Genomic DNA, 57,671 nt, shown 5'->3' on the forward strand with positions numbered 1-57,671 from the left:
AGCGAGGATGATCTTCTGGATATGGATTATTTCTTAAATGAAGATGATCCATTTGACGATGGTTTTGGCGAAGAAGGTTTCTATATCTTCTGATCCTGCCAACGTCTTATTGTCATACCCAAACGCATGTTTATCTAACATATGTTCGATGAACATGCGTTCTTTTTTTTGACTGCTCCATAAACGCAATTTCCTATAAAGTAAAAAAAGAACACTCTATCTTTTGAAATAGAGTGTTCTGCATCTTCTTTCATTAAGCAAATACTTTTAAATTCAATACTGCAGCAAGGATAAGAAACAGTGCGGCAAGGATCTTTGTGACTTTCACGAGAGTTCCCTCAATGGAACGTCCTCTGTTCTGTCCCCAGTAGGTATCCGCCATACCGGCAATCGTTCCCAGACCGGCTGATTTTCCTTCCTGCATTAATACAACTGCTGAAAGAGCAATACAGTCTATTACAAATAAAATTGTGATCACGATTTTCAAAATTTCCAACTTCTACACCTCCTGCGCATAAACCATATATAATACTACCATATCCTTCCGGTTTGCGCAAGCAGTTTTTCGCTTCTTTTCCGCCCCTTATTTTCTTTTCGAGATCTTCCTGATCAGGAAAATGGATTCTTGTAGATGGCAGTATCTCCAAGTTCTTCTTCTATTTTCAAAAGGCGGTTGTATTTTTCCACCCGTTCTGATCGGCATGGAGCCCCGGTCTTGATCTGCCCGGTTCCAAAAGCCACCGCAATGTCAGCAATCGTTGTATCCGCCGTCTCACCGGAGCGATGGGAAACAATGGATCGATACCCGTACTCCCGGGCCATCCGGATGGTATCAAAGGCTTCTGTGAGTGTACCGATCTGATTGATCTTTACCAGAACCGCATTTGCTGCCCGGCAGTCAATCCCTCGTTGCAGCCTTTTTGTACTGGTCACGAAGAGGTCATCACCTACCAGCTGTGTCTGAAGCCCGAGTCTTGTATTCATCAGTTCCCATCCCGGAAAATCCTCTTCTTCCAGACCGTCCTCAATAGATACAATCGGATATTTTTCGATTAGTTCTGCATAGTAGTCAATGAGTTCTTCCGCGGTGCGAACTACCTTTTTCTCTTTTCCTTTGCTTTCTCCCACAAACACATATTTCCCGAAATCTCTGTCATAAATTTCCGAGGCTGCCGCATCCAGACAGAGTACAATGTCTTTTCCTGCCCGGTATCCTGCCGTCTCAATGGCCTCCATCAGGATGTCACAGACACTCCCGGTATCCGGAAGGTCCGGGGCAAAGCCTCCTTCATCGCCCACTCCGGTATGATATCCTCTTCCCTTCAGAAGCGCCTTAATCATATGATAGACTTCTGTGCACATCCGAAGTCCTTCCCGGAAGCAGCAGGCCCCTGCCGGCATGATCATAAATTCCTGAAAGTCAATGATATTGTCCGCGTGTCTTCCGCCGTTCAGAACATTCATCATCGGCACCGGTATCCGTCTGGTATGCACACCACCAAGATAGCGGTAAAGCGGCAGATTCAGACTCATCGCCGCCGCTTTCGCTGCTGCCATGGACACACTCAGGATGGCATTGGCACCAAGATTGCTCTTATCTTCCGTTCCGTCAAGCCGGATCAGCAGATGGTCAAGTTCCGTCTGTTCCAGCGCATTGACTCCAATAACTTCTCTTGCGATCCGGTCATTGACATGATTCACAGCCCTCTCCACGCCACGGCCGCAGTAGCGGTCCTGCTTTTCCTTATCCCGAAGTTCTTTCGCCTCATATCTCCCGGTGGAAGCTCCCGACGGGACACTTGCCGTTCCGATCGTGCCGTCCGCCAGAAGTACCTGTGTCTCAATCGTCGGGTTTCCCCTGGAATCGAGGATTTCTCTTGCGTATATATCTCGAATTGCGTTGCAGTGATGCATTGTTTTTTCCTCCTTCCAGGCATAGTATCTCCCAAAAAAAATCCGGCATACCCGTCAGAAAGCTTTACATATTATTTCCTTTACTTTTCCTTTCAGGATCGTTGACTTTTTCTTTCCGGAGGGTTACAATTTTGGAGATAAATTCTTCATAAAACGAAAGAAAACGAGGAAGAAAAAATGAACGGTCAACATCATGTGGATATGAAGTATTCTATCCCAAAACCATCATCCAAAATCAAACCCAAATCCAAAATCCGGGATTTTGTGGTCATGACGGCCGCCACTGCCATCATGGCATGCGGTATTTATTTTTTCAAATTTGCAAATAATTTTGCATTCGGCGGTATTACAGGTCTTGCGGTCCTTGTCGCCGAGACCGGAACCATCAGCAGCAGTGATTTTAACTTTGTCTGCAACATTGTCCTTCTGGTTCTGGGATTCCTGATCATGGGAAAAAGCTTTGGAGCAAAAACATTTTACTGCAGCATGCTTCTTTCCTTTCTCCTGTCTATCCTGGAGCGTGTTTACCCGATGGACGGACCACTTACCAACCAGCCTGTCCTGGAACTGATTTTTGCCATCGCTGTTCCCGCTTTCGGATCGGCAGTTCTCTTTAATATGGGCGCATCCAGCGGCGGAACCGACATCGTGGCGATGATACTGAAAAAATATACCGGTTACGACATCGGACGTGTCCTGATGATCTCCGATGTGGCAATCGCTGTGGCAGGCGTATTTGTATTTGGTATGGAGACAGGTCTGTTTTCGATTCTCGGACTTGTTCTTCGGTCACTCATTACAGACAACTTTATCGAAAGTTTCAATCTTTCCAAATGTTTCAATGTTGTCTGCGACAGTCCCGAGCCGATCTGTAACTTCATTATCCGGGATCTGCACCGGGGGGCTACTGTCTACTCCGCTCAGGGTGTCTTCTCCGGACAGAAGAAATACATTGTTCTGACAGCATTGAACCGTCCGCAGGCAGTGCGGCTCCGTAACTTCATCAAGGAAACCGAGCCGGGCGCATTTATCCTGATCTCCAACACCAGCGAGATTATCGGACGCGGATTCCACACCGTATAACAGGAGTAAAATATATAGTAAAAAATAAAATCCCGGAGACACATGTGATTTCACATCGTTCTCCGGGATTTTTTCGTCACCGATTATTATTTTTCATTCAGCACTTCTTCCATAGCTTTGACCACATTCTGATACTTTTCCTGTGTATAGGTATCATAACGGTTCGGATTTCCCGCATCCGAGAGCTGATCCTGCATGGAGGCAATTCCCTCTGTAAAGACCTGTTGTACTGTCGGATCCACTCCTTCCAGTTTCAGCTTCATATCTTCCGCACTCATCGCTTCGCTCTCTGTCAGATAAGCCTGAAGCTTCTGAGTAAATGATTCTTTCTGGCTGCTCTCATACTGCTCTGAGAAATTCAACACACCGAAAGCTGCTTTCAGCCTCTTCAAACTTGCTCCTGCTGTTCCTTCCTCGTACTGGGAAAGGGACTGGATCATCTCGCCAAATGCTTCCTCATCTACTTCCGTATTCTGATCCGCCGGCTGTGTTCCTGTGTTTTCCGGCTGTCCCGGATCCGCCTTGTTATTTTCCGTCTCTGAATTCTCAGGATCTTCCATCTCCGGTTCTTTCTCCTGCTCTTCCGTTTCCCCGTTATCCGTCTCGTCCGGTTCTTCCTGTTCCTTTGTGGATGATCCCTGATCAGTCTGCTCTGTCTTTGGCTCTTCGCCGGTATCTGCAGGTGTCCTGGAGCCACAGGCGCTCACTCCAATCATCAGGATTCCTATTCCAAGTGCCAGTAATCGCTTCATTCGTCTTTTCATACGCCTTCCCCCCTTCCGGTCATCCTCTTCCTTCTACCTACAGTATACCTGTTTCTCCGCCATTTCACAAGCCGGATCATTGCTTCTTCTTTTCCATCATCAGATACAGATATGCATCTTCCAGTGTGATCTTCGGCTGTGTACAGTCAATATCCGGTTTCACATCGCTGATAATTTTCACCGTCATTCCTTCTTCCGTGTACTGCTTGGAAGTCGTACGGTACTGCTTTTCCAGTCTTTTTGCTTCTGTGTCGTCTGCTACATTTGCTGTCCAGATCTTTCCTTTTGCCCGGGAAAGCAGCGCCTGTACCGTACCTGTATAGAGGAATGAACCTTTCCGCATCACCGCAAGCTTGCTGCACGTAGCCGCGATGTCCTCCACCACATGAGTGGAAAACAAAACGGTCCGCCCCTCCGAAAAATCCACCAGAAGGTTACGGATACGCACCCGCTCTTCCGGATCAAGCCCCGTTGTCGGTTCGTCCACAATCAGAAATTCCGGTTCATTCAGAAGTGCCTGAATGAGTCCGACTCTTCGCTTCATTCCTCCGGAAAGCTGACGCATTTTCTTTTTCCGGTGATTCGTAAGCCCTGTCTTTTCCAGATAATAGCGGATGCGCTTTTTACATTCCTCCTTCGGGATACCGGAAAGTTCTCCCAAATATTCCAGGCAGTCCTGCACGGAAAGACCCGGATAGAGGTTGAGCTCCTGCGGCAGATACCCGATTTTCTGCCTGATGACTTCGTCCTTTCCAGTCCCGTACCTGATTCCGTCCAGATACACCTCACCATCGGACGGAGTCAGAACCGTCGTCAGTACCCGCATCAGCGTCGTCTTTCCGGCGCCGTTTTCCCCGAGCAGCCCATAGACACCGTGGGGGATTTCCAGATTGACATGGTCTACCGCCCGAACCTGGTTTTTAAATGTTACTGTCACGTTTTTTATGTTTACACTCATTTTGACACCCTCTTTTCTATAATCGAAATCAATACCAGAAATACAATGGACAACAGAATTTGAATCAGTGTGCCATATGCCCATTCGTTCCATTTGGCTCCCATGGAATCACAGAAGGAATAGGCAAACAGGTTGTACCGCCCAAACAGTCTCTCTCCTGTTGTGGAATTGGTCGTAATCCATAGAAGAACCGATACTCCAATCCCCGCCCACTGGCTCTTTGCCAGATTGGAAATGACAACCGAGATCAGACTCCAGAATAAAACAGTTCCCGCAAGTGCCGCTGCGTAACCGCCGTACTCGGAAGCAAAGGTACGCTCTGTCATGCGGTAAGGCTTCTGCCAGTAAAAAGTAAAATATGCTGCAAGAGCGGTCACATACAAATACACTGCCTGAATAATCCATCTCCGGTAAATCATGCGGATCCGGTTCTTTTCCGGTTTCAGACAGATGATTTCCCACCGCTGCCCGTTTCGGTCCATCACACTGGTCTCCGCGCAGAATACGGATGCCAGAACGGCCACTCCCGGCATCAGCGCAGGACCGATCTCTGAAGTCAGCGTGACGCCCCGTACCAGCGCAAACAGAAGCAGAAACAGGATGGAGTACGCCAGTTTATAGGGTGCAATACAGATTTTCCATTCCTTTTTCAATACACTCTCCTCCTTTTCCAGATGACCGCCGCCCCAAAGAGAAAGGCTGCTGAAGCCACAAGCAGAAAGATCTGGTTCCACATGGCCATCGGCGGCGGCGCCGTATCCAGAAATCCACCCGGAAACCGCACCAGAATGGCAAGAGGTCTTCCGTAGTATCCAAATTCACCGTCCGGCCCGATGCTTCCCATATTGGAATAAAACAGATACAAAAACAGAAGCGGTACTCCCGGAAGCGGATTTTTAAAAATCAGCGCGATGATCACATACACGCTCGCAATCATCAGAAGATTCGGCAGCATATAGCAGACCGCCGGAATCAGAAATTCGATCAGCGATACCGGCAGATCATTGCGGAGCCCTGCCGCAAAACTGACAAAGAAGAACACAATCACAAGGATCAGCCAGACAATTCCCACTGAAAGAAATCCTCCTGCCGCTTTTCCGAAGATATAGCTCCCTGCCGAAACCGGCTTTGTGTGAAGCAGTTCGTAAGTGTCTCTTCTCGTATCCCGGATAAAGAGAAACGCCAGCAGAACCGCGCTGAAAAAAGTAAGATACAGTCCGCCGAAATCTGCAAATTTTCTTCCGAAGTACCAGGAATAACTGTATTCCGACAGTTTTGCTTTCAATTCAGCGTTGATTTCGTCTACGGTACCCTGATGATATTCATAGCCCTCGTAATAATATCTCAGGCTGTAGCCACCCGGATACCCGTAAATCTCCCCGATAGCATCGGACATTTCGTCGATACTCTTTCCTGAAGAACTGATCTGATCCAGTGTGTTCTGAACTACTTGTTCCTCCTCACCGTTCTCCTTTACAACCATACTGATCATCTTTTTCTTGGCAAGTTCCAACTGCTCTTCCTTCGTGGATTTGACATATCCGTTCATGATATCCGCGTCCGCAATGTTCTCCGGCTTTGCCTCTTTCACTTCCTGCTCCGTACGGAAATATTTCACTTCCAGATATGGAGACAGAATCTGAAACAAACCGAAAATCACAACCACGATCCCGACCCAGAATAACGGATTCTTCAGGTAGTTTTTTACTTCCCGTTTCATTACTGCTTTCATGTTCATCCCCTCTTCCTTTTTTGATATTCCTATCGTATCAGGAGATTCACAATGAAAAGACAACGGAAAAAAAGACAAAAAAATTCCTGCTGCATTTTTTACAGCAGGATTATCATTTTTCATCCGTGCACGAACGGAAATACGCCCGTACACACGCCCCGTCTCTCTGGTTTTCCACTTCCAGGTGTCCTCCGTGTTTCTTACAGAACACTTCGCTGATATACATTCCAAGTCCGAAATGTTTCAGATCATCCCTTGGATTGGACGAAGTGAATGCCTGTTTTGCTTCTTCTTCACTGATGGTAAATCCTGTTCCATCATCTTTTACTTCCAATACCAGCTGGTCGGCTTCCCGGCAGACGACCACCGATACCTTTGACGCTGCATAACGCAATGCGTTGGTAATCAGGTTTTCCGCTACTTCCAGAATCAGGTCACGATCCAGCGTAAGTTTTTCTCCCTCTCCTCCCGCAAAGATTTCAAACTGCTTTCCGGAAGCTTCTGCCAGCATCTCTCCGGTCTTTTCGATCTGTTCTGCAATCTCAGCAGCCGTCGTGTCCATGCAGGAAATCGGCTCCCGTTCCAATGCGGAGAAGACCCGCATCCGGTCCAGAAACCGCTCCAGCCGTTCCACCTGTCCCATGCTTTCTTTCAGCATATCCAGAAGCGCTTCCCGGTCCAGCTTTTCTTCCGGGATAAACTCCATCATCATTTCCTGATACCCTTTGAGCACAGTCAGAGGCGTCCGCAGATCGTGTGCAATGGCAGAGCGCAATACCTGCTCATCTTCCACCATCCGCCACATCTTCTGGTTGTTCTGAGCCAGTTCCTCTTTCATGTGGTCAAACTCCCTGCAGAGTACGCCCAGTTCGTCCTTACTCTGATATCCGATCTCAAAATCCAGGTCATTGTCCGCAATCTTCTTTGCAGCCAGATTCAGCTCCAGAAGGGGCCTTCGAATCTTATTCCGGTAAAACAAAAAGGTGGACACAACAATCCCTGCCGCACATAGAACAAGAATCCCGTATGTAGTCAAAAAGTCGCACAGTTCGGAAAGCCTTGCATCCGTCCGGCTCATATCCTCATTGCTGACCCGCGGAATCGTCACATCGAAGGCATCTGGATTCCGGTTCTGCATTTCTTCGATAAACCGATCCTGATCCACATATTTCCACCAGATCTGTTCCTGCGCCCGTTCTGCTTCCAGGACGATGAATGCTCCAAGAATAAATCCGATGACAATTCCTGTCAGCATGTAGACAATAATACTTTTCCTCAGGGAAAGATTTCTTATTTTTTCCATCGATAGCCCACTCCCCATACTGTTTCAATCGGGTCTTCCTTTGTATACTGCCCTATTTTCCCACGGATTCTCCGTACCAGCTCTGTGATGCCCCGGCTGTCGCCCTGTCCATCATAGCCGCAGACATGTTCATAAATCCGTTCTTTGTCAAATACCTGTCCCGGATGCATGGACAAAAACTCCAGAATCCCAAATTCCGTCTTCGTCAGATCCAGCACCTGCCCGTCAAAGGAGGCTGTCTTTGCTGTATAGTCCACCATCATTCCGTTTCCAAATCGGTACTGCGTTTTCTGCTGATGCCGTTCCTCCCGCCGCAGATGAGCCAGCACTCTCGCCTCCAGTTCCTTCAGGCTGAACGGTTTTACAATATAATCATCTCCGCCCATCATCAGCCCGTTCACCCGGTCCTGCTCTTCGACCCGTGCGGTCAGAAATAAAATCGGACAGGACACCTGATCCCGGATTCTCCGGCACACCTCCAGCCCGTCCATTCCCGGCATATTGATATCCAGAAGAATGAGATCCGGTCCCTCTCCAGACTTCTTCACTGCGTCCATCCCATTGACCGCTGTCAGCATTTCATATCCCTTCAGCCGGAAATACCGGCACAGCATCTCTACCAGATCCTGGTCATCATCCACCAGAAGAATTTTGTAGCTCATCCGACGAATACCATCCTTTCTTTACGATAAAACATTGCCGAGATGATCATTCATCTGTTAAACCAGCAGTTTTCGAAAATCTTCGATCGATATCCCATATTCGGATGCCGCCTGCTCCAGATTCAGAAAACCTTTCTGATATAACTCTATCACGGCATCTTTCCTCCCCTGATCATGTGCGGCATCTTTTTCGGCCCTGGCTTTCTCAAGCTGCTTTTGACTTTCCGAAAAACGCTCCTGCATATCAGTCAGATTATCCTGAGCTACATCCAGCTTTCCCTGTGTCTCATCCAGCTTCCCCTGTGTCTCATCCAGCTTCCCCTGCGTCTCATCCAGCTTCCCCTGAATCTCTTCCAGCTTTTCCTGTGCATTTGTCATCCGCTGAAAAGCCCGTTCAGCCTGTCTTTGCAGAGACAGCTGATCGCGAAGTGCACGTTCCCTTGCCTCATATGCTCGGCGTTTCTCTTCATCCTGGCTCATTTCCATCAGATCTTCATAGGCTTCTTCCAGATAGGTATTTCCCTTTGCCATCTCTTTTAAATCCTCCTTTTTACCGCCGCGGAAGAATTTCATCCATGCAATGATGCCATCTGGATGGTGATACTCCTCTGGAATCTTGGGAAGTTCCAGAATCTGAAGTTCCAGCTTATCGCTGTACAGTTCTCCGGTCGCTTTATCATAAACCTGTGCCTTACGGTAGCAGATGTCATCCTTCTTATAGTAGGTGAAATTCAAAACACTGACATGTACACATTTCTGAAGCCGATCATATTCCTCACCTTTGCAAAGCTGGCTGGAAAACATCTTGCACAGATAAAACAGACTCCTGTCGTCCCAGTATTCCATATATACAACCTGCATCTCAATATCAAGCTGAGTGCCGTTTTCCAGAAGAACATGAACATCCAGCACTCCCTTCTTTTCCTCCTCCGACCGTTTGGGAAGTTCATTTTCCAGAATAATAGTATTCCCGATCTGCTCAGGTGAAAGCTCCAACAATTCAGCGATGAAGCCTCTCCTTGTATTCGGATTCCGCATCAGTTCTTTGAAACACCAGTCGATGTAAGGCTTCATAATAAATTCTTCTTCTGAAATTGCAGCGGTAGTTCGATTTGCCATTTTGTTTCGTTCCATAAACAGTCTCCTTTCTGTGACGGCAATGCCTCTGACATAAGAAAACTGTTTCTGTTTCTTGTAGTCTACCATATTTCCGGGTACCAGAAAAGAGACGTCCCAAAGAAAACATATTTTCCAGACAGAAAGCTGCCCTCATAATTCCCTTGTCAAATACTTGGATAAAACGGCGAACGCCTTGAAAATGAAAAAGCAGAGAGCTTTTCCGATGAGTAAAGGATAACACGAACAATCTGCTGAATCAAGGAATATAAGGATAAATTTTTTCTAACCTTTATTAACCTTTGACATAAATTCAGGGAGGTAATGGCTCATACGAGTCACTACCTCCCCTGATATTACAGTAAAATATTGTCCGGCTACTGACATTTTCTTACCGCCCGATTCTCCGAATCAGTACTCCTTTCGGTTCCAGGCGTCCATCCTGATATTGTCTCTGGAACAGGATCTCTCCTTCTCCTTTCACTGTCACCGGTTCTTCCGTGCAGTTCAGAAGGATTTCGGTCTTATTCTGCTCCTGATCAAGTTTAATATACTGTACCAGACGCGGCTCGTCATATGCTTCCGGGAAGTGGAAATACAAACTTCGCAGCGCCGGTTCCGTCTTCCTAAGATGAATCAGCTTCTGGATTTCATGAATCTTCTGCTGGTTTTCTTCGGTCTGAATCTGATCCCACGGCATACATCTGCGGCAGTCCGGATCGAAACTTCCTTCCATGGCGATTTCCGTGCCGTAATAGATGCACGGACTTCCCGGCATGGTAAAGAGAATCGCCAGCTGCTGGTAGAACAGGTCCAGATCGTGGAAGCGGTTCATAAGACGCTCCGTATCGTGGGAATCCAGAAGATTGAACAGTACATTGTTGGACTGCTGCATGTACATCGTGTAGCAGTGGTTGATCATGTACTCGAAATCTTCCTTTTTCATCGTCGGATCAATAAAGAAATCGTGGATACCGCTCATGAGCGGATAGTTCATGACGGAGTCGTATTCGTCCCCCATCAGCCACTGGCTGGCGTCGTGCCAGATCTCTCCCAGAAGATAGATGTCCGGTTTGATGGCTTTCACATGATCCCGGATCCGTTTCAGGAACCGGTGGGACACTTCATTTCCCACATCAAAACGGATGCCGTCAATATCATAGTCCCGGATCCAGCTTTCGCAGACATCCTGGAAATATCGGATCACGGACTCGCTGTTCGTATTGAGTTTCGGCATCTTGTCCGCAAAGGCGAAGGAATAATACCGCCCGTCTCTCGTACTTGCTTCTTTGTTCAGCATCGTCCAGTCGTTGACCATGAACCAGTCTGCGTAGGCGGAATCTTTCCCGTTTTTCTTCACGTCCAGCCATGGCGCAAAGTCTTTTCCACAATGATTAAAGACTGCGTCCACCATCACACGGATTCCATGTTCGTGCGCCTCTGCTACCAGGCGTTTCATCGTCTCGGAGTCTCCGAACTGCGGATCAATTTTTGTATAATCTTTTGTATCGTATTTATGGTTGGAGTCTGCCTCCATAATCGGATTCAGATAAATTCCGGTAATGCCAAGTTCTTTCAGATAAGGAAGTTTCTGACGGATTCCTTCCAGGTTTCCGCCGTAACGCTCTTCGTTTTTGACTTCTCCCTCATTTTTCCACGGAAGAATTCCCTCCCGGTCGTCTCCCGGCGTCCCGTTGCAGAAACGGTCCGGGAAAATCTGATACCAGATCGTATCATTTACCCAGTCCGGCGTCCGGTTCACATCAGCCGGATTCATCCATGGAACCGTAAAGCACTGAAGCATCCGGCCGTCCATCTCCATCTGCTCTTTTGTCAGAAATCCGTCTTCAAAATAATACCAGACCTCATCATCTGTGTGCAGTTCAAAATAATACTTGCAGCGCTTGTATTTCGGTACGAGAGTCGTGGTCCACCAGATCTGATGTTTCAGCCGTTTTTTGTAGACAATCTCTTCCCGGACTCCGGTCCACTTTTCGTTTCCTCCAAGAATTCCCGCTTCAAAGGGATCTCCATAATAGAGGAACACCCGCTTCACATCATATCCTGTCTTCAGATTGACAATCAGTTCCGATTCATTTAACGAGTAGCTCATCTGCTCGGTTGTTCTATGGTAAACTCCTGTAAAATCCATCTGTCATCAGGCCCTTTCTGTCATTGTTTTCCGGTAGTGTTTCAGTTCCTTCTTTGCCTGTGTAAAATCCGTAATTCTCCATTCCCAGTTCGGAGAGCCGACTGTTCCCGGCGTATTGATATGCCCTTCTTCTCCAAGGCCCAGAATGTCCGCCATTGGAATGATCGCGTACTCTGCCCTGCTCCGGAATGTATAGGTAAGGAGCCGGCCTTTCACGGAGCCCTGTTTGATGCCCTGACGTTTGAGGAAGCGGCGTACCTTTCTTTTTGCTGCCACGCTTAATCCCTCATACCACTGCATCAGCGTATCGTTGTCGTGGGTTCCGGTATAAATGATCATGTTTTCCACATCGTGGAAACTGTCGTAGGCATATTTTCCACCTGTTTCGATGGAAAAGACAAGGATTTTCATCCCTTTCAAATGATAATGGTCTTTTAATTCCAGTACTTCCGGGCGGAGTTCCCCAAGGTCTTCAGCCACCAGATTGAGTCCGTCAATCTTTGCTTTCAGTGTGTCGATGACTTCGTATCCCGGAGCTTCGATCCATTCTCCTTCAATGGCTGTCGGACACTCTGCCGGAATCTTCCAGAAAGTGTCAAACGCCCGGAAATGGTCAATCCGGATGATGTCAAACAGCTTCTGGTTGTATCCGATCCGGTCGGTCCAGAACTGATATCCATGCTCCTTCATATAGTCCCAGTTATAGATCGGGTTGCCCCACCGCTGTCCGGCAGCGCTGAAATAATCAGGCGGTACTCCGGCGATGAAGATCGGCCGTCCGTCTGTGTCCAGAAGGAAGTTATCCTTTCCGCCCCAGACATCTACCGAGTCCACACCCACATAGAACGGCACATCTCCCATGATCTGGATGCCGTTTTCGTTGGCATGCTTTTTCACTGCCATCCACTGAGTGAAAAATTCATACTGAAGGAACATCTGATAGGCCGCCTCGTCTTCCTGCTCCTTTGCGAGCGGTGCAGGCACTTCCGGCCAGGCTTTGTCTTCTGCTTTCCATTCATTCCAGCAGGCATTGCCGTTTGCCTTTTTCAGGGCACGGAATACCGCGTATTCGTACACCCACGTCTGTCTTGTAAATTCCCGGTACTCTTCCGTCTCCTGAAAATTGGCGAACGCTTCTTTCAGATACGGCTCTTTGAATGCCCGGACTGCATCATAGTCAACGGTTTTTGCGTTTTCCCGGAAGGAAGGCACTTTCTCTTTCAACAGCCCCCCCTCATAAAGCAGGTCCAGACTGATGTAAAGCTCGTCTCCTGCGCAGGAGGAATACGGCTGATACGGAGAGTTCCCGTATCCCACCGGATTGAGCGGAAGAATCTGCCAGATCTTCACACCGTTTTCCTTCAGGGCATCGACAAACTCATATGCGTATGCACCCAGTTCCCCCACTCCCGTACGGGACGGGAGTGCGGATACCGGCATCAATATTCCTGTTTCTCTCATGATTGATCCCCTTTCATACCACATCCGGCCTACAGATGCCAGATGTCCTCATTGTATTCCCGGATAGTCCGGTCAGAAGAGAAGAATCCGGCTTTCGCAATGTTGACAAGCGCTTTCTTTGCCCATGTCTTCTCATCCTCATAATCTTCGAGCATCTGCTCTTTTGTCTGAATGTAATCTTTCACATCCAGAAGGGTCATGAACCAGTCTTTGGATACAATCTCTTTGTACAGTCTTGCAAGACTCACCGGATCACCGATGCGGATCAGGTCTTTGCTGATGATAAAGTCTACCAGCTCCTCGATCATCGGATCGTTGTCATAAATCTCGCCGGAGTTGTATCCTGCTGTATCGTAAAGTTTGATGACTTCTTCTGATTTTGCGCCGAAGATGTAGATGTTCTCATCTCCTACCAGCTCGTGAATCTCCACGTTTGCTCCATCTTCCGTTCCCAGTGTCACGGCACCGTTAAGCATGAATTTCATGTTTCCGGTTCCGGATGCTTCCTTGGAAGCAAGGGAAATCTGCTCGGAAATGTCACATGCCGGGATCAGCTTTTCCGCCTTGGTAACATTGTAGTTTTCTACCATGACAATCCGCATGTACGGACGTACCGCCGGATCGTTTTCGATCAGTTTCTGCAGGCAGAGGATCAGATGGATGATATCCTTTGCAATCGTATAAGCCGGCGCTGCCTTTGCACCGAAGATCATTGTAATCGGGCGTTTTGGCAGATTGCCTTTCTTGATTTCTTTGTATTTGTAAATTGCATACAGTGCGTTCATCTGCTGTCTCTTGTACTCATGGAGACGTTTGATCTGGATATCAAAGATGGAATTCTCATCGATTTCCACTCCCTGTGTCTGCATCAGATAATTCTTCAGGGCAGTTTTTGCGTTTTTCTTGATCGCTCTCAGATCACCAAGCACTTTCTCATCGTCCTTGTATGCGAGAAGCTTTTCCAGATTGGAAGCGTCATCCATGAATTCCGGTCCGATCAGGTCTGCCAGATAATCGGACAGCTCATGGTTGCAGTGTACGAGCCATCTGCGGAACGTGATTCCGTTCGTCTTATTGTTGAATTTTTCCGGATAAATGTCGTAGAACGGCTTTAACTCGGATTCTTTCAGAATCTCGGTATGAAGAGCCGCTACTCCATTGACTGCGTAGCCAAAGTGAATGTCAATATGTGCCATGTGTACTCGGTCCTGATTATCGATGATGTACACTCTTTCATCGTGGAAGTCTCTTCTGACACGTGCGTCCAGATCCCGGATGATCGGCATCAGGTGCGGAACGACCTTCTCCAGATAATGGATCGGCCATTTTTCCAGTGCCTCTGCCAGAATTGTGTGGTTCGTGTACGCACAGGTTTTTCTTACAACATCCACAGCGGTATCCATGTTAAATCCTCTCTGCATCAGGAGACGGATCAGCTCCGGAATGACCATCGTCGGATGGGTATCGTTGATCTGGATTGCCACATGATCATACAGCTGATAGAGGTTGTATCCTTTTTCCTCCGCCTCTGCAAGGATCAGCTGTGCCGCGTTGCTGACCATGAAATACTGCTGATAGATTCTTAACAGCTGTCCTGCCTCGTCACTGTCATCCGGATAGAGGAAGAGTGTCAGGTTCTTCTTGATATCCTCTTTGTCAAACTGGATACCGTCATGGATGATGGACTCGTCCACAGAATCCAGATCAAACAGATGCAGCTTGTTGCAGCCGTTTTTATAACCCGGCACATCAATATCGTACATTGTGGAAGTCAGAGTGAAATCTTTAAACGGCACTTCAAAATGGCGTTCCGTCTTTGTCAGCCAGCTGTTGTCTGTGATCCACGGGTTTTTCTCTTCTCTCTGCTTGTTGTCAACAAAGGTCTGACGGAACAATCCGTCGTGGTAGTTTAAGCCCACGCCGTCTCCCGGCAGTCCCAGTGTCGCGATGGAATCCAGGAAACATGCTGCCAGACGTCCAAGTCCTCCGTTTCCAAGGGACGGCTCCAGCTCGGCCTCCTCGATTTCTGTAATATCTTTGCCGTGATTTTTCAGTACCTCTCTTGTCTCATCAAACAGGCCAAGGTTAATCAGGTTGTTGGATAACAGTTTTCCAATCAGGAATTCCGCGGAAATATAATAGAGTTTTTTATTTCCTTCATTCCTCTTTATTCCTGCCATTTTCTCTTTTGTAATGCATAAAAGCGCTGTATAAATTTCTTCATTGGACGCATCGCTGATGCTTTTTCCATAGTTTTTCTGTAACATCTCCTGTAATAACTGTTCCATCTTTGTTCTCCTTTCGATGTGTGTTCTTATTTGACTGCTTCATATACACGCAGAATTTCTCCTACGCTCCACGCCTGGGCGAAGCATCCCTTTGACGAGGATGGATTTCCTCCGTCATAAATCTCCGGAAGCTGTCCGATACAGCCCTCCCTCATGGCGCTTTCCATGACTTCCAGCTGTTCTTTGACTTCTTCTTTCGCCTCTTCGCTGTATCCGCATACCTTCAGATATGCCAGATAATAAGCGCCAAGCGGGAAGGTCCAGACCGTTCCCTGATGATATGCCAGGTCACGTTCTATCATCTCTCCCCCGTAAAACGGGTGGAACTCTTCGTCCCCTTCTTCCAGCGTGCGCAGTCCGTAAGGGGTGTACAGTTTTTCATAGACAGTGCGCACCACCTGCCGTTCCTGATCTTTTTCCAGCATGGTAAACGGCATGGATACGGCCCAGATCTGGTTGCACCGGATCTGCATGTCCGCCTTTGTTCCGGATACGAGATCTTTCAGGCATCCTCTCTCTTCATTCCAGAACTGTTCCCGGAAAGAAGTGCGTGTCCTGTCCGCAAGCACCCCATACCCAGTATATTCCAATCCAAGTTCAGATGCAAATATTTCCATAATCCGAAGTGCATTATACCAGTAGGCATTGATCTCCACCGGTTTGCCATGTCTTGGCGTCGGAAGGATTTCTCCCACCCGGACATCCATCCAGGTCACCTGGTCCAGGCCTTCTCCTGCCCGGATCAGGCCGTCTTCTTCCATCCGGATGCCGTGTCTCGTTCCCTCCCGGTATTTTGTGATGATCCGTTCCATCACAGGCCAGACTTCCTTGACAAAGTCCATATCCCCCGATGCCTGATAATACAGATACACACAGTTGATAAACAAAAGAGCTGCATCCACTGTATTGTACCTCGGCTCATTCTTTCCTTCCGGGAACAGATTCGGCATCAGACCGTCACGCTCGTTTGCTGCAAAGGTCCTCAGGATCTCTTTTGCCGTCTCATACTGCCCGGTTGAAATGCAAACACCCGGAAGAGCAATCATCGTATCCCGGCCCCAGTCCTCAAAGAACGGGAAGCCTGCAAGAATCGTTTTTCCTCCTGTAGATTCCCGATCTGCCACAAACTGTGCCGCACTCTTTACAAGAACCTTTGCCATCGGATCCGCAAATCCGGCTTTTTCCTCCAGCGCTTTTCTGTACTTCTTTGTCTCCGCAATCACTGCCTGCGCATCATTTCTGCCTTGTTCCATCGAGCAGACGATAGAAAGTGTCCTTCTTTCTCCTGCCGGAACCTGCATCCGGATCTTCAGCACCGCTTTTGCCGTTCCGCTCTCCCTTCTGCCGTCGCAGGCATCATAGCTGTAATAATACGTCTCTGTCTGCTCCTCCGGGAGGATTTCCCCGTCCGTCTCGAAATAGAGAGTCAATCCGTCTGAAGAAACGGTATTCCCTTTTCGTTCAAACACCTGCTCCTCCGTCAGATCCTCTCCCTTTCTTACAAACTGTAAAAAAGGTGTAACGACAAGCTCTGCATCAAACAGGCTTTGATTTTTCATCTCATAGACAACTGCCACCGTATTTTCCAACTGGGCCATCCCGAGTTCTTTCCGGATCCGGACGCCTTTTGTCTCCCAGCGCCAGACCGGAGTATCCTCAAAGGAGAATGCGGACAGATGCTGGTATCCTTCTTCTTTTGTCCCGTCCGCAAACTCCTGCGTCGAGAGAATCTGTTTCTCTTCTCCGATCCGGATCTCTTCTTTCAGACGATGGATCAGATTGTATCGATGATTCGGTGCCTTCGTACATGCCATCAATAGCGCATGGTCATTTCTCGTAACCGAACCGGTCATCGTCAGAGAGGAAAAACCTCCCAGTCCGTTTGTCAGAAGATAACAGTTTTCCTGTCCTCTTGAAAGTGTTTTAAAATCCTGTTTTCCGTATATCCATTTCATAAGTCTGTCTTCACTTTCCTGTTTGTCCAAGTACTAATACACTGTGGCTGTCCACCTTTACCGTTCCTTCTGTAACAAATGGATCTCTCCACAGATTGCTGCTGTATCCATCCAGAAGGACTTCCCATTTTCCTTCCGGAAGCTCAACCGCAAATTTTTCATTTCTACTATTATAAATAATACATAACGTTTCCCATCTTGACGGTGCTCTTTCGTTTCGATTATCCACCGTAAACCCAACTGCTCCGTCTGTTTTCCACCGGTTCTGAATCCTTTTCCATGCGTTCTCAGACTTGTCGCAAAGTCCCGGAAGCTGTTTTCTCAGATGAATCAGCCCGCTGTAATACTCTGTTAGTTCATACTGTTCATAAGCCCGTTTCCAGTCCAGCCGGTTGATCTCAATCGGCGCATTGTAGGAATTTTCCAGTCCGTCCTTCGTGCGGGCAAATTCCTCTCCGGATAGGAAGAACAGATTTCCCTGGCAGGTCATGTAGATGGCCGCTGCCATGCGGTTGGCCTGCATCCGTTCTTTCTCATTCGGGATTGTCAGGGAGAGTTTATCCCACAATGTCCAGTTGTCATGGGCAGATACATAGGTGATGACCTGAGAAGGTGCTTTCACCTTCGATTCCGGGCCGCACCAGGCGCGGACGGAAGCAAGAATTTCCTCCTCCAGGCCTTCTCCCCCATTGACAAATCCCGGCTCCTCCCCTTCGAATGTATGACCTTTTACCGCATCCCGTGTATCATCACAGAAGAAGCCTACATGCGGATCCAGCTGGTCCACATGGCATTTCAGTGCCGGAACCGCCTGTTTTTCCATCGGAGTTTCATCTGCAGACCACGGTTCTCCAAATACCATCTTTTCCCCTTTACCATACCGGAGCGCAAGTTCCTTCTCAATCCGGTTCATCAGTCCCGTATCCAGAAGCCCCATCAGGTCAAACCGGAAGCCGTCGATGTGGTATTCTTCAGCCCAGTAAAGAACGGAGTCCAGAATGTAGTTTGCGCACATGCTCCGCTCGCTCGCCACATCGTTCCCGCAGGCAGAACCGTTTGCGGTCTCCCCGTTTTCGTGGACACGGTAATAGTACCACGGCACCGTTTTCTGGAACCAGGCATCAAGGGAATAGGTATGATTATAAACCACATCCATGATGACCCGGAACCCGTTTTTATGCAGAAACTGGATCATCTCCTTGAATTCTTTGATCCGGACCTCTCCGTTTCTTGGGTCCGTCGAGTAGGAGCCTTCCGGAACGTTATAGTTCACCGGATCGTATCCCCAGTTGAACTCCCCTTCTGTCTTGCTTTCATCCACAGATCCATAATCGTAGGCCGGCATCAGCTGCACGTGGGTGATACCGAGTTTCTTCATATAAGAAAAGCCCGTGGGATGCACGCCGTCGTGGTCTAGTGTCGTATTCTCACAGGTAAATGCCTTATACTTCCCCCGGAAAGCTGCCGGGAATCCTCCGGACGTATCCCAGGAATATTCCCCGATATGCAGCTCATAAATAATCTGTTCCTGCTGATAAGCGGGGGAAACATCTTCCTCCCATCCTTTTGGATCTGTTCTTTTTAAATCTACAATCATGCTCCTCTTTCCGTTGATCCCGCAGGCTTTCGCATAAGGATCCGCCGAGCATATCATCTTTCCCTCTATGGAAAGTTCAAAATCATAGTATACTTTGTGAAGCACTTCTTTTGTCCGGTATGCCCAGACACCTTTGCCCTCTTTTACCATCGCTTCCGTCCGGTATGAATCTTCTGATTCTCCATCATGATAGAAGCGGACTGTTACAGACTCGGCCACCGGGCTCCACAGGAGGATGGAAGTTCCATCCTCCGTGCAGGCTGCCCCGAGGTCATGCCTTCATAGGTATAGTTCTGTTCAAATTCCGGATCTGAATAAAATGTTTTCCATTCTTTTGCTGTCTTTCTCATCTGTCTGTCCCTCATTCAAATCTGATTATTTTAGCCCTTTACAGCACCGGACATACCGTCCACATAGTATCTCTGCATGAACAGGAAGAGGATCGCGATCGGAATTGAAATCAACACCGCTCCTGCAGCGAAACTTGTGTACCAGCTGTCAATATATTCTTTCTGAAGCATATTCCAAAGTCCGATCGCAACTGTATACTGGTCGGAGTTTGCACGGCAGATTACCTTTGCGAAAATGAAATCCAGCCATGGTGACATGAAAGATGTCAGTACCGTGTAAATAACGATCGGTTTACTAAGCGGCAGTGTAATCTTCGTAAAAATCTGCCACCTTGTACATCCATCGAGAAGCGCCGCCTCGTCCACCGCAATCGGAACCGTATCAAAGAATCCTTTTGCGATCTGGAAGCTTAAGCCCGCTCCTCCTGAATAACACAGGATCAAAGCCAGTTTGATCAGATTGCCTTCTGTAAGGCCAATTGCCTTCAGGATGAAGTACACCGCAATCACTGACATGAATCCAGGAAACAGACCAAGAATCATCGCCATGTTCATGTATGGTTTCCGCAGTTTAAATTTCAGTCTGGACAGACAGTAGGAAACTGCCAGAACATAAAAGGTAGATAAGATACAGGAACATACTGCGATGAACAGCGTGTTCATGAACATCTGCGGAAAGTTCAGGATTGATGTATCCGTAAACAGTTTCACATAGTTGTCAAGTGTGAAGCTTTGCGGGAAGAAGGTGGAAACATAGGATCCTTTTTCCGCCCGGAAGCTCGTCAGTATTACCCAGATAATCGGGAATACCCAGATAAACGCCAGTATGGCAAGTACGACATGAACGATCGTATTATTGATAAAACGTCTCTTTTTAGCTGAGCGTACTTTTGTTTTCGCAGCCATGATCTAGAATCCCCCTTCTTCTTTATATGATTTACTGTTGCGGTAAGTAAGGAGCGCCGCAATCGCCAGAATGATAAATGTCAGGATACCGATAACCGCACCGATGTTGTAGTACTGTTTGTCTACAGTCAGTTTGTACAGCCATGTTACAAGCAGGTCAGTGCTTCCTGCCGTGGATTCCAGATTGGTAACCGGATCTCCTCCCGACAACAGGTAGATAACGTTGAAGTTGTTGACGTTTCCTGTAAATGTTGTAATCAGGTATGGTGTCGTCACATACAGCATGTACGGAAGTGTGATCTTAAAGAAGATCTGCACTGCATTGGCGCCGTCCACTCTGGCGGCCTCGTAAAGCTCACCCGGAATATTCTGAAGGACTCCGGTCAGCTGAAGCAGTGTATATGGTACACCAACCCAGATATTGATTACAATAACCGTTACTCTTGCCCACGTTGGATCCGTAAAGAACGGGAGGCTTGCATCCTGCGCAATCAGTCCCAGATTACGAAGCAGGACATTGACCGCGCCTTCCGGCTGAAGCATCGTTCTCATAATCAGAAGAGAAACGAACATCGGAACCGCACAGGAGAGTACGAAGCAGAATCTCCAGAATCCCTTTGCCTTTGTATCTTTCCGGTTGATTACAATAGAAAGAATCATACCGAAAATATAGTTGCTGAATGTTGCGAAGAACGCCCACACAAGTGTCCATCCAAGTACAGACCAGAACGTGCTTCCCAGGATACTGCTGGAATCAAACAGCGCTTTGAAGTTGTCAAGTCCCACCCAGTCAAACAGCATCAGATGATTGTCGATTTTACTGTAGTTCGTAAATGCCATACAGATCATAAAGATCAACGGCAGAATCGTCAGCGCACCGATAAAGATCATCGTCGGAAAATGCGGCTACTATGCACTGGACAGCCTGATGAACGATGTTTCCATCGGAACGCTGCTGCTTCACGCAAAGCTGATGGTGAGAAATTCTACAGGAAAGGCATCGGAAAAGAACTTCTAACAAAAAACTCCTCACAGAAATCACCGTACTACTATGTACCATGCATTTCTGCGGGGAGTTTTTCAGTCTGCCAAAAGCATCGTTGTTTATTTAATCAGTTTTTGTATTTTTTTTGCCTCCGGCGTTCCTGCTTTTCCAAGAATCTCAAACAGCAGCGCTTCGTAGGTGGTCAGAACGGCACCTTCCATCTTTGCCCGCTCCAGAGCCATCTCCATATCCCGCGGCTTTCTGCTGGAAATGCAGTCCGTCACCAGAACCGGCGTATATCCTTTTGCCTTCAGATCGATCACCGTCTGCAGCACGCAGATGTGTGATTCGATTCCACAGATAATTACCGTGCGCTTCTCTCCAAGTTTCGGAATGACTTCCTCAGCCGCACTGTAGCTGATCTTTTCCAGATAGTCACCGGTTCCTGCCGCTTCTGTAATCTCCGGCACTGTCATTCCAAGTCCTCTTGTATACTGCTGGGTTACATAAATCGGAATTCCGAGTTCTCTAAGTCCTTTCAGGAGGATCACTGAATGTGCCAGCAGCTCTTCTTTTTCATGCATGACCGGCATGAGCCGTTCCTGATAGTCTACCGCTACTGCCGCCATATCTTCCCGTTTCATCAACATCTGCTCTGTCTCCTTTTCTTCTGTCTTTATGGTTCTATTTGTTATTTTTGCATTTGCTCCGCTTCTTCCAGAGACTGGTATCCATAGAAACGGACCATGAATCCGAGATTCTTCTCCGTCAGGTTTTCCCCTTTTTCGGCCATCTCCCGAATCATCCGTGCATACAGTTTGATGGTCCGGTCCGAAAAGGTGCCAATTTCACCTCTTAAATAAGTCTCCTGGGAAGTATCCCATGGTGTGTCTTCCGAGGTATGGATCTTTCTTCCAGTACTGCCAAGCTTCGGATATCTCCGGGCAAAGTCCTCCGCCCACGCAATTTCCTGCCGGATCAGTTCTTCCTGCAGACAAATCCGTTCTTCACTTCGCTTTGGAAGAATATCCCGGAAAGCTTCATATTCTTTTGGCGCTGTACTTTCCATCATTCTGGCGTACTTTTCCGTCAGCAGATTCCAGCCGTCCGCCCATGCATCCTGAAGATCCGCAAGATAACTCTTCAATACTTCCTCATTCCACACAAGGAACTGGCTGTTTCTCATAATCTCAAAGGTCTCTTTGTCATCCTGGCAGGAGGCCCTGCCTCCCTCATTGTGAACATTCTGGAACTGCTGCCATTCCATTTCCACAATCTCTTTAATCAACTGGTTTTTGTCCATCATGTCCCTTGTCCTTTTCTATTTCCATCAGCTTTTCCAGCACGGATGCCTTGTGGGCTTCCAGGAAATCATCTTCCCTGTCGGAAATCCCCTGCTCTTTCAACTCGCCTGCCACAATCCGGCAGATCTGTTCGATTTTCTCTTCTATATCTTTATCTGTCGTCTCTTTTTCCATCAGTTCTTCCAGAAGCACCCGGATCTCCGGAATCCGTTGGAATTCTTCCATACCTTTCATTTTCCATTTGTAAAACGGCATGTAGGTTTTGTTCAGAAGATATGCCGTCTCCACCGCCGCAGAAAGGAACTCTGACAGGGAAAAATACATAGCTCCAAGAGCATTTCTCTTTTTGGCACGCGGGAAATTATACTGTCCCGCCTGAGCCATTTTTCCAAGTGAAACATAGAGCCGTTTCAAGCGGGCACTCTCCGGTTCCGCGGAAAATGCCGCTCTTCTCTTCGTAAATTTCCCGAGCGGATCATCAAAGATCTCGCCGCTTACTGCGGTCCGCAGAGATTCCTGAGAAATGGAAAGCCAGTCTTTGTCTTCCTTCGGTGCTTTTTTATATCCGGTCAGATTCCGGAAAAAGGTCCCTATCTCAAAGACACCGACACGCCGCTTTCCCTGCTCCGTTGTATTTCTTACCGCATAGCCCATAAATTCTTTTGGCAGTGCGTCATAGGCTTCCTGCAACTTCTGCCCGATTTTCCGATAGTCTTTTTTCGTCAGCCACAGACAAAATCCCGGACCGAAATCGTGATCCGTGGACCAGGCATCGTCGTACCCCAGACATTCCGAGCCTTCTCCTACAAGCCCGGCCGCAATCCGCCCGGCATACTCCGGGAACTGCTCTTCGATCATCGTTTTTCCATATTCCTCATAATAAGCTTTTGCAAGTTCCAGACCTTTCATCTGGCTCTTCTCGGCCGCCTGCCGTCTTCTCAGCAGATCCGAGACAATTTCCAGATTCCGTTTTGTCACCTGATAGTACTCATTTTCACCGTAGAACCGGAAAATTTCATCCAGGGCTTTCTGATAGCATGCCTGAGATGCCTCCAGATTTCCTTCATGGAAATACGCTTCGCCAAGTCCGGACAACGCTGACGCATAGTGAGAATCCTTCCCGTCCGGCATCTTTTCAAAAATCCGGACTGCCTGTTCCATATGCGCTTTTCCTTCGGCCGTCTCGTTCATCTGGAAACAGAGATTTCCCAGGTTCGTATAGGTAATTGCCACTTCTACGTCTGCATCATCCAGCTTTCTGACAATCTCCATTGCCCGCTCCAGCTCCCGTTTCGCCTCTTTCAGACGTCCCGTTTCACTGTACAGAAGACTCAGATTATTATGAAGCGATGCCATATGGTAGTCCGGCCCCATAATATGTCTCCGGTAAATTTCATATGCCTGCGCATAAAGCGTTTCCGCTTCCTGATATTTTCCCGCGGCACGATATCCCGTCGCGGCATTTAACAGCATCGTACCATACTGCATCGTCCCGTCAAGCCCCAGCTCGTCCGCAAGCTCCATGGCCTGTCTGGTGCAGAGCAGACATTCCTCATACCTTCCTGCCGCCCGGTAATATCCCATCAGTTCATTCAAAATTGCAAGGATCGCTCCGTCATCTCCACAGGATGCCGCCTCTTTCAGTCCCCGTTTCAGGTACCCTTCTGCTTCACGGCCTTTCCCGGATGCATAGAGCAGATCCAGTCCTTCTAAAAATCGCTGTAGATCAAACATCGCTTCTTCCTATCCTTTCATATCCAGTTCCACCGGACAGTGATCGCTTCCCATGACCTCCGTCAGAATCTTCGCATCTTCCAGACGGTCTTTCAACGCTTCTGACACTACGAAGTAGTCAATACGCCACCCTGCGTTCTTCTTTCTTGCGCTGAACCGGTAGGACCACCAGGAATAAATTCCTTCCTGATCCGGATAAAAATACCGGAAAGTATCGATAAAGCCAGCAGCTTTCAGCGTCCGGAATTTGTCCCGCTCTTCATCGGTAAATCCGGCATTTTTCCGGTTGGTCTTCGGGTTCTTAAGGTCAATCTCTTCGGCTGCGACGTTCAGGTCTCCGCAGAAAACAACCGGTTTTTTCTCTTCCAGGCGCTTCAAATATGCAAGAAAATCCGTCTCCCATTGCATCCGGTAATCCAGTCTTGCAAGTTCACTCTGGGAATTCGGTGTATAAACCGTGACAAAATAAAAGTCCTCAAACTCCAGAGTAATCACACGCCCTTCCTGATCGTGCTCTTCGATGCCGATGCCGTACTGTACCGCAACCGGCTCCCGTTTCGTAAAAATAGCAGTTCCTGAGTATCCTTTCCGTACCGCATAGTTCCAGTACTGATGATATCCCGGAAGCTCCAGATCCAACTGTCCCTCCTGCATCTTTGTCTCCTGAATACAGAAAATATCTGCATCCGCCTCCTGAAAGAAATCCAGAAATCCTTTCTGCACACATGCGCGGATTCCATTTACATTCCATGATATAAACTTCATGTAACTTTCCTCCTGTATCTTATCTGATTTTCATTTTAAATTCATCATTACCAGACTAGTATACCATGAATCCATGTGGTAAACTATAACTACTTCTGTCAGGAAAGGAAAGTTATCATGAGAATCAAAAAAATCACAGAAAACAAAAAGCAGTTTCTGGATCTGCTTCTGCTTGCAGATGAGCAGGAAAGCATGATTGACCGTTATCTGGAAGCCGGCGACATGTATGCGCTTTATGATGAAGATCTCAAAGGCGTCTGTGTCGTGACATGCAGTGATGACGGCACCTGCGAGCTGAAAAATATCGCGGTTTACGAACATTGTCAGGGATCTGGATATGGCAGGAAGATGATCGATTATGTCTGCGGACTTTATTCCGGAAAGTATCATACCATGTATGTCGGAACCGGAGACAGCCCGCTGACTGTTCCGTTTTATAAAAAATGCGGCTTCACCGAGTCTCACCGGGTGAAAAACTTCTTTACCGCCAACTACGACCATCCGATTTTCGAATGCGGAATTCAACTCGTGGATATGGTCTATTTGAAAAAAGAACTGTAAAACACAGGAGGATCCTGCCGTGCGGCATGAGCCTCCTTCCCATTATCTCTGTTCTTCCTGATAATAAACTTCTTTTAAAAACAGTCCCTGTGCCGGAGCCAGAAATCCGGCGCAGGCCCGGCTTTTCGCTTTCAGAATCTCCGGTATGTCCCTGGCACTCTTCTTTCCGCTTCCCACTTCCAGAAGAGTCCCGCTTAGAATCCGCACCATATGGTACATAAATCCGTTTCCCCGAAAGGACATACAAAGGGAGTCTCCTCTTTTTTCTATCTGGATCTCATCGATCCGCCTCGTGCAGCCCTTCTCATCTTTCCGGTCGGTAAAACTGGAAAAATCATGTCTTCCGAGCAGATATCCTGCGGCCCGTTCCATTTCCTCAATATCCAGTTCTTCCGGATAATGACACGTATACCTTCTGGAAAATACCTGCTGCTTTTCCCGCAAGTCTACATGATATTCGTAACATTTCCCTTTGGCGCTCCGGCGTCCGTGAAAGGTATTCGGGACCAGTTCCATGCTGCGGATCCGAATGTCCTCCGGAAGACCTGCATTGAGTTTTCTTAAGAATTCTCTTTCCTCCACTTTCCCTGAAAGCCTCAGGCTTGCCACCTGTCCTCTGGCGTGGACTCCGGCATCCGTTCTCCCGGATCCCTGGATTTTCACTTCATATCCGGTCAATTTGCAAATGGCATCTTCTATCACATTCTGGATCGTATTCTCTGCTCCCGGCTGCCGCTGCCATCCCTGGTAACGGGTACCGTCATAGGAGATCGTCAGTTTATACGTTCTCATATCCTTGCCTCTCCTTTCAAGAACTTCTCCATCACATTTCTGAGAAGTGTCTGAATTTCCTCCTCAGAAAGTCTCATGTTCCCTCCATAAAGCTGCGTCGCAATTCCGTGGGCATAAAAACGGACATCCCGGTACAAGCCTTCGCTTTCTTGAATGGAAATTTTAAACTGTTCGGCTGTACACTCGATTGTCTCCCGGTTCCACGGAGAATCAATGACCTCCTGAACTGTACGTGAACCAAGAAGCGGATTTACAAACAAGGCTCCAAAGAAATTCCGCTCTTTTCTGGCAAAATTGATATAGGCAAAGCTGATCGTAAACAGATAGTCTGCCTTATCAATATATTGATTGATAAACTCAGTATAGTACTCGTCGATTCTGAGCTTTACCTCCGCTTTCAGTTCATTCATATCCTGAAAAGACTGAAAAATCGGCATTGTAGAGCAGTTCAGCTGTTTCGCGAGATATCTGGCATTCAGGCTTTCAATACCTTCCTCGTGAATGATCTCAAATGCCTTCTGCAAAATCAGTTCCTTTGTAATTCTCTTTTTCGGCGGCATGAAAAGTTCCTCCCTTCTTTTTAATATCATACGTTATATAACATTAGTTATTATAAGAGTGTTTTCTTTTTTCGTCAAGTATTTTCCGTAATTTATGTCATTGGATGTTGCTGCTCACACTCTTCCCATAACGCAAACAGGAGAATCCTTTCGGATCCTCCTATTTTTTATCCAGTATACTTTTCAATTCTTCCATGAACGTATTGACGTCCTTAAATTCACGATAAACAGATGCGAAGCGCACATAGGCAACCTCATCCAGATCTTTGAGTCTTCTCATAACAATCTCACCGATCACCTTGCTCGGAATCTCTTTTTCCTCGCGATTGAAAATCTCATTCTCGATCTGCTCAACCGTCTTTTCAATCACTTCAGCCGGAACCGGTCTTTTATAGCACGCCTGAAGAATGCCCTTTTCGATCTTTTCCCGGTCGTACTGCTCTCTGTTATTGTCCTTTTTAATGACAATCAGAGGGATTGTCTCTACTTTCTCGTAGGTCGTAAACCGCTTTCCACAGGAATCGCAGGAGCGTCGCCTGCGTATTGAAGATCCATCCTCAGCAGGGCGGGAATCAATCACTCTTGTATCCGGATTGCCGCAGTATGGACATTTCATCTCATGTACCATCCTTTCTCCAAAATCTGGTATCAGTATACCATTACCATTTTAGGCGGTCAACATATTCTCCGTTTTATCTGCACTCACACAGGAATTTTTCCTCACAGATATCAACCAGTATGATATCCGGTCCCACTTTACAGATACATTCGAATGGAATCACATATTCACTGTCATATCCAAACAATCCTCCCAGTCTTCCAGGTCCCGGTACGACAATCGCCTGAATACAACCTTTTTTCATATCCACCACCAGATCCGCCACACAGCCAAGTCTTCTGCAGTTCACCGTATTGATGACCTCTTTTTCTCTCAGATCACAAAGCCTCATTTTATTCCCCTCCCGTTACCCGGAATCCTGCGGCGCAGAACGTCCGTTGTCTTTATGGACAAAAAAGACGCATACACCGGTCTTATCACCAGCATATGCGTCATTTCTTCTTTTGTTACATGTCAAAATCCATTACAGATTCATTACCTTTTCGCTTTCAAATGCTTTTGCGATCACTGCCGTCAAAATGCCGCCAAGCACTAATGTCATAACAAGAGTCACACCGTACTGTGCCATCGTCACTTCCGATGTCAGAATCCCTTTTAAAGCGAGTGCAGTATTATAAAATGGTATCAGATAATCTTTCATTCCGGCCTCGCTTGTCGTGAACATGGTCATCATACCAATCACAAGAACCACCATGTATGCCGGCGTTATATAGGTACTGGCCTCTTTCAGGTCTCTCGCAAACACAGAGATCAGAATGACAATCGCCGAGTAAAGGAACGCGATTGCTACCAGCAGGATTCCGATCATGACAATCTGTTCCGGTGTAATTTCAATATCCAGCCCGCTGTCTCCTCCCAGAATCTTCGGGAATGTCGCACCCATCACAACAATATAGATGACCGAAGATATTCCGGAAATTGTCATCAGGGCAAATACTTTTCCAAGTACGATGGATTTTCTTTTGACCGGAGTCACTAGAAGACTTGCCATCGTTCCCCTCTCTTTTTCCCCCGCAATCATGTCAGTTCCGATTCCCATTGCGCCTGCAAAGAGCAGGATCGTGATGAAATACGGAAGCATCATGCCGAGTGCTTTGCCGCTTGCCTTATGGTCATCCTGGACAATCATATCTTTATTGTCGCTGTTGACAGTAAAGATCTGAAGCCCGTTCATATCTGCCACTCTCTGGGACAGCAAGGTCTGACGGTATGCTTCCAGCGTCTGATTGGAAATCAGTTCATAAGCACTTGAGGAGTAGTCCTCGGACGGATTGTAGTATGTCTTGATCTGCGGCACCTCATCTCCTGTCTGATATTCCTGAATCATGGAATCAAAATTCTCCGGGAATTCAATCAAGAGATCCGCATCTCCGTTCCGCAGAAGATCCATAACATTTTCTCTTTCACCGTCTGTCTTTATGGTATTGACCTCCATATTCAAATCCGCAGCTTCCAGAAATGCGCTGAAACTGTCCGGCTCATTGATCATATATACGATTGATCTGTGGTTCTCGATATCTTCTACCTGTCTCGTCGCAAGGTTTCCTACCAACGCCATGATTCCGACCATAATCAGGACCGGAAGCAGAAAAACAGAAAAAATCATCTTTTTATCTTTGAAAATACGTGCAAGTTCTTTTTTGTATATCGTTTTCATCTTACGCTTCCCCCTTTACACTTTTAAAGTATTCGAAGAAAGCATCTTCCAGATCGTGAGTACCTGTCTCCTCCAGAATTTCGGCAAGCGTTCCCTCTGCTCTCTTTTTCCCGTCAATAATAATCCCGATCCGGTCGCAGAGCTTTTCTGCCTCGGACATAATATGGGTAGAGATTATAACAAGCTTTCCTTCTTCTTTCAGTTTTCTCAGATAGTCAGTTACACTTCTCGCTGTGATGATATCAAGTCCGTTCGTCGGCTCGTCAAAAATCACCACTTCCGGATCATGAATCAGGCTGACTGCAATGGCCGCTTTCTGTTTCATACCCGTGGAAAGCTCTTTGATCTTTTTATGTGCAAAGTCATTAATTCCAAAATATGTAAATAACTCTTCTTTTCTCTTTTTAATCTGATCCGGTGCAATCCCTCTGAGTTCTCCGAAAAAATCAAACAGATAATCTACCGAGAACTGCGGATCCAGCTTAATATCGCTTGTCAGGAATCCAATACTCTTTCTGACTGCTTCTGAGTTCTTCTGTACCTCATTGCCATTTACATAAATCTCTCCCGACGACGGTTTGATAATCGTCGCAATACACCGGAGCGTCGTCGTTTTCCCCGCTCCGTTCGGACCGAGCAGCCCATAGATCTCCCCTGATTTTGCAGTCAGCGTCAGGTGATCCACCGCTGTCTTTTTCGGATTCTTTGTGTGAGATTCCTGCATCTGCTTTTTATTCAGCTTGTAAATCTTTGTCAGGTCATGAATCTCAATTTGAACACTCTCATTCATAGCCTTTTCCTCCATCTGTCATTCAGTGTCATGAATTTTCTTGACTCTTTATCATAATTGCATCTCTTTTACCTTCTGTCAAGTAAAATCTTATGACAATTTTACCCCCCCCCCGGTAATTTTTTGTCAAGTATTTTCAATTATTTTCTGGATTCTCCGGCTGATCAGCCCTGATTTTGTTCAGAAATGTGTTTGACCGCTGATTATGATTTTGCGGTCTATGAAATGATACTCCCAGTTTACAGAGATTCTGATCTTCTGTCAACCGGGAGTAATTGATTTGTTTTCACATATTTTATGCAAACTGACTTTCGTACAGCTGCTTATAAAATCCATTTTTCGCCAGCAGTTCTTCGTGTGTTCCCTGCTCAATGATATTTCCGTCTTTCATGACGAGGATCCGGTCCGCCGTGCGGATCGTGGATAAGCGGTGTGCCACGATGAAACTGGTTCGTCCTTCCATAAGCTTCTCAAAAGCCTGCTGCACCCGGATCTCAGTCCGTGTATCGATGGAAGAGGTGGCCTCATCAAGAATCAGTACCGGAGGCAGTCTGAGCATGACTCTGGCAATACATAAAAGCTGTTTCTGTCCCTGTGAAAGATTGCCGCCTTCTTCAGAGATTACCGTATCGTATCCATCCGGCATTCTTGTGATAAATCCGTGGGCATGCGCTTCTTTCGCCGCATGAATGATCTCTTCTCTCGTTGCATCCGGATTTCCGTAGGCAATATTTTCTGCAATCGTCGCGGATTTCAGCCAGGTCTCCTGAAGTACCATTCCATAATTTTCTCTCAGGCTGTCCCTTGTAATATGCCGGATATCCTCACCTTCCATACGGATAACCCCTGCATCTACATCATAGAAACGCATGAGAAGATTGATGAGAGTCGTCTTTCCGCATCCTGTCGGACCGACAATCGCAATCTTCTGCCCCGGCTTTACGTTCAGATTCAGATCTTTCAGAAGCGGTACTTCTTTCTTATAAGAAAAGCTTACGTGTTCCAGATCCAGGTTTCCTTTTGCATCTATCAGTACCACGGCGTCCTTATCATCTTTCGGCTCCGGTTCTTCTTCGATAAAATCAAACACCCTTTTTGCGCAGGCAAGTGCATTTTGGAGTTCCGTCACGACACCGGAAATCTCATTAAACGGTTTTGTATACTGATTCGCATAGGTCAGAAAGCAGGAAAGCTGTCCGACGCTGATGATCCCGGACATCGCGCTTAACGCCCCCGTGATTCCAACCCCCATATAGACAAGGTTATTGACAAACCGGGTACTCGGGTTCGTAATGGACGAAAAGAAAATCGCTTTCAGGCTGTAGGTTTTCAGTTTTCCATTGATTTCGTCAAACCGTTCGGAAGCGGTGCTTCCGTATCCGAATGCCTGTACTACTTTCTGATTTCCTACCATCTCGTTAACGAGCGATGTCATATCCGCCCTTGCTTCCGACTGTTTTTTAAACATCTGGTATGTCCGTTTTGCAATGAATCCCGCAACAAAGAAGGACAATGGTGTGAGCAGCACGACAACCAGAGTAATTTTCACATCAATGGTCAGCATGAAAATCAATGTCGTAACAATTGTTACTACTCCGGAGAAAAACTGGGTAAATCCCATCAAAAGTCCGTCCGAAAACTGCTCCACGTCTGTGATAATCCTGCTGATGGTATCTCCATTTGCATGGCTGTCCACATAAGAAAGGGGCAGTCTTTCCAGTTTTTTAAATGCTTTTAGCCGTACGTCTCTTACTACCCGGTAGGTAATCTGATTATTGCACAGATTCATCAGCCACTGTCCCACACCTGTAATCGCAATGATAACGGCAAGTTTTTTCAGAATATCAAGAATCCGGTCAAACAGTACCTGATCTTTTCCTATAATAAAATCAATAGCATCACCAACCAGAATCGGTGCATACAGGGTCAGCACTCCTGTCAAGACTGCGAAAAGGATCGATAAAATCACATAAAACGAATATGGTCTGATATAAAAAAGTACCTTTTTCCATGTACTGTCCTGCTTATGCATGCTGGCCCACCTCCTTTTCTGAAAGCTGAGAGAGACAGATTTCTCTGTAAACCTCGCATGATTTCATCAGTTCATCATGTGTGCCGATTCCGGCAATCTTTCCATCATCCATGACAATGATCCGGTCCGCCTGCATGACAGATGCCGCTCTTTGTGATACAACAAAGACCGTCATATCTTTCAGGCCTTTGACAGCTTTCCGAAGCCTGGCATCCGTTGCAAAATCCAGTGCAGATGCACTGTCATCCAGGATCAGGATCTGCGGCTTTCGTACAAGAGCACGGGCAATCGTCAGTCTCTGTTTCTGTCCGCCGGAAAGATTTTTTCCTCCCTCATTAATCAGTGTGTCCAGACCGTCCGGCTTTCCTTCCACAACCTCCAGTGCCTGGGCAGTGCGGATCGCTTCCATGATCTGCTCATCATCTGCATCTTCATTTCCAACTTTCATATTGTCACGGATCGTTCCGCGGAAAAGAACTGCCCTTTGCGGAACCATTCCGATCTTCTTTCTTAGTTCTTCAATCTTATAATTACGGACATCCTCTCCGTCTACGGTCACACTTCCTTCCGCCACGTCATAAAAGCGCGGAATCATCTGTACAAGCGTAGACTTTCCGGAACCGGTTCCTCCGATTACCCCGATCATCTCTCCCTTTTTCACAGAGAAATCCAGACCGGTGACCGCATAAACCTTACTCTCCGGATAGGCAAACGACACCTGATGGAATGCTGCCGCTTCCCTTGTCTGCTCCTGCTCTGCCCCCTCTTTATCTGTCACTTTCTTAACTCCGTCTCCATCCTGAATGGACGGTTCCAGTGCAAATACTTCATTGATGCGGTTGGCACAGGCAAGCGCTTTTGTAAAGCTGACAATTAGATTGGACAACGCCACCAGCGCAGTGAGAATCTGTGTCATGTAGTTTACAAGGGCGATGACCTCTCCCTGTGTAATGCCACCCGCGTATGTTTCCCGGCCTCCAAACCAGACAATGGCTATGGTCGCCACGTTGACGATAATGTAGGTTGCCGGATTTAAAAGAGCCGAAATTTTTCCGACCAGCATCTGTGCTGCCAGAAATTTTGCATTCTCCGCCTTGAATTCATCCCGTTCTCTTCCCTGCATGCCAAAAGCCCGGATGACGCGGATTCCTTCCAGATTTTCTCTTGTAGAAAGTAAAATCCGGTCAAGCAGTTTCTGTACCTTCCGGTAAAGCGGAATCGATACCACCATGATCCCGTAGATCACCAGCGCCAGAAGCGGCACCGCAACTACAAAAATCAACGCAAGCTTCACACTGATGGTAAACGCCATAATCAGCGCACCGACAACGATAAACGGGGAACGAAGGAAGAGCCGCAGAACCAGATTGACCCCGGACTGCACCTGGTTGATATCACTCGTGATCCTTGTTACCAGAGTCGCGCTCCCTGCCCGGTCAATTTCCGCATAGGAAAGGCTCTGGATATGCCGGAACATATCATGTCGCAGGGCCGTTCCGAATCCGACGGATGCCTTTGCTGCAAAATACTGGGCTGTCAGCGAACATGCCAGTCCAAGTACCGCAAACAGAATCAAAATGCTCCCCATCCGCAGGATGTATCCTGTGTCCTGATTTCGGATTCCAATGTCTATCATGTTCGCCATAATGAGCGGCACCACCAGCTCAAAGCAGGCCTCCAGAAGCTTAAACAACGGACCGATGACACTCTCCTTTTTGTAATCATTCAGATACTTCAACAATTTTCTCATTTCTTTGATCTCCTATTCGATGCTTTCTTTATTATAAGGTCTTGGACCTGCCCCCGCAAGTATGAACACAGTTTTCTATGTATTCTCTTAATTCTTTTTGAACCTTCTTGTCTTTTTTTTCAATTCTTTTTATACTATAAGAAATCATTTTCAGGAGGTTTTACAATGAGTATTACTGTACATACAACCCATTTTACCGAACGGCCGGACTACACCGGACGGCTTGAAAAGGAGCAGCGTGTCTATGATCTGCTGGAGCAGCTCCACATTTCCTTCGAAGGAGTTGACCACGATACTGCCAATACGATCGAAGACTGTGAGGCAGTTGAGGCGGAGCTTGGTGTGAAGATCTGTAAAAATCTGTTCCTGCGAAACCGTCAGAAGACGACTTTCTATCTTCTCATGATGCCGGGAGATAAGAAATTTGTAACAAAGGATCTTTCCGGACAGCTTGGAATCTCCCGTCTTTCCTTCGCGGAGCCGGAATTCATGGAGGAGTATCTGGACCTGACACCGGGATCTGCAAGTGTCCTTGGACTGATGAATGATCCGGATCGGGAAGTCAATCTTTTGATCGATGAGGATCTTCTCAAAGACGAATATATCGGATGTCACCCGTGTATCAACACCTCGACACTCAAAATCCGGACAGCCGATATTCTGAATGTTTTTCTGAAGCATACCGGACACCGCCCGACACTTGTGCGCCTTTAGCCACATGTTTCGCGATTATGAAAAGGGATTTTACAAAAGAATGGAGAAGTTTTTATGCTTGCAGTTTATTTAAGCCCCCTCTACCTTGCAGTCAATTTGTACCTTCTGCACCGGATCTTTACATGGCTTACCGATATCCATCCATTTTTTGAAAAACGCGCGGTGCGGATCGTACTTGGGATCTGCTACTTCTTTGTCGCGTTTTCTCCGGGGATCGGATTCCTTGTTCCTGCCGGAACAGCTCAGAGAATTCTAAAAGGGCTCGGTTACTACTGGATGGGCATCATGCTCTACACGGCTCTGATTGTCATCGCAGCCGACCTGATACGTCTCATTGTCAGAAAAGTACGAAAGAAAACCTTTCACCGTCTCCGCCCTGCACTTGCCGGAACGATCTGCTTTTTTCTGATTGCCGCGATCAGCATTTATGGAATGTTCAATGCACGTTTCATCCGGATCACTCCGTATGAGGTGACGATTGATAAGAAGGCCGGGAATCTGGATTCTCTTAAGATCGCCCTTGTGGCAGATCTGCATCTCGGATACAGTGTCGGCACTTCCCAGATGCGTCAGATGGTTGACAAAATCAATGCCCAGAATCCGGATCTGATTGTCATTGCAGGGGATATTTTTGACAACGAATATGAAGCGCTTGACAAGCCGGAAAAACTGGCTGAAATCCTTTCCGGACTTCAGAGTACTTACGGCACCTATGCCTGCTACGGAAACCACGATATTCAGGAGCCGATTCTGGCCGGATTTACCTTTCCTCAGGATGGTAAAAAAATGAGCGATCCTCAAATGGATGTTTTTCTTGAAAAAGCCGGGATCACCCTGCTTCGGGATGAGAGTGTTCTGATTGATGATGCCTTTTATCTTTATGGCAGACCGGATTATGAACGTCCCGGGCGCGGTATAACCAGCCGGAAAACACCGGAAGAGATTACACGGGATCTGAATACGAATAAGCCGGTTATCGTCATCGATCATGAACCGCGGGAACTGTCTGAGCTTTCGGATGCCGGTGTTGATCTGGATCTGTGCGGCCATACTCATGACGGCCAGATCTTTCCGGTCAATCTGATCACAAACCTTGTATGGGAAAATTCCTGTGGTTACCTTCAAAAAGGCTCCATGCATAATATTGTAACTTCCGGTGTGGGAGTCTTTGGTCCGAACATGCGGGTTGCTACCAAAAGCGAAATCTGTATGATTGATGTCCGTTTTCAGTCTTAACATTTTTTACAGGGAACGACGTTTCCTGTTAAAACAAAAAACATCAGGTGTCTCCTAGGAGCGCACCTGATGTTTTTGAAATCCGAAATAGGAACAGACTGCACAGACCGGCGTAAAGCAGACAGCAGCAATTATTCCCATCTGATAAACCTGTATCTTCGTTGTTCCGATCTCATAGGCCGGGAGATTGAAAATCTTGGCCGGAGACAGAAGATTAACCGGACACATTTCCAGAATGTGGTTAAGCCACGGAATATCCCATACGCCCCACAAAAACATTGGAAGCGCAAAAAACGCGAGAGTGACAAGAACGCTGACAAAAGAAGACGTTCCAAGCGCCGATGCCGCAAGCGCAAATCCGGTGATCATCAGAAGGCCTGCAAATCCCATAACCGCAAGAATCAGAACTGCTTTCCAGTAAGGCAGATCAAACGGTGCATTTCCGATCATTCCGGTTGCACAAAGATGCGCGTCCACAAAAAGTCCGTCCGTTCCAAAATAGCCAATCGTAAGCAGCGTCAAATACAGACTTGTCACTGCAAAGATCCCGGCAGAGCAGAGAAAAGACGCCAGGATCTTCGCTCTTGCGCACCGTGTTTTCCCAAAACGCGAGGACAAAATAAGCGAATCCATTCCCGATGTATATTCTTCCGCAAACACCGGAGAAATCATAACAATCAAAAGGAGCGGGGCCAGCAGAAGAAAGCTTCACAGTTGCTGTCTTTTCTCCCGTTACATAGGCAATCTCTCTTGCTTTCAGCCCATGGAAATACGAAAGATCCAGCACTTCTCTCTGTTCCGGCTTCAGACACTGCATTGCCTTTTGCAGCATCACCTGCTCTGATACCTGATCGGCAAAGTCTTCCTCCCGGAGCCGTTCTTCGTAACCGTCCTCATATCCTAATTCAGCCTCCGCCTTTTTCCGGAAAAAATCAATGCAGACACTCCTTGCGATTCCAAATAAATACGCCCGGAATTTCTTCTGCTCCACATAGCGGTTCAGGTACCGGATGACACGTAGAAACGTTTCCTGCGCGCAGTCATATGCCGCGCTTTCCCGTCCTGTTCTGGAATAACAATATTGAAATATTTCCTGATAATATGCTTCAATCAACTCGTTCATCTGCTCCGGTTCCCCGGATTGAATACGCCGTATTCGTTCTCTGTCTGTCATGGTTATAGCCTCATTTTTATAAAACGTCTTACATATTGTATAACGAATCAGAAGAGAAAAAAGATTAAAAAAAGAAGAAAAATTTCTCCGCCTGACCGACATCTGAAATTTTTCTTCTTCCATTTGTAGTTATAGTGTCATTTCAATAATCTTTTCTTTGAGATTGTGGTACATTTTGGCAATCGCAACCAGTTGTCCTACCATATCACGTATCGTACACTCTACCATGACACCGGAGATATCCAGTATGTCAACGTCAGAAACAACGGAGCAATCCTGGAGCTCCCGGCTGATTCCGCAGTTGAAGTTGCATGCCGTATCACAGCGGACGGACCAAAACCGCTTGCAACCGGGGAACTGAAAGTTTCCATCAGCGGTTATGTGCATATGATTAAAGCGTTCGAACGCATGACGATTGAAGCCGCCGTAAAAGGTGACCGGAACCTTGCTGTTGCTGCCCTGAACTTAAATCCGCTCTGTCCGAGTGATGAACTCGCAAATATCGTTGTGGATGAACTTCTGGAGGCACACAAAGAATATCTTCCGCAGTTTTTCAAAAACCAGACATCTTTTCGATAAATACCTTTTCATCGAAATATGCCGCCTCAAAACATCTGAGGCGGCATATTTCTTTGATCTTCATGCTGCTTCATCAGCAGCGCGAGACATGCGGACAGCACTCTTGCAAATACTGTGCTCCACCAGATCATGATCTGCCCTCCCAGCAGCGGCGGAAGAATCAGCATCAGTACAAGCATCAGCGCCGGCTCCATAAACGTCAGCACATAAGACATTCCCGTCTTTTCCGTTGCATAAAAATAAGCCGTGGTAATCCGGCTGACCGCCACAAACGGGACCGAAACAAGAAAGACCGGCATAATCTTCGCAATCTCCTGGTTTACTTCCCGGGAAGATCCAAACATATTTCCAACACTCCCCCTGACAGCAAACATGACCACACAGCCTGCCAGCGCCAGCAGCATGGCAAATCCGTAGGCGTATCTCCGCATCTTTTTCATCTTTTCCCTGTTTCCTTCTCCATAATAACGGCTGAACAATGGCTGGCTTCCGTCACCGACTCCCTGTAAAATCAGATAAATAATACAGATGATATAGGCGATACAGGCATACACTGCCACTGCTTCGTCCCCGCCATAATGGATGGAAAACCGGTTTATGATGATCAGAGAAATATTCGGCGTCATGGAAAGTCCGAACGGGGCAATCCCGATTTTCACTATGGCTGCGGCTGCAGACCCTGCACCTGAACGGGATATTTTTACCGTAAGCTTCTTCTTCCGGATCAGGTAGATCAACGCAATCAGCATCGTCACTCCCTGACTTATGACGGTCGCAAGCGCCGCCCCTGTGATGCCTCCATTCCAAACCCATACAAGAAGATAATCCAGTACAATATTGCTTCCGAATCCTGCAATCATGGAAATCATCGCATAGAACGGTCCTCCATGATTTCGGATAAACGGTACCAGCCCCGTACCAAGCACCTGAAAAGCCGCTCCCAGTGCAATGACAGAAATATAGTCCTCACCAAGTCTTAACAGTTCCCCCTGCGCACCCAGAAGCCTGAGAAGCGGCGTTGTCAGCAGAAATGTCAGGGCCGTCAGAAGGATACTTCCCAGAATCAGCATCCAAAGCGCACAGGCACTGAACTCACGCGCACGTTTTTCTTTCTTTTCCGCCATATAGATCGAATAATACACCGCACCGCCCATGCCGATCCCTGTTCCGGACGCCTGAATAACTGCCACGATCGGATAGGCCACATTAATGGCCGAAAGTCCCATATCACCGATACTGTTCCCGACAAAAAAGCCGTCCACGATAGAATAGACGCCGGACAGGGCAAAGGACAGTACCGCCGGAATGACATACTTGAGAAAAACTCTTCTATCGCTCATGTTTCCTGTCCTCCTTCAACTTCCTTTCAAACATGAGATTAAACAGCTCCATCGTCTCACTGATCTGCCGGATCCGTTCTATCCCGATTTTACGGTAAATCTCCTCCTCCGTATGAAGGAGCGGATCGATTTTCTCCCCGGCGTACCGTCTGCCGCTCTCTGTCAGATCCACCCATTTCTCTCTTCGATCCATCTCACTGGCTGTCAGCATCACCAGCTCCCTCTCTTTCAGATCATGGATCACAGTATTCACCGTCTGCTTCTGCAGCCCAAAATCCTCCCGGATCTGCTTCTGAGTCAGACGTCCCATGGTGTACAGGGAATACAGGACAATCATTTCCGGATAACCGATCCCCTCTCTGGCCGCCCACTGTACATAGAGCCCGTTCCCCTTTGCCCAGGCTGCGTAATACTGCGCATTGACATTCATAGCATTCCCTCCGTTCAAAATATTTATTTTTAATCATTCGTTTTTTATACCATAATAGTATGTCCACAGACTATTATAAGAGTAAAAAAAGAGGATGTCAAGAAACAATATCACATCTCACTTCCTGTCCTCAATCTTTGTCCTATGTGTGCGTGGTAAGGTGATTTTACATCCGAACTGGTGAATCCGAAGTACTCATCATATCGGGGATCTGAAATCGTGTGTACCTTCAAATTGTTCAGTCCGGTAAAAATACTCTCTTTTGAAATACGCATCCTGATAGGATTTGTTTCCTACGCACTACAGGGGATGCTCCCCGGTTCTCCGTGAACCGTCCGGATGACATCCCCTGTTTTCTTTGTATTTTATCTTCTGTTATTTCCCGCTGACTTCCGGCGGAATTCCTACAGCATTCGGATTTTCCTTCACTTCCACATGAACATATTCCGGCTGTTCCCAGAGAACCACGCTGCCTTTCTCCATAGACTTCTTCACATCGATCAGGCGCTGGTTTGCGGAACCCCGGAACAAAAGATTGACCTGTTTTAACTCCTCCACAAATCTTCCATCCACAAGGACATCAATATACCGGAGCATTTCTTTTGTCTCTTCCCATTTCGGGAGCATGTCCGCAAGAATCTCTTTGTCAAAGACATACCCGGAATAGCACCAGATGGAGATCCCCGGGAACTTTTCTCTGACCCGTTTTAAAAACGGTGCCAGAACCTTCTGATTTTCGTGCTCAAAAGGTTCCCCTCCAAGAAGGGTAAATCCGTGATAATAACTTTTTTCCAGCTCTTTCAAAATTTCGTCTTCTGTTTCTCCGGTAAAGGGATTTCCATAATGGAAATCCCACGCCTCCTCATTAAAGCAGCCTTTACACCGGTGCGTGCATCCGCTGACAAAAAGGGATACTCTTACACCGGGTCCGTTTGCCACATCCCATTTTTTTATATCTGCATAATACATACCGTAAATACTCCTTTACCGCCTGATTCTTACAGATGCATTACCCTGCTTTTAATCTCTTTTGTCTTTCCCGGATTCCAGAAATTTTCTCCCAGATATCCGCAGGTCCTTCTTGTGACATTCATCTTTGACTGATCTTTATTGTGGCAGACCGGACATTCCCACTCATAATCATCATTGATCATGATTTCTCCATCGTATCCGCATTCCTGACAGTAGTCAGACTTCGTATTAAACTCTGCATACTGGATGTTGTCATAGATAAACTTCACAACTTCCGCCACCGCTTCCAGATTATTATTCAGGTTCGGAATCTCTACATAAGAAATACATCCTCCGGTGCTGATTGTCTGGAACTGGCTTTCAAATGTAAATTTGTCGAACGCATCGATCTTTTCACGTACATCCACATGATAGGAGTTAGTATAGTATCCTTTGTCGGTCACATCTGTGATACTTCCGAATTTTTTCTTGTCAATCTCGGCAAAACGGTAGCACAGACTCTCTGCCGGTGTTCCGTAAAGTCCGAATCCAAGTCCTGTTGTCTCTTTCCATGTATCGGTCGCGTTACGGAGCCTCTTCATCACCTTCAGAGCAAACTTCTGTCCTTCTTCTGTCGTCTGGCTTTCTCCTGTCACCAGTTTGGTCACTTCATAAAGTCCGATATATCCAAGGCTTAATGTAGAGTATCCTCCATGCAGATATTTGTCGATCTTTTCGCCTTTTTCCAGACGGGCGATCGCTCCGTACTGCCAGTGTACCGGGCTGACATCGGAACTTGTTCCTTCCAGCGCTTTATGACGGCACATCAGAGCCTCAAAGCAAAGGGAAAGCCTTTCATCGAGAATCTGCCAGAACTTCTCCTGGTCTCCTTCGGCCAGAATTCCGATCTGAGGAAGGTTAAGGCTGACAACGCCCTGATTGAAGCGTCCTTCCCATTTGTAATTTCCGTTCTCATCTTTCCACGGTGAGAGGAAGGAGCGGCATCCCATCGGTGAGAATACATTTCCTTCGTAGTTTTCTTTCATCTTCTTCGCGGAAATATAGTCCGGATACATTCTCTTGGCAGAGCATTTCACTGCCAGTCTTGTCAGATCATCGTACTCGCCGCCACTTAAATTGTTATCTTCATTCAGAACATAGACAAGCTTCGGGAATGCAGGTGTCACATAGACGCCGGATTCATTTTTGATTCCCTCGATTCTCTGGCGCAGAATCTCCTGGATAATCATGGCATTTTCCTTTGCGTACGGATGGGACTTATCCGGGTTCAGGAACAAGGTCACGAACGGAGACTGTCCGTTTGTTGTCATCAATGTATTGATCTGATACTGGATCGTCTGTACACCGGATCTCAGCTCATCCTGAAGTCTGTCGTTGGCCAGCTGTTCCATCATCTCTTCGGAAATGATGCCTGTATATTTTTCTCTGTATTTTCTCATATATTTTTCATAGCTTCTGTGCAGATATTTTCCAAGATGACGGATATCGACAGACTGTCCGCCATACTGGCTGCTCGCAACAGACGCGATAATCTGCGTCATAACAGTACATGCGACATGGAAGCTTTTTGGAGACTCAATCAGTTTGCCGTTCATAACTGTGCCATTGTCCAGCATATCGCCGATATTGACCAGACAGCAGTTGAAAATCGGCTGAAGGAAGTAATCCATATCATGGAAATGGATCACACCGTCCTCATGAGCCTTTACAATCTTCTCCGGAAGAAGCACCCTCTTTGTCAGGTCCTTGGACACTTCTCCTGCAATATAATCTCTCTGGGTGGATGCCAGAGTGGAATTCTTGTTTGAATTCTCTGTCTTTAATTCAGAATTCTCTCCGCGAATCAGCCGGAGGATGGAATCGTCCGTTGTATTGGACTTTCTCACCATCGCTCTTGTGTAGCGGTAAATGATATATTTCTTGGCCAGATGATATTTTTCCTCTTCCATCAGCTTCTGCTCAATGATATCCTGGATGTCCTCCACAGCCATACTCTCCAGCTTTCTGTTTTCGATGGACGCAACAATGTCGTAAATTTTTTCTTCGGAAATCCGGTCCTCTTTCTCCACCTCATTATTCGCTTTCTGTATTGCATGGACGATTTTGTTTCTGTCGTACTCAGCTTCCCGTCCGTCTCTTTTTATCACTTTCATATCTTATACCTCGCTGTATCAGTAAATTTCTCAAAGCTGCCTTTTTCATCTTTTCAGCAACAATCCACATTATAGCAGAGTGCATCCGTTTTTTCTACCATATCTTGTGATTTTTCTATTATTCCACTATATATGGTATTTCATACAATTTTCTAACTATTTCTTTTTCCCTGTAAAATCAAGGTCTGCGGCCCCTTTGAAGGTTGCAATTTCCATGGAAAAATTATATAATTTCTGTATCACAGACACGAAACATCATAGAGAAATAGAGGTAATGCGTATGAAAAAGAAAGTGGTTGTAGCATTGGGACACCGGGCACTGGGAACGACTCTGCCGGAGCAGCAGGTTGCGGTCAAGCAAACGGCAAAGTCCGTCGCGGATCTTGTACAGGACGGCTATCAGGTTGTCATCACACACAGCAATGCCCCTCAGCTTGGCATGATCCACACTGCCATGAACGAATTCGGCAAGAATCATCCGGACTATACACCGGCCCCGATGTCAGTCTGCTCTGCAATGACACAGGGATATATCGGTTTTGACCTTCAAAATGCCATCCGCGAGGAGCTTCTGACACGTGGAATCTACCGCACGGTCAGCACAGTACTGACCCAGGTAACGGTAGACCCGTACGATGAGGCGTTCTATACTCCTACCAAGGTACTCGGACGTTACATGTCCGCGGAAGATGCCGCCATTGAGCGTAAAAAAGGCAATTACGTTGTGGAGGAGCCCGGAAAAGGTTTCCGCCGTGTCGTATCTGCCCCGAATCCGGTAAAGATTGTAGAGATGGATGCGATCCGCACCCTCTCCGACGCAGATCAGGTAGTTATTGCCTGCGGCGGCGGCGGTATTCCGGTTCTGGAACAGGATCATCATCTGAAAGGTGCAAGCGCCGTAATTGAGAAGGACCTGACTGCCGGAAAGCTTGCGGAAGAACTCGGTGCCGATGCTCTGATCATTCTGACGAGCGTGGAAAAGGTATTTATCAACCGGGGAACTGACCAGGAAAAACAGCTTGGAGAAATTACGGTTTCCCAGGCAAAACAGTATATGGAAGAGGGACATTTCGGCATCTACAATATGCTTCCGAAATTCCGTGCTTCTGTCTCTTTCATCGAGAAGGGAGAAGGACGCCGTGCCTTTATCACCTGCCAGGAATCTCTCCGCGATGCTCTGAAAGGCCGCACCGGAACCGTGATCTGTCAGGATTAGAAAATTCATCACGTAATCACGGACAGTTTTGTCCGTAAACTGCAACAAGCCGGAAGGAATGCATTCTCTGCATTGCCCGTCCGGCTTGTACTATTTCGTTTTATTCTGTTTTTCTTCCGCTTCCCTGGCCAGGCGGATGATCCGTTCATCCAGATGATGTTCCGTAATATACCGGTACACACTCTTTGGAACCAGATGTGCCCATGGCTTTCCTTCAATAATAAGATGCCTCACTTCCGTTCCGGTCGTTCCTTTTTCTTCAAGCGGGCGGTTCCATAGAACTTCCACCTGAAGTCCCAGTCCGGTCAGTGTCCGGTACTTGTCCTCGCCCCATCCGTCGCAGATACTCATATAGTACACTGCATCTTTCGGCGCATACTGGAAAATCAGCTCCGGCGTATTGATCGGAAACGGAACAATCTCAAACTCTTCCCGCGGAACGTGAAACTCCAGCATTGCCTCACGAATCATTTCGTACCGTTCAAAATACGTAAACGGATTATTCTCCGGTCTGGAACGGTTTGTATCATGAATATTGGTTCTGATAAAACCTGCATCCGGATTGGATATTCCGATAATCAGTCTGTCGCACTGCTTTTTTGCCGCAAGCAGATACTCCATATGTTTCAGATGCAGGCATTGAAACCTGCCGTGGATTACTCCTGTTTTCTCTGCCATCTTTCAAACTTCCTTTACGCTCATTTCACATCTTTTTTACTATATCACAGCTTTCCGAAAAGTAAAGCCTTTAGTTTGCTTTTTCGTTGATCCAGTCTGTAATCTGACACAGTCCTTCGTCATCTGCGGAAAACACTTTTCTTTCGATCTCTTCTTCCGGCGTCACATCATAACAGTACGGCTCCTTCCATACCGCCGCCTCCAGTGTATCGTCCTTTTTGTTCCAGGCGATCCGGAATCGAAGATCCGGTTTGGTACTTCCGTAATACACAGCTTTTTTATAATATGCGATTCCATACAAATCTTCCCGTTTTACCATGTTCTTTTCTCCCTTTTTATGATAGAATATTTTCATGCCAATCATTGATCCTGTCAATTATGACAGAATAACGAAACGGAGGAAAAGCATCAATGAAATCTCCGAAATATTTTGATCTTTTTCTGCACACCTTGTTTTACAGCCTGATCACGGTGGCGGCAGCACAGTTTTACATCAATATTTTTTCTCCTGAATTCAGCGTTTCACTGGGAATCGTCTTTCTGGCATCCTTTGCCATGCTTGCCCCGGATTTTCCGGTTCTCCCGGTGTCTGCTCTTTCAGGCGTCCTTGTACTGTTTTCACGGGCTTTTCTGGGCAGCTTCAGGGAATCATCTTTCAATATTTCCTTTTCTTTGGCAGTCCCGGAACTGTTTTTTTATCTTTTTTATGGTGTCTTTCTGACTGTCTATATCGTGAAAATCCGAAAATCCTCGGTCCTGATGGACACCGCCGCTTTGCTTTTCTGTGACTATGCGGCAAATTTCGGGGAACTGATGCTACGTCTTAATATTAATGCATTTTCCCTTTCTTCGCAATCCGGAATCTTGATGACCGCTATGTTCCGGACTGCTTTGATTCTGATTTTCATGACGGTGTTCCGCAGATACCATTTGGTACTTCTGAAAAAGGAGCAGCAGGACTACTACCGGAATCTTTCTCTGTTGACAGCCCGCCTTCAGGAGGAAGTCATCTGGATGGAGAAAAACACCTCCCTGGTAGAGTCGACCATGCATTCTGCATATCAGCTCTTTGAGCGTCTTCGTTCGGATTCAAGTACAAAGGATGCAGCCAAAGACGCCCTGATTATCGCGAATGATATTCATGAAATCAAGAAAGAATACTATCTGATCCTGCGTGGACTTTCCGATGCGCTGCAGACAGAAGATGGCCCTCTCCGCCTGGAATTCGGTGAACTGTTTTCCCTTCTGCGCAGCCCGGTTGAGCAGATTGCCTCAGCCGCTCACAAGACGCTTTCTTTTGAAGTGAAAGGGCGCTCCTCATTCCGCACCGGACATGTGTACGAATTGCTTTCTGTTTTTCGGAATCTTTTTACAAATGCGGTAGAAGCTTCGAAAAATGATCAGGTTTTTATTCAGGTTACACTAGAAGAAACAGCAGACGAAATTCTCTGTACGGTCACAGACCATGGACAGGGAATCCCCCCGGATGCGCTCTCACAGATCTTTGACGCGGGGTTTTCCACAAAAATCAACTATGAGACCGGGGAAATCAGCCGCGGACTGGGCCTCAATATCGTAAAAGGGATTGTGGAAGAAAATCTTGGCGGACGCATCCATGCAGACTCTCGTCCGGGGAATACCTGTTTTTCCATCCGTCTGCCAAAAGAAACACTGGAGGGTTAAAAATGAACTTTTATTTTGTAGATGATGATAAGAATGTACGAAACATACTGAAAATTCTTGTGACTGACAGACAGCTCGGCAAATGCTGCGGTTCATCCGGCAACGGCTACGACGCTCTGGAAGATGTGGAAGCCCTTCATCCTGATATCATCCTTGTCGACCTTCTCATGCCGGATATGGACGGAATCAGTTTTGTGGAAAAAGTAAGAGATATCTCTCCTGATTCTGTCTGCATCATGATTTCCCAGGTCGCTTCAAAGGATCTCATAGCCAAAGCCTATGAGGCAGGCGTGGAATTTTTCATCCAGAAACCAATCAACGCCATCGAGGTCGAAGCTGTAATCCGTAATGTCATCAAAAGCCTTTCCATGCACCGCAAAATCGGAAAGGTTCAGACTCTCTTTGAGGCGGAATTTTCCACCCGGGGAAAAACGTCAGACTCCTCTTCACAGTCTGAAAGTTTTCAGGGCAGACTTACCGGTGTTCTTCAGAAACTGGGCATCATCGGCGAGCTGGGCAGCAAGGATATCATTTCATTGATCACCTTTCTGCACGATCAGGATGAGGCTCTCGAGCAGCAGACTCTTGGCAATCTTCTCTCGCGTTTCAGCGAAAATCCGAAATCTGTAGAGCAGCGAATCCGCCGGGCTGCCTCAACCGGACTGGTCAATCTTGCCCATCTGGGTCTGGAAGATTATTCGAACGATGTGTTTAACGAGTTTTCCAACACGCTTTATAATTTTGAACAGGTCAGACGTGAAATGGATTATATCCGCGGAAAATCCGACCGGCACGGCAATGTAAAAATCCGCAACTTTCTCAATGCACTGCTTTGTTACTGCGAGAACGTGTAACCGTATATCGATGATCACTCAAAAAGGATCCCGGGCTCAAAATGCCCCAGGGATCCTTTTTATCTGCTTTATTCTGCTGCCGGTTCGATAGTCAGATTCTGCCTTGCTTCTGCTTTTTTCTCATAACTCTTCTTGAAAACCTGGCTTCCTACATATCCTGCCAAAGATCCGCCAATCGCTGCGAAGATTACTGCCAGCACGACTTTGACCGGATCATTAAACGCGAACGGTGCCAGAAGTCCCGGAATCGGGGATGCGGTACCCGGCGCGTTATTGATAATATGGAATACTGCTGCGGATACACCTGCAAGTCCTCCTCCGAAGAAGTTGGAACAATAAATCGGAATCGGATTTGCCGTAATGATCGGTGCCTGCGTCAGAGGTTCCATCATAACCGCAATGATATTACTCTTATCACCAAGCTTCAGACGTTTGAATACAATACCGTTTGTGAATGATCCGCCCACACATGCGATTGCCGCGATACCCATCGCAAGTCCGTCCAGTCCGATCATGGCTGTCAGTGCCATGGAACTGAGCGGTGATGTACAGATCATCTTCATGATTCCTCCAAGGAGGAATCCCATAACAAGCGGAGACTGCTCTGCCGCCGCCGTAATAGTACCACCGATTCTTGCAAGCGTCATATTAACAAGCGGGTCTGCCGCTGTAGCTACGAGCAGGGAGATCGGTGCTACGATCAGTGCTCCTGCTATGACATCGACACCTTCCGGAAGATATTTTTCAATCAACTGAGAAAGCAGCCCTACTACATAGCCCGCAATAAATCCCGGAAGGATACCGAACTGTCCCAGAACGACACCGGCTGCAATTGCCAGTACCGGATTGGTCCCCATGCTGAGCGGTACCGCAATCGCTGCTGCCACACCGCCGAATCCGCCTGCATTTTCCCCAACTGATTTGAAAAAGGAGATACCAAAGAGATCCCCTGAAATGTACTTATGAATGGCCTCCACAAGGAACGTTGCTACTGCTGCATTTGCCATACCGCTCATGGCCAAAGACCCTTTCGGCATTTTCATGCTGAAGAGAGAGAAGATTGCCAGTGTAAGCAAAAGCATCCCAACTCCTGATAAGATTGTCATCATAATGTTTTCCTCCTTTACATGCCGTCTTATAGATGTTTTTCCTCTTTTTTTATCTGTCATAAATATAACCTATAAGTTTCAAAATCCTACAGCAGGTATCAAAATGGATAATATTTTTTTCTTATCAAGGAGTTTTTTGTCTACTATATATAAAATATTTGTTAAAAAACTGTCTATAATCACGAAACTCTTGTTTCCGGGATGCTGTCCCTGATACATAAGGCTCCATATCCAAGCTGATTATTCGGCCACGAATCATATCCCGGAAGTTCTCTGGCTCCTCTTCTCAGAAACGCCTTTGCCTTCTCCCCATATAAAAACAGATCATTTTTTTCTGTAATTCCCCACTCCATCAAAAGCGCGGCTCCGCCTGATGCAAACGGAGCCGCAAAGGATGTTCCGGTAAAAGATGCATACCCTTCCTCTCCCTGTACAGAAACGACATTGACTCCCGGCGCGGCAAGATCCGGTTTCTGATTATTCTGGCTTTTTCGGCCCCGTCCTGAAAAACCAGCGTAGGACATGGTGTCCGCATCATATGCTGCCACTGTCAGTACTCTGGATGCTGTCGAAGGGATCGTGAGCGTAAGCTCTTCGGTCGGGTAAAAAAAGGCCGTCCCTTCATTCAGCGTGTAGCTGGCAGGAAGCCACATTTCAAACCGCCCTGTGACAATCTGCTCCGGCACGAGAATAATATTCCATTCTCCACTGTTTACATAATCATCCACCGGCAGGAATTCCAGAAAAATCTCGTTCAGACCGCTGTAGGGGCTCGGCTCCCCGTAATACAGCAGAATCTCCGTTTTTCCGGTCAGAAAACGCTGGGTACCCATCACTTCCCGAATCGGACCGACTCGTTCTCCTGACGGCGTCTTAATCGTCACGCCGATCACATCCGTGTAATCCGTCCAGATCTGAAGACTGAATGCTCCCTGACGTTCCTGTACTCCAAGCGGTACACTTGTTTCTTCTCCTTCTCTTACAAATCCGGATGTATGTCCGGCCTCTGCCCCTTCATTTCCTGTTCCCACACTGATTAAAGTCCTGCCGATCTGCGCAGCCGCATCCAGAAAACGCTCCGGCAGTGATGTTCCGTTATGAGCGCCATATGTATTCCCAAAGCTAATGTTGACCGATACCGGCATTTGAAGCATTTCCGCCTTTTGTACAATATAGTCTACTGCCTGCATCAGCTCCGCTGTCCGCGGAAATCCCACACCTCCCGGATTCCCCAGTTTGACAATGATTAATTCCGCGTCGGGAGCCGTTCCCCGGTAACGTCCGCCGCTGTTTCTTCCATTTCCTGCGGCCACACCGGCAACGGCAGTCCCGTGACCGGAGATATCAACACTTGGCACCTTCTGCAGACGCATCGTCCTGTTCGGCTGCTGCAGAGCCTCATTGATCTGCTCTGCCGAGAATTCCGAACCAATCCGGTACCCTTCCGGCGGTGTCCCTTCCACGGTCTGATCCCAGAGGAAACGGATTCTCGTCGCGCCATCTTCCTGTCTGAAGTCTGCATTTGCATATTCGATCCCGGAATCAATCACTCCGATCAAAACCCCTTTTCCTGTCAGACGAAAACGGGGTGTCTGCACCGCATCGATGCAGGACACCCTTCTTCCGTCTGCCACTTCAAAGAAAAGTCTTTTTGGTTTTTCAATATAGATTACTTCTTCCAGCGAAGCAAGCTTCTCAATATTTTCCTCCCGTATCCGCACAATAGCAAAATTTTTCAAAAGCGGCGTCACCGACTCCGCAGTCTCCGACACACGTTCCAGCGTACCAGAATACAGAATAATGACGTCCCACGTGTTTGTCATTTCATTATATCCCACCTGAAGATTTACAGATCGAAGCCGTTCTGTCCCGGTCGCGTCCAGTGCAAGATTTAAAAGATTTTCTATTTTCTGGCTGGTCATTCTTTCCCCTTTCCTCGTATTACCTGCATGCTGAAAATCCAAGATACGGAGCCATGCATGCCGGAATAAAATATCCCCGTTCATGTCTGCACACCGGACAGACCGGAGGGACTTTTTCTCCTTTAAAAATATGGCCGCAGTTCAGACACATCCATTCTCCCTGTCCCGAAGACTCATAATAAGTCTCCTTCTTTAACATTTCTGCAATCTTGACGAAACGCTCCCCGTGAATTTTTTCCACTTCCGCAATCTGTGAGAATGCATATGCTGCTTCCGGGAAGCCTTCCTCCTCCGCTGTCTTTGCAAAGGCCGGATACACCTCCTGATGTTCCTCCTGCTCATTATGCGCTGCCATCATCAGAAGTTCAACCAGACTTTCCGACTGATCCACCGGATATCCTCCTTCGATCCGGATGTTCTCTCCCGCTTCCGTCTTCAGAAGCTCATAAAACCGGGTCGCATGCGCTCTCTCCTGATCCGCCGTAAAAAGAAAGATCTCCTTGAGCGCGAAAAAACCTTTCCGGCACGCTTCCTCTGCCGCAATTGTATACCGGTTTCTCGCCTGGCTTTCTCCGGCAAATGCTTTCATCAGATTTTCTTTTGTTCTGCTCTGTGAAAATTCAACAGCCATGTTACTTACTGCTCCTTTCCATTCTTTTAAAGAGTAGTATGCACCATGGCCGTCTTTTTATTCGTATTTAATTAAATCCGATGATTCTTCTCATCACAGAGTATCCCATGGACGAGATCTTTCTTCCTGATCTTCCCGGAAGATTCATGGTCTGTCCTAAAATTCCATATCGAATTTTGAAATAGGTTTTATAATCTTTCCTTTTCAGATAGGTCCACAGTTCCTTTTTCTTTTTCAGATTTTCCTCTTTCTTGGACCGGATACAGATAATGGACGAAACAGTCATCATGATCGCCAGATATTTGATCATATAGCTCCGAAGCTTTTTATTCGAGATCATCTTCATCTGGTACATATCAATCATGGTCTGGTTGACATACAACTGCTGATCAATCCTCTTGATCATGTTTTTCTCATTGACAGACTGATCATCCCGCCCGATATAATAGCGATACAGATTCACATCCAGATAGTAAATCGTTCTGACATGCGGCAGCGGATAATAGACATAAATATTGTCCACATAAAACGTATGCTTCGGAAGATGCAGCTGACAAAGCTTCAAAAGTTCTGTCCTGTAAATAACTGAATGCATCAGAATATACTGATCTATCCGGAAATGCCCGAGATCACTCCATCCGAACACCTGATCCTGAGGAAGGCAGTTCCTGTAATGAATCACTTTCTTGTGGGAAGCTCCGACTTTCTCATATACATAATTGGAAATCAGCATGTCCACTTCTTCGCCGTTCTCCTCGAATCTCCGCAACGTCTCCATGATCTTCAGAAGCGCTTCTTCATCCAGCCAGTCATCGCTGTCCACTACCTTAAAATACTTTCCCTGGGCATGCAGAAGACCGCTGTTGACCGCTTCTCCATGTCCGCCGTTCTCCTGACTGACCACTCGTACGATATCCGGGTATTCCCGCTCGTACCGTCTCGCGATCTCCTCGGTTCCGTCTTTGGATCCGTCATTGACAATGATGACCTCGATGTCCTTTCCTCCCTTGAGGACAGACTCTATCGCGCGCTCCATGTAGTCCTGTGAGTTATAGCATGGTATTGCAAATGTTATATACTTCATGTTCTTCCCCCGTTCCTGCTTTTTTGCAGTTACTGCTTACAGTATAATCTTTTTTTACTGATTTTCCAAGGAAAATTTGCTTCTCTTCCATTTTTTCGTTATACTAAATTACAAAATGAGAAAAAAACTGGAGGATATGAAATATGAAACATAACATACTGGTAGGACAGTCCGGAGGGCCGACCGCTGTTATCAACGGAAGTCTCTACGGCGTCGTTAAGAGAGGGTTGGAGACACCGCAGATTGACAATATTTACGGAATGGTCAATGGAATTGAGGGGTTTTTAAATGGAAACATGATGGATATGCGTACTCTGGAAGAAAACGGCACGCTTCCTCTTTTGAAGACAACACCGGGTGCCTATCTTGGCTCCTGCCGTTACAAGCTTCCGGAAGATCTCTCCGATCCGGTTTATCCGCAGCTGTTTGCAAAATTTGCGGAATATGAGATTCAGTCCGTCTTCTATATCGGCGGAAATGATTCCATGGATACGGTCAGCAAGCTCTCCCGCTATGCAGCCAAAAATGAAAGCAGCATCCGCTTTATCGGTATTCCGAAAACCATCGACAATGATCTCGTCATGACAGACCATACACCAGGCTTTGGAAGCGCTGCAAAATATGTGGCATCCACAGTCCGTGAAATCGCTGTCGATGCATCAGTATATGACAACAAGCCTTCCGTTACGATCGTAGAGATTATGGGACGACATGCGGGATGGCTGACTGCCGCTTCTGCTCTTGCAAGAAAGTTTGAAGGAGACAATCCGGTACTGATTTACCTGCCGGAAACTGCATTTGACAAAGACCGTTTCCTTTCCCAGGTACAGGATGCCCTGAAGAAGACTACAAACCTTGTCGTTTGTATTTCCGAAGGAATTCACGATGCCGAAGGCACCTTTATCTGTGAATACGCAAGCGAAGTCGGCACCGATACCTTTGGTCACAAAATGTTGACAGGTTCCGGAAAATATCTGGAAAACCTTGTAAAAGATACACTTGGTATTAAAGTACGCTCTGTGGAACTCAATGTCTCCCAGCGCTGCTCTTCTTCCTGCCTGTCCGGCACTGATCTGGAAGAAGCAGTCTGTGCAGGTTCTTATGGAGTTGACTGTGCCATGGATGGGAAAACCGGCGTTATGATCACCTTTGAGAGACAGGCTGGGGATTCCTACGAGATGGTTCCAGGGACTGCTGATGTCAATCAGATCTGCAATGAAGAGAAAGTTGTTCCTTCCGACTGGATCACTGCAGATGGATCCGATGTTACAGAATCGTTCCTGAACTATGTCCGTCCGCTGATTCAGGGACAGGTGGAAGTGCCTCAGAAAGACGGCCTGCCACATTTCATCTATAGAAAATAAGAGAAAGTGTACAATCTGCACAACATCCGTCTTTACGTTCATATTTTATTCATTTTTTGTTTTTTAAATGTTGATTTGTAGAACACTTTTTTTTCACGAATAACAGGTATACTAAAATCATCAAAAAGAAAACAAAGCAGAACTGATAAAGACGCTGTCAAGTAAATACTTTTTGAATAAACTTTTTCATAATAAATGCCGGGGATCAGCCGATGATCACCCGGCATCCTCCCTTTTACGGGGGATTTTCTTTTTATGCAGGATCGTGTTTCCACCGCGTTCCTGCCTTTTTCAATGCTTCTTCTGTCGTAAGGAACCGGACTCCCAGTTTTTTCACTTTTTCGATATTCATCCGCAGATTTCTCGGATGATCCCGGAAGGCTTCCTCATTCTTTTCCAGATTTTCTGATCCCGCTCCGGCACTTTCCAGAAACTCTTTCACCACTTCATACGTACTCCTGTCGTTTTCACTTCCGAAGTTGTAGATTCCTGCCGGTGCCTGAAACATGATTTCCAGATTTTCAACTACTTCCCATACATCCGTGATACTCCGGAGATCATAGACCGGATACCTGATCCGGTCTCCTGATTCCCTGGCCTTGCAGACCGTCGAAATCAGATTCCCATGCTCTTGTCCCTCCCGGAAGTCGACAGCAAACATCCAGCTTAAGCGCAGTGCCACCGTGTCCGGCTGGGCTTTAAGCGCAAGCTCTTCCGCCCGGATCTTCTGCCTGCCGTACACAGTCGGTGGAGCGATCCTCTCTTCTTCTCTGTGGGGCTCTCTTTCTCCATTTCCCACATAAACCTGATCGGAGCTGCAGAAAATCAGCCGCGCCCCGATCTCCCGGCAGATCTTTGCCAGAATTCTGACTCCGTCCACATTGACTTTTTCCGACCGTTCCGGATCCTGTTCACATGCACCCACATCAGAGACCGCTGCTGTATGGATCAAAATATCAGGGCGGTCCTTTTTCAGGACCGCCTCTGCCTCTTCCGGATCCGTAAAGTCCATGTCCGTATGACGGTATCCCGTCATATCAAATTTATCCTGATAGAAGCGGAGAATTCTGCTTCCGAGAAATCCGTCCGCTCCTGTTACACCGATCTTCACCATTGATCCCTTCTTCAAATATTAATGATGTGGTTTGTACAGATGTCTTGGAATACCATCCACCATAACCGGAGATACATCTCCCTGAATCAGCGGTTTAACATATGCAACAAACTCATCTGTTACATAAGTACCGTCTTCATTGACCCATTCTCTCGGCACAAGTTTTTCGTCATTTGCAATCTTGTGCACATCTTTTACTTCTGTGCTGCACTGATACGGATCATCGGAAATTCTCTTGAGCACAACCATCTTTCCGTTATCTCCCTCATCCGCCGCCTTTACTGCAGCACCGCCTACCTGAGACGCTTCCAGAATATCTACTCTGGACGCGCAGTGAGACGCGGATCTCTGCAGCGTACTCAATTCGATGGCGCGGGTCTTGCATCCGATCTCATTTGCTACATACTGTGCAAGATAAGCTGCTGTTCCAGTGAGCTGCTTATGTCCAAACGCATCTACAAAATCTACATTTGCTCCAAGTTCACAGACATATCTTCCATCTTCCAGATGGATTCCTTCGGAAACCGCTACAACAACAGAAGTTTTCTTTTTCAGCAGATCTTTGATTCTTTCCATGAAATTGTCAAGATCAAATATCAGCTCCGGAAGATAAATCAGATCCGGTCCCGAACAGTCCTCTCCTTTCGCAAGAGCCGCCGCTCCGGTAAGCCATCCGGCATTTCTTCCCATGATCTCAACGATCGTGACAAGTCCCTTGCTGTACTCCAGACAGAAGCTGTCACGGATAATCTCTTTTACAGATGTTCCAATATATTTTGCCGCGCTTCCGTATCCCGGTGTGTGATCCGTCAGAGCAAGGTCATTGTCAATTGTTTTCGGGCATCCGATAAATCTTGTCGGATATCCCATCACAATCGCGTAGTCGGAAAGCTTTTTGATCGTATCCATGGAGTCATTTCCTCCGATATAGATAAATGCTTCAATATCCAGCTTGTCCAGAATTTCAAAGATCTTTTCATATACTTCTCTGTTTTCATGAATTTCCGGAAGTTTGTACCGGCAGGATCCCAGATATGCAGCCGGAGTTCTCTTTAAAAGCTCCGCATCAAGATCGTTTGTGATATGTTCTGACAGGTCAATGTATTTCTCCTCCATCAGCCCCTGAATTCCATGAAGCATTCCATACACTTTGTTTGCCCCTCTGTCCTTTGCCGTACGGTAAACACCAGCCAGACTTGAATTGATCGCCGCTGTCGGGCCTCCTGACTGTCCAACAATTACATTTCCTTTCATATTACTACCTCCGTATTTGTCATAATGCCAATACGTTTATTTTAGTACATTTGTATATAATTGTCTATGTTTTTTCCGTTTTTTCGTCATTTTTAAATCTCATTATAGATCAGTGTCAGTATCATCTGCGCTGTCTCTACCATATTTCTTCCGGTATCCATACTGCTTTTCTGAATGTAGCGGAATGCTTCCTCCTCCGTCATATGGTTCCGTTCCATCAGGACGTACTTGGCATTCCGGATATAGTTTTCCTCCTTTTCCGTCCGTTTTGGCTTATTATCTTTCCGCTTTACTACCTGCCGGTCCAGATTCTGGAGCATCATGTTGACCGTATCGATAAATTCATATGCTTTCACCGGCATGGTCACGGCCACCAGCCCCGGCTGCCTTCTGTGACTGACATTCTGTGTCGTATCCAGCAGAAGCAGATCAAAATACCGTGGCAGGCAGTCCAGCAAATCGGTATAATCCATATCCGGAAGCTTCGTCCCGCTGATCACAATTCCGTGGGAAAGACGCCCGATTTCCTGAAGCGCCGCTGCCGCCGTTGATACGGCAATGGTATCTCCGAAACCATGGCGCAGAAGTATTTCTTTGATTTTTCTCGCGGTTTCCTGCCGCGGAAGTGCGATGATAATACTTCCCATTTTCTTTCCCCCTGCTGTCTGTTAAAATCTGTGTAAATACTCTTTCAGCTCCCAGTCAGTGACTTCCTGTGTATAGAGTTCCCATTCTTTTGTCTTTTCCTTTAAATAGGTTCTGACGTAGCTCTCTCCGCAGACATTTCTTAAAAATTCATCTTTTTCCAGCGCGGTCAAAGATTCCTTCAAGGTACCCGGAAGAGCCCCTGCCTTTTCATCCGCTTTCAGTGGAATCATCTTTTCCTGAATCCCGTTCAGGCCGGACGCGACAACCATCGCAATCAGAAGATACGGATTTGCCGCTCCGTCCGGCAGCGTCCACTCAATGTGCGTGTCTCCTTCTTTCCCTTTCACTACCCGGATCGGGGCACGGTAATCATTGAGGGACCAGAACAACTCGGTCGGGGCATGATATCCCGGTTTCAGTCTCTTATATGAATTGACAATCGGATTGGCGATTGCAGCCATTCCATTCATATGTGACAGAAGTCCGGCAATAAAAGAGTAGGCTTCCTGACTCAATCCGTTCTCCGCCTGAGGATCCGCAAACATGTTTTTTCCGTCCCGGAATCCGGAAATATTTAAAGACAATGCGGAGCCCGGAAGGTCTGTCCGCGGTTTTGGCATAAATGTCGCATGCAGACCGTGTCGCTGGGCAATCGTGCGTACCGTAGAGCGGAATGTCACAATCTGATCCGCCACCTTCACACCCTGTGCCTGCTTAAAATCCACCTCATGCTGCGCCGGAGCGTCCTCGTGATGGGATGACTCGATCTCAAATCCCATCTCTTCCAGCGTCAGAATCATGTCTCGTCTCGCATTTTCTCCCTGATCAAGAGGCGCCACATCCAGATAGCCCGCCTTCTCTCTCGTCCGTGTTGTAGGGTTCCCTTCTTCATCCGTCTCGAAAAGGAAAAATTCACACTCCGGGTCCAGATCAAAACTGTACCCCTGCTGCTTTGCCTTTTTCAGTACACGTCTGAGAATATATCTTGGACTCTCCGCAATATCATTCCCTTCCTGATCCATCAGATCACAGAGGAATCTTGCCACTTTTCCCTGCTGCGGCCTCCACGGCAGGATCGTAAATGTATCAATGTCCGGTTTCAGATAAACTCTGTCATATCCAAGCTCTTTCATCCCGGCAATGCTGTATCCGTCCACCATACATTTCCCCGCAAGCGCTTTCTCCATCTGGCCCGCCGTCACAGCAATATTCCGGATGGTCCCGAAAATGTCCACAAACTGCAGACGTATGAATTTTACATCTTCTTCTTCGATCATCTGAAGAATTTCCCAAGTTTCATATTTCGCCATATTGATTTCCTCCATCTTTCGACTGCCTCAATTCCCTGATGTTCTTATTATATTCCGCATCAGGACTTCAGGGCAAGAACTATGACAGATATTTTCCCTGAATTCTCTATCTGAGTTTCTCACGCAGAAGTTCCCGCGTAACTGCCGGATCCGCCTTTCCCTTCATCTTTTTCATGACCTGCCCGACAAAAAATCCGAATACCTTTTCTTTTCCTTCCCGGTACTGTGCCACAGAATCCGGATGCTCACGGATCACTTCCTCGATGACCTGCTCCAGCACGTTTGTGTCTGCCACGGTGGACAGATGATGTGCCTCAATGTAGGCAAGCGGCTCTTCATCGTGGTCAAAAATCTGTTCAAAAACTTCCTTTGCACCTTTGTGAGTGATCTTCTGCTCTTCTTCTAACAGGATCAAC

54 protein-coding genes and 3 pseudogenes (1 of these 57 running past the window's edge) are annotated in these 57,671 nt (G+C 47.0%); 10 read left to right on the plus strand and 47 right to left on the minus strand.

Translation table 11 applies throughout. The annotated features are described in order from the left end of the window. Positions 1-253: 253 nt before the first annotated feature. Together secG and eno are read right to left on the minus strand one after the other, a co-directional pair. Complete coding sequence (gene secG, locus Selli1_RS03975; protein ID WP_087168079.1) at positions 254-496, minus strand: preprotein translocase subunit SecG; 243 nt, start codon at positions 494-496, stop codon at positions 254-256. Positions 497-609: 113 nt separating this feature from the next. Continuing rightward, the gene (gene eno, locus Selli1_RS03980) at positions 610-1,914 is read right to left on the minus strand and encodes a phosphopyruvate hydratase (RefSeq protein WP_281872363.1); all 1,305 of its coding nucleotides are present in this window, start codon (positions 1,912-1,914) and stop codon (positions 610-612) included. A gap of 201 nt (positions 1,915-2,115) precedes the next feature. Here eno and Selli1_RS03985 point away from each other — a divergent pair, with 201 nt between their 5' ends. Further along, positions 2,116-2,997, plus strand: a complete 882-nt coding sequence (locus Selli1_RS03985; RefSeq protein ID WP_118636471.1) for a YitT family protein — start codon at positions 2,116-2,118, stop codon at positions 2,995-2,997. 86 nt (positions 2,998-3,083) lie between these two features. Here the strand turns inward: Selli1_RS03985 and Selli1_RS03990 are convergent, their stop codons facing one another. The 15 genes and pseudogenes from Selli1_RS03990 to Selli1_RS04055 form a co-directional block, all read right to left on the minus strand. Then, positions 3,084-3,761, minus strand: a complete 678-nt coding sequence (locus Selli1_RS03990) for a hypothetical protein (RefSeq protein ID WP_191437020.1) — start codon at positions 3,759-3,761, stop codon at positions 3,084-3,086. A 76-nt stretch (positions 3,762-3,837) separates the two neighbouring features. Continuing rightward, complete coding sequence (locus Selli1_RS03995) at positions 3,838-4,719, minus strand: ABC transporter ATP-binding protein (RefSeq protein WP_191437021.1); 882 nt, start codon at positions 4,717-4,719, stop codon at positions 3,838-3,840. Further along, positions 4,716-5,372: a hypothetical protein gene (locus Selli1_RS04000; RefSeq protein ID WP_191437022.1), complete on the minus strand. Its 657-nt coding sequence runs from the start codon at positions 5,370-5,372 to the stop codon at positions 4,716-4,718. Before Selli1_RS04000 ends, Selli1_RS03995 begins: the two co-directional genes overlap by 4 nt. Then, positions 5,369-6,451 (minus strand): ABC transporter permease subunit, encoded by a 1,083-nt coding sequence (locus Selli1_RS04005; RefSeq protein WP_281872365.1) that lies wholly within the window; start codon positions 6,449-6,451, stop codon positions 5,369-5,371. The genes Selli1_RS04000 and Selli1_RS04005 overlap by 4 nt, the downstream gene beginning before the upstream one ends. Positions 6,452-6,563: 112 nt before the next feature. Then, entirely contained in the window at positions 6,564-7,754 is a 1,191-nt protein-coding gene (locus Selli1_RS04010) for a HAMP domain-containing sensor histidine kinase (RefSeq protein WP_281872366.1), read from the minus strand. After that, a complete protein-coding gene (locus Selli1_RS04015) occupies positions 7,742-8,416 on the minus strand; it encodes a response regulator transcription factor (protein ID WP_281872367.1) in 675 nt (224 codons plus the stop codon). The genes Selli1_RS04010 and Selli1_RS04015 overlap by 13 nt, the downstream gene beginning before the upstream one ends. A 57-nt stretch (positions 8,417-8,473) precedes the next feature. After that, positions 8,474-9,550, minus strand: a complete 1,077-nt coding sequence (locus tag Selli1_RS04020) for an Rpn family recombination-promoting nuclease/putative transposase (RefSeq protein ID WP_281872368.1) — start codon at positions 9,548-9,550, stop codon at positions 8,474-8,476. Between the two features lie 373 nt (positions 9,551-9,923). Continuing rightward, the gene (locus Selli1_RS04025; RefSeq protein WP_281872369.1) at positions 9,924-11,684 is read right to left on the minus strand and encodes a glycoside hydrolase family 13 protein; all 1,761 of its coding nucleotides are present in this window, start codon (positions 11,682-11,684) and stop codon (positions 9,924-9,926) included. Between the two features lie 6 nt (positions 11,685-11,690). Continuing rightward, on the minus strand, positions 11,691-13,145 hold the full coding sequence (gene malQ, locus Selli1_RS04030; RefSeq protein ID WP_281872370.1) for a 4-alpha-glucanotransferase: 1,455 nt from the start codon (positions 13,143-13,145) through the stop codon (positions 11,691-11,693). Positions 13,146-13,174: 29 nt separating this feature from the next. After that, entirely contained in the window at positions 13,175-15,433 is a 2,259-nt protein-coding gene (locus Selli1_RS04035) for a glycogen/starch/alpha-glucan phosphorylase (RefSeq protein ID WP_281872371.1), read from the minus strand. 26 nt (positions 15,434-15,459) lie between these two features. Continuing rightward, the gene (locus tag Selli1_RS04040; RefSeq protein WP_087168091.1) at positions 15,460-17,388 is read right to left on the minus strand and encodes an amylo-alpha-1,6-glucosidase; all 1,929 of its coding nucleotides are present in this window, start codon (positions 17,386-17,388) and stop codon (positions 15,460-15,462) included. A gap of 10 nt (positions 17,389-17,398) precedes the next feature. Beyond that, complete coding sequence (gene pulA / locus Selli1_RS04045; protein WP_330677473.1) at positions 17,399-19,204, minus strand: type I pullulanase; 1,806 nt, start codon at positions 19,202-19,204, stop codon at positions 17,399-17,401. After that, positions 19,189-19,335 (minus strand): hypothetical protein, encoded by a 147-nt coding sequence (locus Selli1_RS18285; RefSeq protein WP_330677475.1) that lies wholly within the window; start codon positions 19,333-19,335, stop codon positions 19,189-19,191. Before Selli1_RS18285 ends, pulA begins: the two co-directional genes overlap by 16 nt. Before the next feature lie 30 nt (positions 19,336-19,365). Then, a complete protein-coding gene (locus Selli1_RS04050; RefSeq protein ID WP_281872372.1) occupies positions 19,366-20,241 on the minus strand; it encodes a sugar ABC transporter permease in 876 nt (291 codons plus the stop codon). Between the two features lie 3 nt (positions 20,242-20,244). Beyond that, a pseudogene (locus Selli1_RS04055) lies at positions 20,245-21,117 on the minus strand (carbohydrate ABC transporter permease); the annotation flags it as partial. A 16-nt stretch (positions 21,118-21,133) separates the two neighbouring features. Here Selli1_RS04055 and Selli1_RS18650 point away from each other — a divergent pair. After that, positions 21,134-21,259, plus strand: a pseudogene (locus tag Selli1_RS18650) (LacI family DNA-binding transcriptional regulator); the annotation flags it as partial. 86 nt (positions 21,260-21,345) lie between these two features. Here Selli1_RS18650 and Selli1_RS04065 read toward each other — a convergent pair. Genes Selli1_RS04065 through Selli1_RS04080 form a run of 4 tightly spaced genes read right to left on the minus strand, consistent with a single transcriptional unit; the run spans position 21,346 to position 25,029 of the window. Beyond that, positions 21,346-21,876, minus strand: a complete 531-nt coding sequence (locus Selli1_RS04065; RefSeq protein ID WP_281872373.1) for an isochorismatase family protein — start codon at positions 21,874-21,876, stop codon at positions 21,346-21,348. A 41-nt stretch (positions 21,877-21,917) separates the two neighbouring features. Further along, a complete protein-coding gene (locus Selli1_RS04070; RefSeq protein WP_207670222.1) occupies positions 21,918-22,532 on the minus strand; it encodes a DUF4125 family protein in 615 nt (204 codons plus the stop codon). Further along, a complete protein-coding gene (locus Selli1_RS04075) occupies positions 22,507-24,264 on the minus strand; it encodes a tetratricopeptide repeat protein (protein WP_281872374.1) in 1,758 nt (585 codons plus the stop codon). Before Selli1_RS04075 ends, Selli1_RS04070 begins: the two co-directional genes overlap by 26 nt. A gap of 9 nt (positions 24,265-24,273) precedes the next feature. Further along, complete coding sequence (locus Selli1_RS04080; RefSeq protein WP_281872375.1) at positions 24,274-25,029, minus strand: exodeoxyribonuclease III; 756 nt, start codon at positions 25,027-25,029, stop codon at positions 24,274-24,276. Between the two features lie 117 nt (positions 25,030-25,146). Between Selli1_RS04080 and Selli1_RS04085 the strand changes: the two genes are divergently transcribed. Then, entirely contained in the window at positions 25,147-25,590 is a 444-nt protein-coding gene (locus Selli1_RS04085; protein ID WP_281872376.1) for a GNAT family N-acetyltransferase, read from the plus strand. Positions 25,591-25,632: 42 nt separating this feature from the next. Here Selli1_RS04085 and truA read toward each other — a convergent pair whose 3' ends face one another. The 8 genes from truA to Selli1_RS04125 form a co-directional block, all read right to left on the minus strand. Then, positions 25,633-26,382 (minus strand): tRNA pseudouridine(38-40) synthase TruA, encoded by a 750-nt coding sequence (truA, locus tag Selli1_RS04090; protein ID WP_087252456.1) that lies wholly within the window; start codon positions 26,380-26,382, stop codon positions 25,633-25,635. Continuing rightward, positions 26,379-26,942, minus strand: coding sequence for a TetR/AcrR family transcriptional regulator (locus tag Selli1_RS04095; RefSeq protein WP_087168099.1), 564 nt, complete (start codon positions 26,940-26,942; stop codon positions 26,379-26,381). Before Selli1_RS04095 ends, truA begins: the two co-directional genes overlap by 4 nt. A gap of 160 nt (positions 26,943-27,102) precedes the next feature. After that, positions 27,103-27,558, minus strand: a complete 456-nt coding sequence (gene nrdR, locus Selli1_RS04100; protein ID WP_087168175.1) for a transcriptional regulator NrdR — start codon at positions 27,556-27,558, stop codon at positions 27,103-27,105. 76 nt (positions 27,559-27,634) lie between these two features. Next, positions 27,635-27,892 carry a PRC-barrel domain-containing protein gene (locus Selli1_RS04105; protein ID WP_281872377.1) on the minus strand — a complete coding sequence of 86 codons (258 nt, stop codon included), beginning with the start codon at positions 27,890-27,892 and terminating at the stop codon, positions 27,635-27,637. A gap of 132 nt (positions 27,893-28,024) precedes the next feature. After that, positions 28,025-29,218 carry an ABC transporter permease gene (locus Selli1_RS04110; RefSeq protein ID WP_281872378.1) on the minus strand — a complete coding sequence of 398 codons (1,194 nt, stop codon included), beginning with the start codon at positions 29,216-29,218 and terminating at the stop codon, positions 28,025-28,027. 1 nt (position 29,219) lies between these two features. Beyond that, positions 29,220-30,008, minus strand: coding sequence for an ABC transporter ATP-binding protein (locus Selli1_RS04115; RefSeq protein WP_087252453.1), 789 nt, complete (start codon positions 30,006-30,008; stop codon positions 29,220-29,222). Positions 30,009-30,303: 295 nt separating this feature from the next. Further along, positions 30,304-32,040 carry an ABC transporter ATP-binding protein gene (locus Selli1_RS04120; protein ID WP_281872380.1) on the minus strand — a complete coding sequence of 579 codons (1,737 nt, stop codon included), beginning with the start codon at positions 32,038-32,040 and terminating at the stop codon, positions 30,304-30,306. Continuing rightward, positions 32,033-33,790, minus strand: a complete 1,758-nt coding sequence (locus Selli1_RS04125; RefSeq protein ID WP_087168104.1) for an ABC transporter ATP-binding protein — start codon at positions 33,788-33,790, stop codon at positions 32,033-32,035. The genes Selli1_RS04120 and Selli1_RS04125 overlap by 8 nt, the downstream gene beginning before the upstream one ends. Positions 33,791-33,955: 165 nt before the next feature. On the opposite strand from Selli1_RS04125, the gene Selli1_RS04130 reads away from it, so the two are divergent. Continuing rightward, positions 33,956-34,504: a prolyl-tRNA synthetase associated domain-containing protein gene (locus Selli1_RS04130; protein WP_087168105.1), complete on the plus strand. Its 549-nt coding sequence runs from the start codon at positions 33,956-33,958 to the stop codon at positions 34,502-34,504. A 54-nt stretch (positions 34,505-34,558) separates the two neighbouring features. Beyond that, a complete protein-coding gene (locus Selli1_RS04135) occupies positions 34,559-35,740 on the plus strand; it encodes a metallophosphoesterase (protein WP_281872381.1) in 1,182 nt (393 codons plus the stop codon). Between the two features lie 54 nt (positions 35,741-35,794). Here Selli1_RS04135 and Selli1_RS04140 read toward each other — a convergent pair whose 3' ends face one another. Together Selli1_RS04140 and Selli1_RS04145 are read right to left on the minus strand one after the other, a co-directional pair. Then, entirely contained in the window at positions 35,795-36,217 is a 423-nt protein-coding gene (locus Selli1_RS04140) for a hypothetical protein (protein ID WP_281844661.1), read from the minus strand. Further along, a complete protein-coding gene (locus tag Selli1_RS04145) occupies positions 36,168-36,914 on the minus strand; it encodes an RNA polymerase sigma factor (RefSeq protein WP_281872382.1) in 747 nt (248 codons plus the stop codon). The genes Selli1_RS04140 and Selli1_RS04145 overlap by 50 nt, the downstream gene beginning before the upstream one ends. Before the next feature lie 165 nt (positions 36,915-37,079). On the opposite strand from Selli1_RS04145, the gene Selli1_RS04150 reads away from it, so the two are divergent. Then, entirely contained in the window at positions 37,080-37,493 is a 414-nt protein-coding gene (locus Selli1_RS04150) for a family 4 glycosyl hydrolase (RefSeq protein ID WP_281872383.1), read from the plus strand. Positions 37,494-37,519: 26 nt separating this feature from the next. Here Selli1_RS04150 and Selli1_RS04155 read toward each other — a convergent pair whose 3' ends face one another. The 5 genes and pseudogenes from Selli1_RS04155 to nrdD all read right to left on the minus strand — a co-directional run bounded on the left by Selli1_RS04155 (position 37,520) and on the right by nrdD (position 42,388). Further along, positions 37,520-38,833: an MATE family efflux transporter gene (locus tag Selli1_RS04155; protein WP_087168112.1), complete on the minus strand. Its 1,314-nt coding sequence runs from the start codon at positions 38,831-38,833 to the stop codon at positions 37,520-37,522. After that, complete coding sequence (locus Selli1_RS04160; RefSeq protein ID WP_087168113.1) at positions 38,823-39,263, minus strand: MarR family winged helix-turn-helix transcriptional regulator; 441 nt, start codon at positions 39,261-39,263, stop codon at positions 38,823-38,825. Before Selli1_RS04160 ends, Selli1_RS04155 begins: the two co-directional genes overlap by 11 nt. 164 nt (positions 39,264-39,427) lie before the next feature. After that, positions 39,428-39,538 (minus strand): annotated as a pseudogene (locus tag Selli1_RS18760) (AAA family ATPase); the annotation flags it as partial. Positions 39,539-39,638: 100 nt separating this feature from the next. Further along, positions 39,639-40,232 (minus strand): anaerobic ribonucleoside-triphosphate reductase activating protein, encoded by a 594-nt coding sequence (nrdG, locus tag Selli1_RS04170; RefSeq protein ID WP_087168114.1) that lies wholly within the window; start codon positions 40,230-40,232, stop codon positions 39,639-39,641. A gap of 29 nt (positions 40,233-40,261) precedes the next feature. After that, on the minus strand, positions 40,262-42,388 hold the full coding sequence (gene nrdD / locus Selli1_RS04175) for an anaerobic ribonucleoside-triphosphate reductase (protein ID WP_087168115.1): 2,127 nt from the start codon (positions 42,386-42,388) through the stop codon (positions 40,262-40,264). A 280-nt stretch (positions 42,389-42,668) separates the two neighbouring features. On the opposite strand from nrdD, the gene arcC reads away from it, so the two are divergent. Beyond that, positions 42,669-43,604: a carbamate kinase gene (gene arcC / locus Selli1_RS04180; RefSeq protein ID WP_281872384.1), complete on the plus strand. Its 936-nt coding sequence runs from the start codon at positions 42,669-42,671 to the stop codon at positions 43,602-43,604. Between the two features lie 90 nt (positions 43,605-43,694). On the opposite strand, the gene Selli1_RS04185 is transcribed toward arcC, so the two are convergent. Together Selli1_RS04185 and Selli1_RS04190 are read right to left on the minus strand one after the other, a co-directional pair. After that, entirely contained in the window at positions 43,695-44,282 is a 588-nt protein-coding gene (locus tag Selli1_RS04185) for an adenylyltransferase/cytidyltransferase family protein (protein ID WP_087168117.1), read from the minus strand. Positions 44,283-44,352: 70 nt separating this feature from the next. Further along, the gene (locus tag Selli1_RS04190; protein ID WP_087168118.1) at positions 44,353-44,601 is read right to left on the minus strand and encodes a hypothetical protein; all 249 of its coding nucleotides are present in this window, start codon (positions 44,599-44,601) and stop codon (positions 44,353-44,355) included. Between the two features lie 92 nt (positions 44,602-44,693). On the opposite strand from Selli1_RS04190, the gene Selli1_RS04195 reads away from it, so the two are divergent. Then, positions 44,694-45,965: a sensor histidine kinase gene (locus Selli1_RS04195; RefSeq protein WP_281872385.1), complete on the plus strand. Its 1,272-nt coding sequence runs from the start codon at positions 44,694-44,696 to the stop codon at positions 45,963-45,965. A 2-nt stretch (positions 45,966-45,967) separates the two neighbouring features. Then, a complete protein-coding gene (locus Selli1_RS04200; RefSeq protein WP_281872386.1) occupies positions 45,968-46,819 on the plus strand; it encodes a response regulator in 852 nt (283 codons plus the stop codon). A 68-nt stretch (positions 46,820-46,887) separates the two neighbouring features. Here Selli1_RS04200 and Selli1_RS04205 read toward each other — a convergent pair whose 3' ends face one another. From Selli1_RS04205 to Selli1_RS04220, 4 genes are all read right to left on the minus strand, one after another. Beyond that, positions 46,888-47,925 (minus strand): PTS sugar transporter subunit IIC, encoded by a 1,038-nt coding sequence (locus Selli1_RS04205; protein ID WP_281844716.1) that lies wholly within the window; start codon positions 47,923-47,925, stop codon positions 46,888-46,890. Between the two features lie 182 nt (positions 47,926-48,107). Next, a complete protein-coding gene (locus Selli1_RS04210; protein ID WP_281844656.1) occupies positions 48,108-49,850 on the minus strand; it encodes a S8 family peptidase in 1,743 nt (580 codons plus the stop codon). 19 nt (positions 49,851-49,869) lie between these two features. Beyond that, complete coding sequence (rbr, locus tag Selli1_RS04215; RefSeq protein WP_281872387.1) at positions 49,870-50,481, minus strand: rubrerythrin; 612 nt, start codon at positions 50,479-50,481, stop codon at positions 49,870-49,872. A gap of 67 nt (positions 50,482-50,548) precedes the next feature. Continuing rightward, complete coding sequence (locus Selli1_RS04220) at positions 50,549-51,565, minus strand: glycosyltransferase family 2 protein (RefSeq protein WP_087168123.1); 1,017 nt, start codon at positions 51,563-51,565, stop codon at positions 50,549-50,551. Between the two features lie 143 nt (positions 51,566-51,708). Here Selli1_RS04220 and Selli1_RS04225 point away from each other — a divergent pair, with 143 nt between their 5' ends. Further along, positions 51,709-52,929, plus strand: a complete 1,221-nt coding sequence (locus Selli1_RS04225) for a 6-phosphofructokinase (protein ID WP_087168129.1) — start codon at positions 51,709-51,711, stop codon at positions 52,927-52,929. Positions 52,930-53,182: 253 nt separating this feature from the next. Here Selli1_RS04225 and Selli1_RS04230 read toward each other — a convergent pair whose 3' ends face one another. The 5 genes from Selli1_RS04230 to gatB all read right to left on the minus strand — a co-directional run. After that, on the minus strand, positions 53,183-54,058 hold the full coding sequence (locus tag Selli1_RS04230; protein ID WP_140398852.1) for an SDR family oxidoreductase: 876 nt from the start codon (positions 54,056-54,058) through the stop codon (positions 53,183-53,185). 3 nt (positions 54,059-54,061) lie between these two features. Further along, positions 54,062-55,297, minus strand: coding sequence for a 6-phosphofructokinase (locus Selli1_RS04235; RefSeq protein ID WP_281844653.1), 1,236 nt, complete (start codon positions 55,295-55,297; stop codon positions 54,062-54,064). Between the two features lie 92 nt (positions 55,298-55,389). Then, the gene (locus Selli1_RS04240) at positions 55,390-55,944 is read right to left on the minus strand and encodes an ANTAR domain-containing response regulator (protein ID WP_281844651.1); all 555 of its coding nucleotides are present in this window, start codon (positions 55,942-55,944) and stop codon (positions 55,390-55,392) included. 21 nt (positions 55,945-55,965) lie between these two features. Beyond that, entirely contained in the window at positions 55,966-57,255 is a 1,290-nt protein-coding gene (locus tag Selli1_RS04245) for a glutamine synthetase family protein (RefSeq protein WP_138373228.1), read from the minus strand. 106 nt (positions 57,256-57,361) lie between these two features. Next, positions 57,362-57,671 carry the end of an Asp-tRNA(Asn)/Glu-tRNA(Gln) amidotransferase subunit GatB gene (gatB, locus tag Selli1_RS04250; RefSeq protein ID WP_281872388.1) on the minus strand. 1,124 nt of this gene lie beyond the right edge of the window, so only the last 310 of its 1,434 coding nucleotides appear in the window; its start codon lies off the right edge, out of view; its stop codon occupies positions 57,362-57,364.

Source organism: Sellimonas catena (genome assembly GCF_027924685.1).
In the GTDB taxonomy this organism is placed as follows: Bacteria; Bacillota; Clostridia; order Lachnospirales; family Lachnospiraceae; genus Sellimonas; species Sellimonas catena.

Bases quoted from the DNA above. Each gene is read 5' to 3' on its own strand.
- Selli1_RS04205 (WP_281844716.1), bottom strand. From the start codon at position 47,925: ATGACAATCTTATCAGGAGTTGGGATGCTTTTGCTTACACTGGCAATC.
- Selli1_RS04085 (WP_281872376.1), top strand. From the start codon at position 25,147: ATGAGAATCAAAAAAATCACAGAAAACAAAAAGCAGTTTCTGGATCTG.
- Selli1_RS18285 (WP_330677475.1), bottom strand. From the start codon at position 19,335: ATGAGAAAGACAGCAAAAGAATGGAAAACATTTTATTCAGATCCGGAA.
- rbr (WP_281872387.1), bottom strand. From the start codon at position 50,481: ATGGCTGTTGAATTTTCACAGAGCAGAACAAAAGAAAATCTGATGAAA.
- Selli1_RS04070 (WP_207670222.1), bottom strand. From the start codon at position 22,532: ATGATGGACAAAAACCAGTTGATTAAAGAGATTGTGGAAATGGAATGG.
- nrdD (WP_087168115.1), bottom strand. From the start codon at position 42,388: ATGAAAGTGATAAAAAGAGACGGACGGGAAGCTGAGTACGACAGAAAC.
- malQ (WP_281872370.1), bottom strand. From the start codon at position 13,145: ATGAGAGAAACAGGAATATTGATGCCGGTATCCGCACTCCCGTCCCGT.
- Selli1_RS04240 (WP_281844651.1), bottom strand. From the start codon at position 55,944: ATGGGAAGTATTATCATCGCACTTCCGCGGCAGGAAACCGCGAGAAAA.
- Selli1_RS04005 (WP_281872365.1), bottom strand. From the start codon at position 6,451: ATGAAAGCAGTAATGAAACGGGAAGTAAAAAACTACCTGAAGAATCCG.
- nrdG (WP_087168114.1), bottom strand. From the start codon at position 40,232: ATGTATTATGCAGATATAAAAAAATGGGATGTGGCAAACGGACCCGGT.
- Selli1_RS03990 (WP_191437020.1), bottom strand. From the start codon at position 3,761: ATGAAAAGACGAATGAAGCGATTACTGGCACTTGGAATAGGAATCCTG.
- Selli1_RS04220 (WP_087168123.1), bottom strand. From the start codon at position 51,565: ATGAAGTATATAACATTTGCAATACCATGCTATAACTCACAGGACTAC.
- Selli1_RS04025 (WP_281872369.1), bottom strand. From the start codon at position 11,684: ATGGATTTTACAGGAGTTTACCATAGAACAACCGAGCAGATGAGCTAC.
- Selli1_RS04110 (WP_281872378.1), bottom strand. From the start codon at position 29,218: ATGAAAACGATATACAAAAAAGAACTTGCACGTATTTTCAAAGATAAA.
- Selli1_RS04035 (WP_281872371.1), bottom strand. From the start codon at position 15,433: ATGGAACAGTTATTACAGGAGATGTTACAGAAAAACTATGGAAAAAGC.
- Selli1_RS03995 (WP_191437021.1), bottom strand. From the start codon at position 4,719: ATGAGTGTAAACATAAAAAACGTGACAGTAACATTTAAAAACCAGGTT.
- arcC (WP_281872384.1), top strand. From the start codon at position 42,669: ATGAAAAAGAAAGTGGTTGTAGCATTGGGACACCGGGCACTGGGAACG.
- Selli1_RS04195 (WP_281872385.1), top strand. From the start codon at position 44,694: ATGAAATCTCCGAAATATTTTGATCTTTTTCTGCACACCTTGTTTTAC.
- Selli1_RS04235 (WP_281844653.1), bottom strand. From the start codon at position 55,297: ATGAAAGGAAATGTAATTGTTGGACAGTCAGGAGGCCCGACAGCGGCG.
- Selli1_RS04190 (WP_087168118.1), bottom strand. From the start codon at position 44,601: ATGGTAAAACGGGAAGATTTGTATGGAATCGCATATTATAAAAAAGCT.
- Selli1_RS04075 (WP_281872374.1), bottom strand. From the start codon at position 24,264: ATGTTTGATCTACAGCGATTTTTAGAAGGACTGGATCTGCTCTATGCA.
- eno (WP_281872363.1), bottom strand. From the start codon at position 1,914: ATGCATCACTGCAACGCAATTCGAGATATATACGCAAGAGAAATCCTC.
- Selli1_RS04125 (WP_087168104.1), bottom strand. From the start codon at position 33,790: ATGAGAAAATTGTTGAAGTATCTGAATGATTACAAAAAGGAGAGTGTC.
- Selli1_RS04115 (WP_087252453.1), bottom strand. From the start codon at position 30,008: ATGAATGAGAGTGTTCAAATTGAGATTCATGACCTGACAAAGATTTAC.
- Selli1_RS04015 (WP_281872367.1), bottom strand. From the start codon at position 8,416: ATGAGCTACAAAATTCTTCTGGTGGATGATGACCAGGATCTGGTAGAG.
- Selli1_RS04135 (WP_281872381.1), top strand. From the start codon at position 34,559: ATGCTTGCAGTTTATTTAAGCCCCCTCTACCTTGCAGTCAATTTGTAC.
- Selli1_RS04145 (WP_281872382.1), bottom strand. From the start codon at position 36,914: ATGACAGACAGAGAACGAATACGGCGTATTCAATCCGGGGAACCGGAG.
- Selli1_RS04225 (WP_087168129.1), top strand. From the start codon at position 51,709: ATGAAACATAACATACTGGTAGGACAGTCCGGAGGGCCGACCGCTGTT.
- nrdR (WP_087168175.1), bottom strand. From the start codon at position 27,558: ATGAAATGTCCATACTGCGGCAATCCGGATACAAGAGTGATTGATTCC.
- Selli1_RS04210 (WP_281844656.1), bottom strand. From the start codon at position 49,850: ATGACCAGCCAGAAAATAGAAAATCTTTTAAATCTTGCACTGGACGCG.
- Selli1_RS04185 (WP_087168117.1), bottom strand. From the start codon at position 44,282: ATGGCAGAGAAAACAGGAGTAATCCACGGCAGGTTTCAATGCCTGCAT.
- Selli1_RS04095 (WP_087168099.1), bottom strand. From the start codon at position 26,942: ATGCCGCCGAAAAAGAGAATTACAAAGGAACTGATTTTGCAGAAGGCA.
- Selli1_RS04245 (WP_138373228.1), bottom strand. From the start codon at position 57,255: ATGGCGAAATATGAAACTTGGGAAATTCTTCAGATGATCGAAGAAGAA.
- Selli1_RS04050 (WP_281872372.1), bottom strand. From the start codon at position 20,241: ATGGCTGCGAAAACAAAAGTACGCTCAGCTAAAAAGAGACGTTTTATC.
- Selli1_RS04130 (WP_087168105.1), top strand. From the start codon at position 33,956: ATGAGTATTACTGTACATACAACCCATTTTACCGAACGGCCGGACTAC.
- Selli1_RS04120 (WP_281872380.1), bottom strand. From the start codon at position 32,040: ATGCATAAGCAGGACAGTACATGGAAAAAGGTACTTTTTTATATCAGA.
- truA (WP_087252456.1), bottom strand. From the start codon at position 26,382: ATGAGAACGTATAAACTGACGATCTCCTATGACGGTACCCGTTACCAG.
- Selli1_RS04160 (WP_087168113.1), bottom strand. From the start codon at position 39,263: ATGAATGTCAATGCGCAGTATTACGCAGCCTGGGCAAAGGGGAACGGG.
- Selli1_RS04020 (WP_281872368.1), bottom strand. From the start codon at position 9,550: ATGGAACGAAACAAAATGGCAAATCGAACTACCGCTGCAATTTCAGAA.
- Selli1_RS04040 (WP_087168091.1), bottom strand. From the start codon at position 17,388: ATGAAATGGATATACGGAAAACAGGATTTTAAAACACTTTCAAGAGGA.
- Selli1_RS04065 (WP_281872373.1), bottom strand. From the start codon at position 21,876: ATGTTGATGAAACGGGAAGATATGGCGGCAGTAGCGGTAGACTATCAG.
- Selli1_RS04010 (WP_281872366.1), bottom strand. From the start codon at position 7,754: ATGGAAAAAATAAGAAATCTTTCCCTGAGGAAAAGTATTATTGTCTAC.
- Selli1_RS03985 (WP_118636471.1), top strand. From the start codon at position 2,116: ATGAAGTATTCTATCCCAAAACCATCATCCAAAATCAAACCCAAATCC.
- Selli1_RS04155 (WP_087168112.1), bottom strand. From the start codon at position 38,833: ATGAGCGATAGAAGAGTTTTTCTCAAGTATGTCATTCCGGCGGTACTG.
- Selli1_RS04080 (WP_281872375.1), bottom strand. From the start codon at position 25,029: ATGAAGTTTATATCATGGAATGTAAATGGAATCCGCGCATGTGTGCAG.
- Selli1_RS04105 (WP_281872377.1), bottom strand. From the start codon at position 27,892: ATGAGGCTTTGTGATCTGAGAGAAAAAGAGGTCATCAATACGGTGAAC.
- Selli1_RS04200 (WP_281872386.1), top strand. From the start codon at position 45,968: ATGAACTTTTATTTTGTAGATGATGATAAGAATGTACGAAACATACTG.